Consider the following 55,759-nt stretch of genomic DNA (forward strand, 5'->3'; position numbering starts at 1 on the left):
GACCCCACCGGAAGTAACCTGTCATCGCAACTACTTTTACCAGAAGTGCTTCTTTAACGATGGCAGCCATCTGCTGTTCGCCGGGGAGTTCGACGGTCACTGGAACTATTACCTGCTGGATCTGAAAAACGCCGAAGCGGTGCAGTTAACTGAAGGTGCGGGGGATAACACCTTTGGCGGCTTCCTCTCCCCGGACGATAAGTCCTTCTACTATGTGAAGAACGATCGCACCCTGCTGGAGGTGGATTTACAAACGCTGGCGGAGCGTGAAGTGTACCGCGTCCCGGAAGAGTGGGTCGGCTACGGTACCTGGGTTGCGAACAGCGACTGCACCAGGCTGGTGGGCATTGAAATTGCAAAACGAGACTGGACCCCGCTCAACGACTGGAAAATTTTTCACGATTTTTTCCACAAAGGGCCGCACTGCCGCCTGCTGCGCGTTGATCTGAAAACGGGTGAAAGCACCACCATTCATGACGAGAAGATCTGGCTGGGGCATCCTATTTATCGTCCGTTCGATGACAATACCGTGGCCTTCTGCCATGAAGGGCCGCATGACCTGGTTGACGCCCGCATGTGGCTGGTCAACGAAGACGGCAGCAACGTGCGGAAAGTGAAGACGCACGTGGAAGGTGAAAGCTGTACGCATGAATTTTGGGTGCCGGACGGCTCCGCGCTGATCTACGTCTCTTATCTGAAGGGCCAGCAGGGCCGCACCATCTCCCGCTTCATCCCGGACACCGGCATTAATGAAGCGGTAATGAACATGCCCGCCTGCTCGCACCTGATGAGCAATTTTGACGGCACCCTGCTCGTCGGCGACGGTTCCGGCACGCCTGTCGATGTGAAAGACACCGGCGGCTACACCATTGATAACGATCCTTATCTGTATGCCTTTGACGTGGCGAAGAAAGCGTTTTTCCGCATCGCCCGTCACGACACCTCCTGGGCTACGGTGGCGAACAGCCGCCAGGTAACCCACCCGCATCCGTCCTTTACGCCGGACGAAAAAGCGGTGCTGTACAGTTCCGATAAAGATGGCAAACCGGCCCTCTATATCGCGAAACTCCCCGAGCAACCTGAAATGTTGCATGCCTGACTTGAGTAAGTGTTTCTGTAACTGGCCTTGCCCTCCGATTCGGAGGGCTTTTTTTTGCGAAGAAGGTGGATTATCAGAGTTGTAGGCCGGGTAAGCGTGAGCGCCACCCGGCGGTTTTTAGCGAAGAGGGTGGATTATCAGAAGGAATACGCCACGCCTGCACGGAAGCGGGTCTGTCGTTCGTCGGTCTCTTTAACCCCCACGTTACCCACCTCAACATACGGCGCCCAGTTTTTATCCCATTTATAGGCCAGCTTGGCGTTATATTCGTTGGAATAATCTTTATTGTTATTTCGGGCCATCCCTTCAGCGCTTTTCGCGTAAACATAATTCAGCTCGGTACGCCAGTCACCTAATACCCAACCGACCCACGCATCACCACGGTTAACTTTATCATCGTCCTTATTTGAGCTTGACGGGTAGCGGGTATATTCGTAACGGTAACGCGCGGCGACGTAGAAACCATTATCGAAGCTATATTGCACATGCAGATTCGGTTTATAAATGGTGCGACTGTCTGTACTTTCAATCGTAAACGCAGGGGTCAGGGCGATATTGTCCGTTGCTTTCCAGCGCCAGCTAATCTGATCTTCATGACCGTTCCCCACCACGTCGGCAAAAGGCTGATCCGCCTTGTCACCGCCGGATTTCCACTTCGCTTCAACGGAAAAACCGAAGCCATTATCAAAGCGGTGCGAGACGGCAACACGGTCGGCATTCGAGCCGCTGTCGATATATTCGTGACGCAGATCGACGGTCACAGCGTGGGCCGAAAACGTGCTGGAAATAAGAGAGGCAAGGACCAGAGATTTTTTAAACATGAATAAACCCTCAAGTAAAATATCGTTTCGTTTTTATGAAACTTGAGTTTATTTTTTATGCACCGTTATTTTAGTGACAAGGATCGAAATTATTTGTTTCATTTTATTTGGCAAAGATCGCCGTGAACCCCATCAACAAAAAAGGCGTATTACGCGTAAATTCCAGGAGTGAGATCACACTAAGCACTTCGCAATGCGAATAATTAACCGCGCAATGAATATTGCGGGCTTAAGAAAGAACGCAAAAGTGTTAAAAAAGGATTCAGCGGGATAAAAAAACCTCCCGTAGGGAGGCTTGCTGTGTGCAGAGAGGGAAATTACCGTTCAATAGCCAGCGCCACCCCTTGCCCTCCGCCAATGCAGAGCGTTGCAATTCCTTTTCGGGCGTTACGCTTTTTCATTTCGTGGACTAAGGACACCAGAATACGGCAGCCAGAAGCGCCAATGGGATGACCCAGCGCGATCGCCCCGCCGTTAACGTTGACCCGCAGCGGATCCCATTCCAGCATTTTCCCGACCGAGATTGCCTGTGCAGCAAAGGCTTCGTTGACTTCAATCAGGTCCACGTCGCTCAGCTGCCAGCCCGCCCGCTCCAGACAGCGGCGCGTGGCATAGACCGGCGCAATCCCCATTAACGCCGGATCAACGCCCACGCTGGCAAACGCCTTGATGCGCGCCAGCACCGGCAGATCCAGCTCCTGGGCTTTGCTTTCACTCATCATCATTACCGCCGCCGCACCGTCGTTGATGGAAGAGGCGTTGCCTGCCGTCACAGAACCCAGCGTTTCGAAGGCGGGATCGAGTTTTGCCAGCCCTTCCGCGCTGGCATCGGTGCGCGGCTGCTCGTCGGTATCAACGATGAGCGCTTCGCCGTTCTGGCGCAGGGTGCTGACCGGGACAATTTCATCGCGAAAGCGCCCGGAATCGATCGCCGCGCGCGCTTTTTGCTGCGAGCTGAGGGCATACGCATCCTGAAGCTCGCGGCTGATCCCGTATTCCCGCGCCAGGTTCTCCGCCGTCACGCCCATATGGTAATCGTTAAAGGCGTCCCACAGCCCGTCGTGAACCAGGCTGTCGAGCAGCTGGCTGTTTCCGAGCTGCGCGCCGGTCCGGCTGTCGGTCAGCACGTGCGGAGCGCGGCTCATGTTCTCCTGCCCGCCGGCAATGACCACATCCGCTTCACCGCACTGGATGGCCTGTGTCGCAAGATGGAGCGCCTTCAGACCTGATCCACAGACGTCGTTGATGGTGATCGCCGAAACGGTGTTAGGCAGGCCGCCCTTCAGCGCCGCCTGACGCGCAGGGTTTTGTCCCGCGCCCGCGGTCAGCACCTGGCCCAGGATCACCTCATCAATTTCATGTGCGGCAATCCCGCTGCGTTCCACCAGCGCTTTTACCACCACGCTGCCAAGATCAACCGCAGAGTGACGCGCAAGCGCTCCCTGAAAACAGCCGATAGCCGTACGTAACGCACCCACTATAACGACATCTTTCATCACGACCTCTGTGCAAAATGACATGACGATAGTAGAGGATTGTTATCAACAATTGACGCAAATGTTTAAAATTAGTGAGTTTAGTCACAGGATTAGCGTGCGTCCTGCAAGTACTGGCGCAGCCAGCTTCCGGCGACACCGGGCGGGGTGCGTTTGTTCCATAACAGATCGATAGCAATCGACCTCGGCCAGCCCGGCACGTTCAGCTGCACCAGCGATTTCGACGCGGCAAATTCATCCACCAGCGCGCAGGGCAATGCGCACCAGCCAAAGCCCTGTACCGCCATGCTCAACAGTAACAGGTAATTCGGCGCGGACCAGACCGGCCCGCGCGCAAGGGTGGCTTCCCGTTCGAGATAGGTACTCAGCCGCAGCTCGCGCCAGCCGTGCAGCTCGTCCGCCTGCGTCTCATGCTGCGCAGCCAGAGGATGTCCGGCAGAGACGTAGATGGCCATCCGCGTTTGCACGGGCAGACGGGTCGCGCCAATATCGGTCGGGTAGCTGTCGCGCGCTTCCGTCAGGCCAATTTGCGCCCGCTCCTTTTGCAGTAGGTCAATCACGTCTTCCTCTTCCCCAATCAGACACTCGAATTCCGTGTGCGGGAAACGCCGGTCGAACTGGCTCATCATCTCTTCCAGCACGGCCGGGTTAAGCGTATCGGAGAGGACAAAGGTAAAGCGCGCCTCCGTTTGCGCCGTTAAGGATACGGCCAGCTCGTCGAGGCGCGCGCTGGCGGCGAGGATCGACTGGACATAGCCCAGCACCTGTTCACCCTGGGCGGTTAACACCGGGTGACGCGCCGAACGGTCGAACAGCTCAAACCCCAGGTCAGCTTCAAGGTTGGCGATGGAGGTGCTGATGGTGGACTGGCTTTTGCGCAGCCGTCGGGCCGCAGCGGAAAACGAACCAGCGGCGACGGTTTCAACAAACGCGGTCAAAGCTTCAGGAGAATAACGCATGACGTATCTACTTTATCGATGGATACCATCTTTTATATATCACCTTAAGCGATAAGAATAGGCGCCATTCACGCCCCTGCTGGCGAATTCATGAGGTAACTATGCAACATCAGGATGCACTCCAACGTAAATTGCCGGAGCGGATCTTCCACGCCGTCTGTTTTGAAGGCATTGCTACGGCGATCCTCGCCCCGACGGCCGCGTGGCTCATGCAGCGCTCGGTGCTGGAAATGGGTGGGCTCACCATTATTCTGGCGACCACGGCAATGCTCTGGAACATTATCTACAACTTTGGCTTCGACCGTTTCTGGCCCGTACAGCGGGTGAAGCGCACGGCGAAAGTGCGCGCCCTGCATGCGCTGGGTTTTGAATGCGGCTTTATCGTGATTGGTGTGACCATCGTTGCCGCCGTGCTCGGAGTGACGCTGCTTCAGGCATTCACGCTGGAAATTGGTTTCTTCCTGTTCTTCCTGCCGTACACCATGCTCTACAACTGGGCGTACGACACTCTGCGGGAGAAAATCATCAAGCGCCGCCAGCAGCGACGCGCGCTGGCAAGCGAATGATCCCCGGGCCGGGGGCGTTCTCCGGCCCTTCACCTGCGAAGCAACGGCGACCTCAACGCATAATTATGGTAAATTGCACTCCTTTTTGTTCGTTTTATAGTTGATACGTTGCTCTAATGTCGAAAATTTGGTCAAAAGAAGAGACTCTCTGGAGTTTCGCCCTCTACGGCACTGCCGTGGGCGCAGGAACCCTGTTCTTGCCCATTCAGCTCGGCTCTGCTGGCGCGATTGTCCTGCTGATCACCGCCCTTGTGGCGTATCCTTTAACCTACTGGCCGCACAAGGCGCTGGCGCAGTTCATCCTGTCATCGAAAACGAAAGGCAGCGAAGGGATCACCGGTGCCGTGACCCACTACTACGGTAAAAAGATCGGCAACCTGATCACCACGCTCTATTTTGTGGCCTTCTTTGTGGTGGTGCTGATTTACGCGGTGGCGATAACCAACTCGCTCACTGAGCAGCTGGCGAAACGGATGACGGTGGATACCGGCGTGCGGATGCTGGTGAGCTTTGGCGTGGTGCTGATCCTGAACCTCATCTTCCTGATGGGGCGGCACATTACCATTAAGGTGATGGGATTCCTGGTCTTCCCGCTGATTGCCTATTTCCTGTTTGTCTCGCTGTACCTGACGGGCAGCTGGCAGCCGTCGCTGCTGACCAGCCAGATGGCCGTCGATCGGCACACGCTGCATCAGGTGTGGATTTCCATACCGGTGATGGTTTTCGCCTTTAGCCATACCCCGATTATCTCGACGTTTGCCGTAGACCGTCGCGAAAAATACGGTGAAGAGGCCATGGGTAAATGCAAAAAAATCATGAAAGTGGCGTACCTGATCATCTGCCTTAGCGTGCTGTTCTTTGTCTTCAGCTGCCTGCTTTCGATTCCACCGTCCTATATCGTGGCGGCAAAAGAGGAAGGGGTGACGATCCTGTCCGCGCTGTCGATGATGCCTTCTTCCCCGGCATGGCTGGGCATTTCCGGCATTATCGTGGCGATTATTGCGATGTCGAAATCGTTCCTCGGCACCTATTTTGGCGTGATTGAAGGGGCAACGGAGATTGTGAGATCGTCGCTGAATCAGGTGGGGGTGAAGAAAAGCCGCGCCTTTAACCGCGCCGTTTCCATTCTTGGCGTGTCGTTGATTACCTTTGCGGTCTGCTGCATCAATCCGAACGCGATTTCGATGATTTACGCTATCAGCGGTCCGCTTATCGCCATGATCTTGTTCATCATGCCGACGCTGTCGACGTACCTGATCCCGTCGCTAAAACCGTACCGCTCCATCGGCAACCTGCTGACGCTGATTGTTGGCGTGCTGTGCGTGTCGGTGATGTTTGTCGGTTGAATACGCTGCCCGGCGCAATGCCGGGCATCGGTTTTACGCCCGAATATCGTCATACTCCCGCGTGTTATCAAATTCATGCTTCGCAAACGGGCACAGCGGGATAATTTTACGGCTCTCGCCGCGCATCTTCTCCACCACTTTTGCCACCAGCTGCTTACCCACACCCTGCCCTTTCAGGCTCGGATCCACATCGGTGTGCTCGATAATACTCAAATGCTCGCCGGTCGGGACAAAGACGATCTCCGCCACCTGATTGCCTTCGGCGTCGTTGACGTAAAACTTGTTATGGCCTTCAAGAATATCCATGGTTCCTCGCTTATTTTTGGCGGTACTTCAGCGCACCACTCGGGCAGGTATCAATTACGCGTACGACAGTTTCTGCATCCACCTCATCCGGTGCGATCCACGGTTTACGCTTCAGGTCGAACAGCGCCGCGCTGCCGCGCACGCAGTTGCCCGAGTGTTTGCATATCCCGGTGTTAAAGTAGACATCGATTTTCTCACCGGTGTAGGCCCGGTATCCCGCATCCAGTAGCTCCTGATCCATGACATTGCCTCTGTAATTATTGTGGTGACAAATGCAGCATACCCTCACCCGTTCCGGCTGACCACGTCAAAAACGACGATCGGACACGTTGTTTTCGGCTCGTTATTTCGCTCCTCACTTAAGACTATTCCGAATAAAAAGACGCTGGTCAGCAAGATATATTTTTGCGCTACGTCAATTCTTGTAATAATTCTCGCCGCGTTCACATTAAGATTATTAGCTAAGCGGAATCCTAACGAGCCAAGTTATTTCCCTCTAAGCAATGGATTTACTTCCGATTTTCAAAAGCCATAACGAAGCGGTATTTTCCTCGCCCCTCTGGAAATAGCGCAAAACAACCCAGACAGGAAATTTGACTCTTCTCACATAACGACTAATGTTAATTCCTGAACGACAACTGATACGAATTACTTATCGTATCTCCTGACATAAACGCAACATGAGGGTTGATATATGGCAGAGCAACATCGTGGTGGTTCCGGTAATTTCGCTGAAGACCGTGAGAAAGCATCAGAAGCTGGACGTAAAGGCGGCCAGCACAGCGGCGGTAATTTCAAAAACGATCCGCAACGCGCATCTGAAGCGGGTAAGAAAGGGGGACAGAACAGTCACGGCGGAGGCCGTAAATCTGATAACTCCTGATCTTATTTAAAGCTCTTATAAATATACCGAGAGCATGCTGCGGGCCCGTCGGCTCGCAGTACCTTCCCTTTATTTCACTGGAGCGAATATATGAATATGAAAAGTGTTGAAGATGTATTTATACACCTGTTATCCGACACCTACAGCGCTGAGAAGCAGCTGACCCGCGCACTAAGCAAATTAGCCCGCGCCGCATCCAGCGAGAAGCTGAGCGCCGCGTTCACGGCTCACCTCGAAGAGACGCAGGGACAGATCGAACGTATCGATCAGATTATTGAGCAGGAATCTGGCCTCAAGCTGAAGCGCATGAAATGCGTTGCGATGGAAGGCTTAATTGAAGAAGCCAACGAAGTGATTGAGAGCACAGAGAAAAATGAAGTTCGTGATGCCGCCTTAATTGCCGCTGCGCAGAAAGTCGAGCACTACGAAATTGCCAGCTACGGCACCCTGGCCACCCTGGCAGAACAATTAGGCTATAAAAAAGCCGTTAAACTTCTTGCCGAAACGCTGGAAGAAGAAAAAGAAACCGATCTCAAATTAACCGATCTGGCTGTCGGCAATATTAATCAAAAAGCCCAGAAAGGATAAATACTAATTTGATGAGCATCAGCACCAAAAATTAACCAGAATATAAACTACCAGGAGTTAATTATGAATCATGTAGAACACTACCATGATTGGCTACGCGATGCCCATGCGATGGAAAAGCAAGCCGAATCAATGCTGGAATCAATGGCCAGCCGTATTGATAATTATCCCGACTTACGTGCACGAATTGAACAACACGTTAATGAGACTAAACATCAAATTACCGTGCTGGAAGAAATTCTCGACCGCAACGATATTTCCCGTTCGGTCATCAAAGACTCGATGAGCAAAATGGCGGCACTTGGCCAGTCCATTGGCGGCATGTTCCCTTCCGATGAAATTGTTAAAGGCTCTATCAGCGGCTACGTTTTTGAGCAGTTTGAAATTGCCTGCTACACCTCCCTGCTGGCTGCGGCCAGGAAAGCGGGCGATACCGCCTCCATTCCTGCCATTGAGTCCATTCTGGAAGAAGAGCGCCAGATGGCGGACTGGCTGATTCAACATATCCCTCAGACGACGGAACAGTTCCTGCTGCGTTCCGACGCGGACGGCGTTGAAGCGAAAAAATAACGGAAGAGGGAGAACCTATGTTTCGACACGTAAAACAGCTGCAATACACGGTCCGCGTAGCCGAACCGAATCCGGGCCTGGCCAACCTGCTGCTTGAGCAATTTGGCGGGCCACAGGGCGAACTTGCCGCGGCATGTCGTTACTTTACGCAGGGACTGAGCGACGACGATCCCGGTCGTAAAGATATGCTGATGGATATCGCGACCGAGGAGTTAAGCCACCTGGAAATTATCGGCACCCTTGTGGGTATGCTGAATAAGGGTGCGAAAGGTGAGCTGGCGGAAGGCGTTGAGAATGAAGCGGAGCTGTACCGGTCCATGACCGAGAACGGCAACGACAGTCATATCACCTCCCTGCTCTACGGTGGCGGCACGCCGCTGACCAACTCCGCAGGCGTGCCCTGGACGGCAGCCTATGTAGATACCATTGGCGAACCCACAGCTGACCTGCGCTCTAACATAGCCGCAGAGGCGCGCGCCAAGATTATCTACGAGCGGTTGATTAACGTAACGGACGATCCGGGTGTTAAAGATGCGCTGGCGTTTCTAATGACGCGTGAGGCAGCGCACCAGCTCTCGTTTGAGAAGGCACTCCAGTCGATCCGTAACAATTTCCCACCGGGTAAACTGCCGCCGATCGAAGAGTACACCAACAAGTACTACAATATGTCTGAGGGGGGAGAAGTTCGCGGCAGCTGGAACAGCGATAAGCACTTCGACTACGTGGAATCTCCTCAGCCAGCGGTCGATGGTGGTGACGGTGGCGCAAGCGTGACGCTCACAACAGAGCAGGCCACGCTGGTCAAAGCGATGTGCGCGCGCACGAAATCCGATCCTGATGCCGATCCGCTTACCGGCGCCGAGCTTGGTGCGGGTAAGAAAAAACCGTAACCGGTTTTGCCAGGCCGCCTGAGGCTGCCTGGCAATACCATGTGCGCTATCAGTTCCAGAGGTACGGAGCATGTTCGAGCTCGATGCGTTTCATCTGGCCAGGATCCAGTTCGCCTTTACCGTCTCTTTTCATATTCTCTTCCCTGCGATCACCATCGGGCTTGCAAGCTATCTGGTGGTACTCGAAGGCATGTGGCTTCGCACAAAAAACGATGTCTGGCGCTCGCTATACCATTTCTGGCTAAAGATTTTCGCCGTGAACTTTGGCATGGGCGTGGTTTCCGGGCTGGTGATGGCTTACCAGTTTGGCACTAACTGGAGCGGCTTTTCCCAGTTCGCGGGCAGCATAACCGGCCCCCTTCTCACCTATGAAGTTTTAACCGCCTTCTTCCTGGAAGCCGGTTTCCTGGGCGTGATGCTGTTCGGCTGGAACAAGGTTGGCCCCGGCCTGCACTTCTTTGCCACCTGCATGGTGGCGCTGGGCACGCTGATGTCCACCTTCTGGATCCTCGCCTCCAACAGCTGGATGCACACCCCGCAGGGCTTCAGTATCCAGAACGGACAGGTTATTCCCGAAGACTGGCTGGCCATCATCTTTAACCCCTCTTTCCCTTACCGCCTGATCCATATGTCCATTGCCGCCTTCCTGTGCAGCGCCTTGTTTGTGGGCGCGTCCGGGGCGTGGCATCTCCTGCGCGGTAACGATACGCCCGCGATCCGCAAGATGTTCTCCATGGCCATGTGGATGGCGCTGCTGGTCGCGCCCATTCAGGCCGTGGTCGGGGATATGCACGGACTGAATACGCTTGAGCATCAGCCGGCCAAAATCGCCGCGATTGAAGGCCACTGGGAAAACCCGCCGGGCGAGGCCACCCCGCTGCTGCTGTTTGGCGTACCGGATATGGAAGAAGAGCGCACCAAATACGGGCTTGAAATTCCGGCCCTCGGCAGCCTGATCCTGACGCACAGCCTGGATAAACAGGTGCCTGCGCTGAAAGATTTCCCGAAAGAGGACCGTCCGAACTCGCTCATCGTCTTCTGGTCCTTCCGCATTATGGTCGGCATGGGCCTGCTGATGATTACGCTTGGCGTGCTGAGCGTCTGGCTGCGCTATCGCCGTCGGCTTTACCACTCCCGGCCATTCCACTGGTTTGCCCTCTGCATGGGGCCAGCCGGACTGCTCGCGCTGCTCGCCGGATGGGTCACCACCGAGGTAGGCCGTCAGCCGTGGGTCGTCTACGGCTATCTGCGCACGATAGATGCGGTGTCTCTGCACAGCACGTTGCAGATGAGCATCAGCCTGCTGGCCTTTATCGTGGTTTACTGTTCGGTGTTTGGCGTGGGCTATGTGTATCTCGCCCGGTTAATTAAGAAAGGGCCGCAGCCTGTCGGCACGCTGACGTCTAACACGTCGGGCACCCCTGCCCGTCCGCTGTCCGCCGCCGAGTCCGTTCCGGAAGAGGAGAAGATCTGATGGGCGTCGATATCCCGGTCATCTGGTTTGCCATTATTGTCTTCGCCACGCTGATGTACATCATCATGGACGGCTTCGATCTCGGTATCGGCATGCTGTTCAGCTTTGTGGGAGATGCCAAAGAGCGCGACGTGATGGTGAACAGCGTCGCCCCGGTCTGGGACGGAAATGAAACCTGGCTGGTTCTCGGCGGCGCGGGGCTGTTCGGCGCGTTCCCGCTGGCCTACGCGGTGATTATTGATGCTCTGACCATCCCGCTGACGGCCATGCTGATCGGGCTGATTTTCCGCGGCGTCGCGTTTGAGTTTCGCTTCAAGGCAACCCCCTCCCACCGCAAGTTCTGGGACTACTCCTTTGCTGGCGGGTCTCTGCTCGCGACCTTCAGCCAGGGGATCGTGGTCGGCGCGATGATCAACGGCTTTGATGTCGAAGGGCGACGCTTTGTTGGTTCCTCGCTGGACTGGTTCACGCCGTTTAACCTGTTCTGCGGGCTGGGCTTAATTGTCGCCTATACCCTGCTGGCCACCACGTGGCTAATCATGAAAAGCGAAGGGGCGCTGCAAAACCGGATGCGCGAGCTGACCCGACACGTGCTGCTGGCGCTGATCGCCGTCATTGCGGTGGTGAGCATCTGGACGCCACTCGGCTGGCAGTTTGTCGCCGAGCGCTGGTTCACTCTGCCCAACTTCTTCTGGTTCCTGCCGGTCCCTGTACTGGTGGCGGTATTCAGCCTGTGGATCTGGCGGCTGACGCGCAATCCCGACAGCCACGCCCGCCCGTTCCTGCTGACGCTGGGCTTAATCTTTCTCGGCTTTAGCGGGCTGGGCATCAGCCTGTGGCCACACATTATTCCGCCGCACATTACCCTGTGGGAAGCCTCTGCGCCGCCTGCCAGCCAGCTGTTTATGCTGATTGGCACGCTGCTCATCGTTCCGGTGATCCTGGTTTACACCGCCTGGAGCTACTACGTCTTCCGGGGCAAAGTGTCTGATACCGAAGGTTATCACTAAGGATTGCTATGGCAGGCTGGCATACACGCGCCATTATTTACCAGATTGATACCGCCCTGTTTTACGATCTTAACGGCGATGGCTGCGGCGACATCGCCGGGATCGCCGCGAAGCTGCGCTACATTCGCCGGATGGGCGCGACGGTTATCTGGATCACCCCGTTTTACCTCACGCCTTTTCTCGATGAAGGCTATGACGTGAGCGACCATTTGCAGGTCGATCCCCGCTTCGGCAAGCTCAACGATATTATCGCCTTCATTGAGCAGGCGCGGGAGCTGGGGATGAAGGTCATTATTGAACTGCTGATCCAGCATACCTCGGATGCGCACCCCTGGTTTCAGCAGGCCCGCCGCAACCCGCAGTCACCCTACCGGGACTATTACCTCTGGTCCGACACGGACGAGGACGATACGCCCCCAATGTTCCCTGGCGTGGAAAAGAGCGTCTGGACATGGGACGACGAGGCGGGGCAATACTACCGGCATATGTTCTATCGCCACGAGCCGGATCTTAATCTGGCTTCCCCTGCGGTGCTGAAGGAAGTTGAGAACATCATCATCTTCTGGCTAAAGCTCGGGGTGTCGGGCTTTCGTCTGGATGCGGCGTCGCACCTGACAAAACAGGCCGGACGTGGGGATGAAAAACGCGGGCTGTGGATCCTGGAACACCTGCGGCGTCTTATCGAGCAGCGTAACCCGGACGCGATCCTGCTCGGCGAAGTCGACGTGGAGGTCGAAGCCTACAAAGCGTATTTTGGGCAGAACGATCGGCTGAATCTGGTGCTGAATTTCTGGCTCAATAAGTACTTCTACGTGAGCCTTGCGGAGAAAAGCGCGCGACCGCTGCGCAACGCGGTAAAGAAGATGATTGTGCCGCCAGACTCCTGCTGTTTCGCCAACTGGCTGCGCAATCATGATGAGCTGGACCTGGAAGGGATAGGGAAAAAAGCGAAGCAGACCGTCGTTGATGCCTTTGCCCCGGATGAAGAGATGAGCGTGTATCAGCGTGGGATCCGCCGCCGTCTGGCGCCGATGCTTAATGGCGATCGAAAGCGGCTGGCCTTTTGCCATGCGGTCTTATTTTCACTGCCGGGCGTACCGGTCATGCGCTACGGGGATGAGATTGGCATGGGGGATGATTTGGATCTGGAAGAGCGTTACGCCGTCCGCACTCCGATGCAGTGGGCCGGATCGCAAGGCGGCGGCTTCTCAGATGCCGACCCGGATACCTTTATCGCCCCGATAATCGACCACGGTCCGTACCGCTACCAGAAAATCAACGTGGCGGACTCCCTGTTGCACCGCAGCTCGCTTCTGCACCGCATTATCGACATCGCCAATACGCGCTCCGAGTTCCCTGAAATCGGCGTCGCGCCGTTTCGCCTCATCACTATCGACAGCGATGCGGTGCTGGGGATCTATTACGAAACCGATACGCGCAGCATCCTGACCTTCGTTAACTTCAGCGATAAGCCCGTTAATTTTACCGCCAGAGGGATCCGACACGCCACCTGGACCGCCTGCCTGGCAGACAAACGCTACGACGACGCGCTGATTTGCGGTAAAACCGTTGAGCTTAACCTCAGCGGCTACGGCTACCGCTGGTTCTGGACCGATCGTACCGCGTTGCGCTGATTAGCGTCTCCGGGAGAGCAGCAGACGAGCCACGATCGCGCCCGTGACGGCAAGGGATCCGAGCAGCACTTTCCCCGGCATACCGGAGGTGACGCTGGTGGCGCGCTCTTTTGCTTCGTTGGTGAAGTGCCCGTGGATTTTATGCAGATCGTTAATCGGCCGATCCAGATAGTCCTGGCGATCGTCCACATTCAGCGTATCGGTCATCTGCCCTTCCCAGGCTTTTTTGACCATCAGCCGGTCCAGAAAACCGGGGAAAAGGAATTGCCCGACAATTGACTGGATCGTGCTGCTGCCCACCCACAGCTCCCGCACCGGTTTTTGAGCTACCTTGAAAATCGCGCTGGCAGCCACTTCCGGCTGAAACACGGGGGGAACCGGTCGCATAGCCCAGGCAAATTTATTCCTCGCCCACTCGAACTGCGGCGTGTTGAGGCCCGGCATCTGTACCATGGAGATCTGCACCCGGCTGTTTTCATGCATCAGCTCGGTGCGCACGGCGTCGGTAAACCCGCGGATCGCGGCCTTCGCCCCACAGTAGGCTGACTGCAAGGGAATGGAGCGGTAGGCCAGCGCGGAGCCAACCTGAATAATCGTTCCCCGGTCACGAGGAGCCATTAACTCCAGCGCGGCGCGTGTGCCGTTAACATAGCCCAGATAGGTCACCTCGGTGACGCGGCGAAACTCGTCAGGGGACATGGTGCGAAACGGCGCCAGCATCCCGCCCATGGCGTTATTCACCCACACGTCAATGGCCCCTAGCCGGTATTCAATCTCGTTGGCAGCCTCGGTCACCGCCTTGCTGTCCGCCACGTCGGCCTGAACGGCACACGCGTTGATCCCGAAACGGCGTAACTCCTCTTCCGTGGAGCGCAGGCTCTGCTCATCGCGGGCAATAATGCCCACGTCGTAGCCCGCTTTAGCAAAGTGCAGCGCCGTGGCTTTCCCCACGCCCGCCGTACCGCCGGTAATTACGATGACAGCCATAGCCATTCCCCTTGTTTCAGACGTTATCCCAGCCGGAAAGTATTTCGATCAGTTCAGACAGCGAATAACGCACCGCTTTTTCCACCACATCCTGACATTCCCCGGAAAAAAGCACGGTGCGGGTTTCCGTCTGCCCGCAAATATTCCAGCCGAAGCAGACCGTACCGGCTGCGGTGCCATCGTCTCCGCCTTCCGGCCCCGCATAACCGCTGATGGCAACGCCGATATCCGCCTCGGCAATATCGCGAATTTTCGCAGCCATCTCGGTCACCGTCTGCTCGCTGACGGCGGTGAACCGTTCAATCGTGTCGTGGTTAACGCCCAGGATCCGCTCCTTCGCTTCGTCGCTGAATACCACCATGCCCACGTCATAAAACTCTGCGGTGTTTTCTTCTGCACAGAGCGCCACCGCCAGATTACCGCCGGTACAGGACTCTGCCGTGGTCATACGCAGCCCTCTGTCTGTGAGCGTTGTGGCGAGCTTTTTCGTCAGCTCGCTGATGGTCGTGTTGTTATCGTGAATAAGGTTGCTCATGGATGTGCCCCTTAATTAATTTTCTTCAGGAATAATCGAAATATGGCCGTTACGCTCAAGGATTGCGTACTTAATATCTTTTAATTCCGTTATGCCGTGATTCTGGCGTGCTGAAACCAATATATCATCGCAGGATACATCGACTTTTTTCAGTTTATCCGCGATGGGAACACCATTCTCTACCAATATTACCGGCGTGCCATCGAGAACATTCTCAACGGAGGAAGAATATTTTTTCATTAGGCCAAAAATAATATCCACCACCACCAGCGTTGTTATTGTAATCATCGCCCCGGTAACGGAAAAATCTTCGCCCAGTAGCGCCTGCTGTGTCGCCTCACTGATAATTAAGAGCAAAATAAGGTCAAAGCTGGTCATTTGCAGCAGGGCGCGCCGCCCGGCGACTTTAAACACGATCACCAGAAACAGGTATATTGCCAGGGCACGAAAAACCATGTCCATATTCGACTCCTAGGGGTAAATAAACTGCCAGAAGCGGATCTCTGGCTCGTTGTTTACGCGGATACTGTTTGTCCATTTCCCTGCTTTTGTCGGCGTGATGAACAGCAAGACGGTGAACTTATCGCTCTGTTTTAAGTTATCGTAGACAAGAAACAGGGTATTCCCACGGCTGTACATGCTGTCCGGCTGCGGCCAGACGCTGCCTGGCTCATACACGTCGCTGCTTTCGCTGGTCAGGCTGAGGGTGTATTTGCCCTCAGCTTTTACCGGGAAGGTGAGCGCCATCCGCGATTCGGTTTGGCGGCGGCCGAAGAGCTCATAGCTCAGATTCAGGGATTTTGCTTCGTTTGTTTTCTCCACGTCGCTGAGCGCGCCGCTGGAAAACAGGCCGGCGATCGCGGCCACGATAATAGCTAACAGGACAATAAAACCAACCTGACGAAATGCATACTCAAACGTCAGTAAACGATTACTCTCTTTTATCCCGGGCACTTTTTCATTTTCAGGTTCCATGGCTTTCGTCACCGTTTCGCTTAATTGCCGAAATTTATGATTTTTCTACGCAAATGCTTTTAAGACTTATCACATTTGCCACATAAAGGAATAGCAACAATACTTAATAAGTCAAGACATGCAAAATGAAGGATATCAGATGAAATTATCAGCCATTACAGCTTTGTTAATATTAATTATCCCTTCTGCATGGGCAGATAATAACGGCGGGTTACAAAAGGGTGAAGCGCCCCCGCCACCGCATGCGCTGGACAGCGGTTATCGTGGTACTGATGATGCGCGCATTATGACGATAACTCAGGCGAAAGAGATGCATGACGGCGCCTCTATTTCACTGCGCGGCAACCTTATTGACGGGAAGGACGATAAATACGTATTCCAGGATAAAACCGGGAAAATAGATGTTGTTATTCCGAAAGCCGTATTTGATGACAGAACCGTGGAGCCTGACAACATGATCAGTATTAGCGGCTCGCTCGATAAAAAATCATCACCGCCCGTCGTGCGGGTCAGCCACCTGCAAAAATAATTCAGCGAAGCGTTAACGCTGTACCTATCCATCAAATCTCACCCCTAACAAGGAGTTAGCTATGAGTGATAATGAACAACGTACGAACGCTTACCCAACGCCCCCTTTCCCGGAACAGCCCCAGACGCCACCGGGCCTGGCCTCTGAAATGGACCCTGTTCCCGATCACGGCGAGACAAGCTACAAAGGGCATGGCCGGCTTACCGGTAAAAAAGCGCTTATCACCGGGGGTGACTCCGGCATCGGGCGCGCGGTAGCCATTGCCTATGCCCGCGAAGGGGCAGACGTGGCGATCAACTACCTGCCGGAAGAGGAAGAAGACGCAGCCGAGGTGATTGCCCTGATTAAAGCCGAAGGGCGCAACGCCGTCGCGCTGCCGGGCGACGTACGGGACGAAACCTTCTGTCAGAACCTCGTGGAGCAGGCCGTCAGCAAGCTGGGCGGGCTGGACATTCTGGTGAATAACGCTGGCCGCCAGCAGTACCGCGAGTCGCTCGAAGAGCTGACCACGGAAGATTTTGACGCGACCTTTAAAACCAACGTTTACGCGCCTTTCTGGATCACCAAGGCGGCGCTACGCCACCTGAAGGCCCCCGCGTCCATTATCAACACCTCATCCGTACAGGCGGTAAAACCGAGCGCCGTACTGCTTGACTATGCGCAGACCAAAGCCTGCCTCGCGGTGTTCACCAAAGCGCTGGCGAAGCAGCTGGGGCCGAAAGGGATACACGTTAACGCGGTAGCGCCCGGACCTTACTGGACCGTGCTCCAGCCCAGCGGCGGTCAGCCGCAGGAAAAAGTGAAACACTTTGGCGAGAGCACCCCGCTGGGGCGTCCGGGTCAGCCCGTCGAAATCGCGCCGCTGTACGTCACGCTTGCCTCGGATGAGTGTTCATACACATCCGGCCAGGTATGGTGTTCAGACGGCGGGGATGGCGTCATTTAACGATCAAGGCGAAGCCGCCACCCGGCAAATTATTGCATGCGAATGCTAAAAGGCTGCGAAAGCAGCCTTTTTTACGTTCAAGGGGTAACGAGAGTAAACCAGAAACGGAAGCTTTCCATGCAGCGCAGCATGTCATCCACCTTCGCGGCATTGCCGACGATCGTCACCTCACCTGCCTGTTGCGCCTTTTTCAGCGTGGTTTCTTTAAGAATGATTTTGTTTAGCGTTTCCCGGCTGAGCGTTATGGTCGCATCCGGATCTTCTGCCTGAGCGTTGGCGCTATGGTTTAGCACGCCATTTTCCAGCTCCAGCTTATACTTGCCGCCCTCGCGGCCTAAATCAACGTTAAAAATGCCGCTGATATTCGCTGCCCTGACGCCGTTAAGGTGAACGCCGAAATAATCGAAAATCATCTCCGTCGACATGGCGCGGACCGCATCCGGGCTGGCGGTTTTGGGCGTCGGCATTTTCTTCACGCCGTGGCGCAGCTCCTGCGCGCCGGTGAGGTAGGCGTTACGCCACGGCCCTGACTCGGCCTGGTATCCCAGCTGTTCAAGCGCGTCGGCTTCCAGTTCGCGCGCCGCTTTATTATTGGGATCGGCGAAGACGACTTTACTGACCACCTGCGCCACCCAGCGGTAATTCCCCCTGGCGTAATCAATACGGGCTTTTTCAAGGATCGCGCTGGCTCCCCCCATGTAATCGACATACCTTTTCGCCGCCTCGACCGGCGGCAGTTCATCGAGCGTCGCCGGATTGCCGTCGAACCAGCCAAGATAGTAGACATAGGTGGCTTTGACATTGTTGCTTACCGAGCCGTAGTAGCCGCGGCCTGCCCAGGATTTTGCCAGCCCGTAAGGCAGGGCGAAATTAGCGGCTATTTCATCCCGCGTCAGCCCTTTATTCGCCAGCCTTAGCGTCTGGTCGTTAATATAGCGGTAGATATCACGCTGGCTCTTCATCAGCTTCACCACTTTTTTGTTACCCCACGTGGGCCAGTGGTGCTGCGCGATGATGATGTCCGCTTTATCACCCCAACGATCGATGGCGTTATTGATGTACTTTGACCATGCCAGCGGATCGTGTATTTTCGCCCCGCGCAGCGAGTAAGTATTGTGCAACGTGTGGGTGACGTTCTCTGCGGCTTCAATCAGCTTTTTCTCTTCTATATACCAGAGCATTTCCGCAGGCGCTTCCGAGCCCGGCGCCAGCATAAAGTCATAGGTGAGACCGTCTATAACCTCTTTCTGCCCGTCTACGACAATAGTGCGAGTGGGCGCGATGAGCGTCACCGTGCCTGCTGAGGTGGTGGTCCCCAGACCCGCCCCCACCTGCCCCTTCACGCCGGGCTTCAGCAGGTTTCCGTGGATATAGCTGGCACGCCGGCTCATGGCATTCCCGGCCATGATATTTTCCGATACCGCCTCTTCCATAAAACCGGCTGGGGCATAGACTTTCACCTTGCCGGACGTCACCTCGGCTTCATCCACTACGCCACGCACGCCGCCATAGTGATCGACGTGGCTATGGGTATAAATAACGGCAACAACCGGACGTTTGCCGCGATTTTTGGCGTAAAGATCCATGCCCGCTTTGGCAGTTTCAGCAGACACCAGCGGATCGATAACCGTGATCCCCTCTTTCCCCTCTACGATCGTCATATTCGACAGATCGAGGTTGCGGATCTGGTAGACGCCTTCTGTGACCTCAAACAGACCACCGATATTATTCAGCTGCGCCTGACGCCACAGGCTCGGGTTGACGGTATCAGGTGCTTTTTGCCCTTCTTTGATAAAAGCATATTGCCGGGGGTTCCAGATAACGGCGCCTTTTTCATCTTTAATCACCGCAGGCGGCAGCGGGGCGATAAAGTCTTTATGCGCATTGCGGAAATCGGTTTTATTAAAGAAGGGCAACTGACCATAAAGTGCATCATTCATTTCCTTCGTACGGGCAGTTGCCTCCTTTACGTCCTTTTGTGCCAGGACAGGCAATGAGACCAACGAGGCCAGGAGCAGACCAGCAACGGCCATCGCACTAACGAGAGTTTTAAATTTCATACTTCCTCGAGGAGACATATTCACGCTGGCGGTACAGGGGGGAAAGGAGGCTATCACCGGACTTTTCTTTTACCTAAGGAAATAACGTTTATAAATAAACAAGGTTAACCTTTCGTCGCTGTAGCCTTCAGGGATAATGCTGAGTCCCATTATTTTTCCGGAGTGATTCGATGAAGAGCCTGCCGTTCTTTTTCGCTGTCTTAAGCCTGAGCACATTAACAGCATGTCGTTCTTCCCCACCCGATAACGTTGAAAAGATTAATCATCTGCAAATTCCGCTGGTATTGCCGGGAGAGAAACCGCCGCAGGCACAGATTTCTCATATCGCGTCTCTTTATCAGGAAAATAAACAGCAGATTGATAACTTAACGCGCAGCGTAAAATCGCAGTATCTTCAGGGCACAACCGCAAAAGAAATTTTTGTTTCTGACAGTGCGGTTCAACGCGTCTATGCCTCGCTGACCAAACTGGAACAATTAGATATGGTTAATCAGCAGTACCTGAAAGATAAAAACTTAACGGGCCTGCAAAATATTCATCTCATTCTTGAACCGTTATTATCCAGCTGAATGCAAAAAACCCGGCTACACGGTAGCCGGGTTTTTATTATGAGTAATGCCACGGGCATCAGTCGTACTGACCGAAGCGATAGCTAAGCCCTGCGGTGACGGAACTCAGGTCGCTGCTCACACCGATCTGGTTAACATTTCCCACGTTGCTTACCCACTGGTACTCCAGACGACCCGCCCAGTTTTTGTTGAAGGCGTATTCAGTACCTACGGCTGCAAGCGGGCGCACGCCGGTTTCAAAGCGATTGTGACCACTTACATCGGATTCAGCGCGATAGCCCATCGCACCGGCACGGCCATAAATATCCCAGTCATTGGTCAGGGCGTAACTCGCCTTCAGAGACATTTGCAGGCCCTGAGTCTTCATTTGCGCCCCTGCGCTATGTTGACCCTTGATCTGCATATTTCCTAAATAGTCATAACCGCCTTCTACCGCAAGCCATGGGGTAATCTGATACCCCGTATAAACACCTCCGCCGACATTATCATGGTCAAAATCGAAGTGGTCGGAATTATTGTTATCAAATGCTTTTGAACCCGTACTGGTATCAAAATAGTGAGACCAGCCGAATTTTGCTCCGCCGTACCAGGTGCCCGCATCCGCGGCGGCTAACGCTGAAGTGGCGGTAAACGCATTTACCATAATCAATGCGATAACTGTCTTTTTCATAAATATACCGTTTACGTGATAAAATAAAATTTAGAAAGCAAACGATATAGAAAATGAACAGCCTCGTTAATTCTATTTCTGTTTAATTTTAAACTTTCTCTAGAATGATTCAGGTAAATGCCTGACTTCCAGCAGATATCCACCGCGCCTGAAGGAGATATACTCTCCCTGCTTAAGGGCGGATAATACATTGAGTATACTGCTGCGAGAGAGCAGCGTTCGATCCTGAATATATTCCAGAATCGTGGTTCGTAAACGCATCTCTTCAGGTAATAAAATCATTTCCTGAAGGTGGTTACGAATAACCGAATAGGTACGCTGCTGTAGTACCTGCGCATCACGGAATATCAAATAGGCCGTGTGGTATGAGAGCAGCGCCGCAACATCCTCCCAGACGCCCTCGGCACGAAACAACGCTGCCGCCTTGTCCGCATCGAGACGTAAAATGGTCGACGTCCTCTCGGCCCGCAGAAAATGCCCCTGGGTAGGCTGGATCATCTCTGCGATACCAAACAAATGCGGCTCGTAAACGGTTACTACCACCAGTCCATCCGAGGCCCGCAGCAGGGACAGTTCCCCTTTCAGAAAGAGATACATCTGCTGCTTCCCTTTCCGTAACCACGTGAGTCGCTTGCGCGGGACAACCTGCACTTTCTCCGCTATCGGCTCAAGGATAGCGGTCAGTCGTTCGATGGATTTTTCGGGTCGAACAGGCGGTAAAATATGCATGGTACAACCTTCTGACAGTGAATATCTGCGAGTATAGACCATATATTTTAAGCGGTTAGCCGATCAAAACTGATAGCTGTAGTTGACGCTGGCAAACCAGAGATAAGGATGGTCGTAACTTCCGGCAAACGCCGTCGGCGATTTCACATGCGAGGACTGCATATGAAGATACGAAACGGCAACACCCATATTGCTGGCCGGGGTGATCTGATACTGGGCTCCCGTGCCAAATCGCCACTCATCGCCGGTAGGTAAGGTTAAGGCCACATCACTCTGGCTTTCATACGGCGAGCTGTCGAACGCCACGCCGGCATTCAGTCGCCACTGAGGCGTTGGACGATACTGCACGCCCACCGCGCCATGCCACGTGTCCTTGAGACGGCTGACGTTGTGCAGCTGCTGGTCCCCGACAACAATTTGCGGCGCGCCGAACCGGCTCCAGTCCTGCCAGCCGAGATCGCCCATAACCGACCACCGCGGATTTATATCATGCACCAGGCTGAGCATGATTTGCTGCGGCGCGCTGATTTGCGCCGACACCGGCAGGTCGTAGGTGCCGTTCTGTAGACGCGCTTTGCCGTCAATATTGAAGCTGTAGTCCGTTTCGCTGTTCCAGGTCATACCGGCTCGCGTCTGGTCAGTCAGCTGCATCAGCAGCCCAAGCCGATAGCTCATGGCCAGGTCTTCATCGCGTTGCCGATAGTCATCATCGTTAACGTTGCGGGTCAGCGAGAAATAACCATAGTTAACGTTGGCAGACGCACCAATCGAGAGACGGTCGTTAAGCTTATAGGCCAGCGAGGGGCTGAGCGTCATGGCCACCATGGTGCTCTTTTTGATCAGCCTGTCGCCCGTCCAGCTGCCATAGTCGATCCCCAGGCCGTAATTACCGTAAAGCCCGACCCCGGCATAGAGATTATCGGTCACCTTCTGGCTATAAAAGGCGCTGGCATTTGGGATGGTTTTCATCACGTCGCCGGGGCTTTGATCGTTATCGTTATCCAGCTGGTTATCGATGGAGCCGTCCATAACCTGTAACCCACCGGTGACCATATGGTCCGGTAACCGCGTCATGCCGGCAGGGTTGGTCATAATTGTCGAGGCATCCTGCGCACGAGCGGCCTGCCCTGCGCCGGCAAGCGCGGTATCTTCGGTGCCTGCTTCATAAAAATAGAGGGCGCTGGCATGGGCACTGGAGGCGGCTAATACGCCAGCGCACAGGAGGAGTCGTGTTTTCATCTGCGATCCGGGAAATAAAAAATTTGCCGACAGATATAACAGGGGCGCCTGATGACGTAAAAAGGAAGAGGGTTTAATTTTAAATTATGCGCGTGCGTATTTATATTTATGACACTCCAGCGACAGCCGGAACAAAGGCACCGCGACTCTGCCTGCACCTGGAGAAGAATGTCTTAAAATGCCGTTTGTACTCGTTCGGCTTAAGACAAGCGTTACTCACTACTGGGATCGCTCTTATCCTCTCGCATGGATTCGATAAACTCCCGTTGCTCCGGTGTGAGTTCAAGCTCATCCAGCAGGCGATCTAACTCTTCTTCAGGCGATTCCTTTTGATTCTTTCTCTTCCCGCTAGCCATACTCACCCTTGAGTTATTAGGATTAATCTCAGGGTATCCAGGGTACAGGAAATGTGCAACTCACCGTGTTATGTCGATAACCAATCATAACAATGAACGAAAGGGGGAAGCAGGTACGCCAGTACAGGATAGTCAACGCTACTGAGCAACGTACTGAAATAGAGAGTTTTTCGAACGGTTCTACTTGAGGAAATTCTGGAGCGGGCGAAGGGAATCGAACCCTCGTATAGAGCTTGGGAAGCTCTCGTTCTACCATTGAACTACGCCCGCTTTGAGGTGCGTAAGGCATTATAGACCTTACGCTTCTGCATACAAGCCTCTTCACAGCTAACTGGCGATAATCTAATCACTTAGCACTTTGGTTTGCTACCCTGCGCTGGAAGATAACGCTGCGGATCGATGGCCGTGGCCTTATAGCGGATCTGGAAGTGCAGCTTCACCGTATCCGTCCCGGTACTGCCCATGGTCGCAATCTTCTGCCCCGCCTTTACGTTCTGACCGTTGTTGACCAGCATCGTGTCGTTATGCGCATAGGCCGTAATGTAGTCCTCACCATGCTTAATCATGATCAGGTTGCCATAACCGCGCAGCTGATTACCGACATACACCACCTTCCCGGCTCCCGACGCGTAAACCGGCGTGCCGCGCGCAGCTGCGATATCAATGCCTTTGTTGCCCCCTTCCGAGAGCGAGTACGGCGCCACCACTTTTCCGCTGGCAGGCCAGATCCAGCAGCGCTGACCAACCGGCGGCCAGGAGGATTTTGGTACCTGGTAGGATGGTGTGACTTTGGCCGTTTTGCGCGTTGAGGATTTTTTCCCTGAGGAGGAACCGCCGTTAACCTTGAGCTTCTGCCCTATCTCAATGGTATACGGTGGAGAGATGTTATTCAGGCGCGCCAGCTCCTTCACGCTGGTCCCTGTGGCACGTGAGATGCGGTAGAGCGTGTCTCCGCGCTTAACGGTATAGACGGCACCGGAATAACTGCCCATATCCGACGATTTACTCCCCGAGCATCCCGCTACAAGTAGCGTCAGCGTCAGGCAGAAAACGGCAATGATCGGGTTTCTCGTCAGGCTTCCTGCAAACAAAACAGCTCCTCGGTCAGCGTGAATGGCGCACTATGATAGCAGCCCAAACTGATGCCGGTCATGCCCTTTTCCGCTCTGTGGGCCAAACCGTTCGCACAAGAATGCAGTATAATAATTCTGCTGATGGTGCTGAACCATTTGGCATTTTGGCACTGGAGCATCAATGAGTATTCAAGAACACGTTATTTTGGTAAATGACCAGGGAAAGGTGATTGGCACTCAGGAGAAGTACGCCGCGCACACGACACACACCCCGCTACACCTGGCTTTCTCTTCGTGGCTGTTTAACGCTAACGGAGAATGTCTGATTACCCGGCGCGCCTTAAGTAAAAAAGCCTGGCCTGGCGTGTGGACGAACTCCGTTTGCGGTCATCCACAGACCGACGAAGCGACGGAGCAGGCGATTATCCGCCGCTGCCGCTTTGAAATCGGCGCCGAAATCACCGACATCACTCCCGTTGCCCCGGCGTTCCGCTATCGCGAAGCCGACCCGTCCGGGATCGTTGAAAATGAGATTTGCCCGGTCTACGCGGCCCGCGTCACGAATACCCTCGCAATCAATAGCGACGAAGTGATGGAGTATCAGTGGGTGGAGCTGGACGCGCTATTCCGCGCGCTGGACGCCACGCCGTGGGCGTTCAGCCCGTGGATGGTGCTGGAAGCGACGGCCGCGCGCGAAGAACTCAGCGCCTTCGCCGCGCAATAAAAAAGCCCCGGCGAAATACGCGCGGGGCTTTTTTTACATCTTAGCGGCTTATTTCACCGGACGCATCGCCGGGAACAGGATCACGTCGCGGATGGTGTGGCTGTTGGTGAACAGCATAACCATACGGTCGATACCAATACCCAGGCCAGCCGTCGGCGGCAGGCCGTGTTCCAGCGCGGTTACGTAGTCTTCGTCGAAGAACATCGCTTCGTCGTCGCCTGCCGCTTTCGCATTAACCTGATCCTGGAAGCGCTGCGCCTGATCTTCTGCATCGTTCAGCTCGCTGAAGCCGTTGCCGATTTCGCGGCCACCGATGAAGAATTCGAAGCGGTCAGTGATTTCCGGGTTCTCGTCATTACGACGCGCCAGCGGAGACACTTCCGCCGGGTATTCGGTGATGAAGGTCGGCTGAATCAGGTGCGCTTCTGCCACTTCTTCGAAGATCTCGGTCACGATACGGCCCAGACCCCAGCTCTTCTCAACCTTGATACCGATGCTTTCGGCGATCGCTTTCGCAGAGTCAAAGTTATCCAGATCCGCCATCTCGGTTTCCGGACGGTATCTCTTGATCGCTTCGCGCATGGTCAGTTTTTCGAATGGCTTGCCGAAGTCGAACACTTCTTCACCGTAAGGCACTTCGGTGGTGCCCAGAATATCCTGCGCCAGGGTGCGGAACAGGGATTCGGTCAGCTCGATCAGATCTTTGTAATCCGCATACGCCATGTAGAGTTCCATCATGGTGAACTCTGGGTTATGGCGCACGGAGATGCCTTCGTTACGGAAGTTACGGTTGATCTCAAACACGCGGTCGAAACCACCTACCACCAGACGCTTCAGGTACAGTTCCGGCGCGATACGCAGGTACATGTCGAGATCCAGGGCATTGTGATGGGTGATGAACGGACGGGCAGATGCGCCGCCAGGGATCACCTGCATCATCGGGGTTTCCACTTCCATAAAGTCGCGGTTAACCATGAACTGGCGAATACCGGCCATGATCTGGGAGCGAATTTTGAAGGTCTTACGGGATTCATCGTTAGAGATGAGGTCCAGGTAGCGCTGACGATAGCGCGCTTCCTGATCCTGCAAACCGTGGAACTTGTCCGGCAGCGGGCGCAGGGCTTTGGTCAGCAGACGCAGCTCGGTGCAGTGGATAGACAGTTCACCGGTCTTGGTTTTGAACAGTTTACCTTTTGCGCCCAGGATATCGCCCAGGTCCCACTTCTTGAACTGCTCGTTGTAGATGCCTTCCGGCAGGTCGTCACGGGAGACGTACAGCTGAATGCGGCCGCCAACGTCCTGCAAGGTCACGAAGGACGCCTTACCCATGATACGACGGGTCATCATACGGCCAGCCACGGACACTTCAACGTTCAGCGCTTCAAGCTCTTCGTTCTCTTTACCGTCGAAGTCAGCGTGCAGTTGGTCTGAGGTATGGTCACGACGAAAATCGTTCGGGAACGGCACGCCCTGCTCGCGCAGCGCTGCCAGCTTCTCGCGGCGGGTTTTCAGTTCGTTGTTAAGATCGACTACCGCGTCAGCGCCCTGTGCTTGTTGTTCAGACATGTTGGTTCCTCATAACCCTGCTTTCAAACTTGCTTCGATAAATTGGTCCAGGCTGCCGTCCAGCACCGCCTGCGTGTTACGGGTTTCAACCCCGGTACGCAGGTCTTTGATGCGGGAGTCATCAAGGACGTAAGAACGGATCTGGCTGCCCCAGCCGATGTCGGACTTGTTGTCTTCCATCGCCTGTTTCTCAGCATTTTTCTTCTGCATCTCCAGCTCATAAAGCTTCGCTTTCATCTGCTTCATGGCCTGGTCTTTGTTCTTATGCTGGGAACGGTCGTTCTGGCACTGTGTGACCAGCCCGGTTGGAATGTGGGTAATACGCACCGCAGATTCCGTACGGTTAACGTGCTGACCACCCGCGCCGGATGCGCGGTACACGTCAATACGCAGGTCCGCCGGGTTGATGTCGATATCGATATCTTCATCCACTTCCGGGTAGACAAACGCGGAGCTGAAGGAGGTGTGGCGACGGCCACCGGAGTCAAACGGACTCTTACGCACCAGGCGGTGAACGCCGGTTTCAGTACGCAGCCAGCCGTAGGCGTAGTCACCGATGATCTTGATGGTGACGGACTTAATGCCGGCAACTTCACCTTCAGACTCTTCGATAATCTCGGTTTTGAAACCGCGCGCTTCCGCCCAGCGCAGATACATACGCATCAGCATGCTGGCCCAGTCCTGCGCTTCGGTACCGCCAGAACCTGCCTGAATATCGAGATAGCAGTCCGCGCTGTCGTATTCGCCGGAGAACATACGACGGAATTCCAGCTGCGCCAGCTTCTCTTCCAGCACGTCGAGTTCTGCCACGGCTTCGTTAAAGGTTTCTTCGTCGTCGGCTTCGACGGCCAGCTCCAGCAGCCCAGAAACATCTTCCAGACCCTGCGACATCTGATCCAGCGTATCTACGATAGCTTCGAGGGAGGAACGCTCTTTACCCAGCGCCTGAGCGCGTTCAGGTTCGTTCCAGACGTCCGGCTGTTCCAGCTCGGCGTTTACTTCTTCGAGACGCTCTTTCTTGGCATCGTAGTCAAAGATACCCCCTAAGAACGTCAGAGCGCTCCGTGAGGTCCTGAATGCGGTTTTTTACCGGATTAATTTCAAACATGGTCTGTTTTCTTTTATGAGCTTGTCAAAATGCGGTGATAAGAGCGGGATTGTACCGAATCCACGCCCTTTTTTATAGAGATTACTGACGCTAAATTGGCCAGATATTGTCGATGATGATCTGAAGGGAGCGGTTACCGCGAAACTCGTTAATATCCAGCTTATAGGCCAACTCAACCTCGCGCACGCCGTTGTCCGGCCAGATGGAGGTATCAACGTTAAAGGCAATGCCGTCCAGCAGCGGCCCGCCGCCGACCGGTTCCACCATCACTTTGAGGTGGCGTTCGCCGACAATACGCTGTTGCAGCAAACGAAAACGCCCGTCGAAAAGCGGCTCCGGGAACATCTGCCCCCACGGGCCCGCATCGCGCAGCATCTGCGCCACGTCCATGGTCATTTCAGCCGGGGAAAGCTCACCGTCAGAAACCACTTCCCCCTGCAACAGCGACGGATCGATCCAGTCGGTGACCAGTTCGCCAAACAGACGCTGGAATTCGTCGAACTTCGCCTCTTCGAGCGACAGGCCCGCGGCCATTGCGTGGCCGCCGAACTTAATCATCAGGTTCGGATGAAGCGTGTCGAGACGCTCCAGCGCGTCGCGCATGTGCAGCCCCGGAATCGAGCGTCCGGAGCCTTTCAGCGTGCCGTCCCCGGCAGGCGCAAACGCGATCACCGGACGGTGGAAGCGCTCCTTGATGCGTGAGGCCAGAATGCCCACCACGCCCTGGTGCCATTCAGGGTGATACATCGCCAGCCCGCCCGGCAGGGTATCGCCGCTGCGCTCCAGCTTTTCGCACAGGGTCAGCGCTTCGGCCTGCATCCCCTGCTCAATCTCTTTACGGGTCTGGTTGAGCGCGTCCAGCTCGTTGGCCAGCACGCGCGCTTCGCCGATGTTGTCGCACAGCAGCAGCGCGACGCCAACGGACATATCGTCCAGCCGCCCCGCCGCGTTCAGGCGCGGGCCGAGGGCAAAGCCCAAATCGCTGGCCGCGAGCTTAAGCGGATCGCGGTTGGCAATTTCCAGCAGCGCCTTGATCCCCGGACGGCATTTACCTGCGCGAATACGGCTTAAGCCCTGCCAGGTGAGAATCCGGTTATTGGTATCGAGCGGCACCACGTCCGCTACGGTTCCCAGCGCCACCAGATCGAGATATTCCGCCAGGTTCGGCACAGCTATCCCGCGCGACTCAAACCAGCCCTTATCGCGCAGCAACGTGCGCAGCGCCAGCATCAGATAAAACGCCACCCCTACCCCGGCCAGCGATTTCGACGGGAAATCACAGTCGCGCAGGTTGGGGTTAATGATGGCTTCGGCGGCCGGCAGGGTTTCTCCTGGCAGGTGGTGATCGGTGACCAGGACCGGGATCCCCAGCGCATGGGCATGATCGACCCCCGCATGAGAGGAGATCCCGTTATCCACGGTCATGATCATCTGTGCGCCACGGGCGTGGGCCTGATCGACCACTTCCGGGCTGAGGCCGTAGCCATCCTCAAACCGGTTCGGCACCAGATAAGTCACGTTATCGCAGCCCAGGGCACGCAGGCTGAGCACGCTCAGCGCGGTGCTGGTTGCGCCGTCGGCATCGAAATCGCCCACCACGACAATCCGCGTCCCTTCACGGAACGCGTCGTAGAGCATGTCGGTCGCTTTTTCGATGCCGCTCAGCGCCTGCCAGGGCAGCATGCCTTTGACGCTGCGCTCAAGATCGCTTGCCGTTCGCACGCCGCGGCTGGCATACAGCCGCTTTAGCAGCGGAGGAAGGTCGGCGGGTAAATCGGCCGTATCAACCGCTTCACGGCGGCGCAGTTTTATCGGGGCTTTCACGCGAATTACTTACCGCCCGTCTGTTTCTGATGCGCGTCGAGGAACGCTTTCATCTCTTTTGGACCCTGATAGCCCGGCACCACGTAACCGTTGCTCAGCACAATGGCTGGCGTTCCGCTCACGCCAAACTGGACGCCCAGCGCGTAGTGGTTAGCAATGTCGATATCGCAGGACGCAGGCTTCACGCCTTTGCCGTTCATCGCGTCATCAAAGGCCTTATTGCGGTCTTTCGCACACCAGATCGCCTTCATATCCTGCTCGGGCTGGCTCTGCACGCCGGCGCGTGGGAAGGCCAGGTAACGCACGGTAATGCCCAGTGCGTTGTAGTCTTTCATCTCTTCATGCAGCTTGTGGCAGTAGCCGCAGGTGATGTCGGTGAAGACGGTAATGACGTGTTTTTCCTGCGCCGCTTTGTAGACGATCATCTCTTTTTCAAGCGCGTTCAGGTTTTTCATCAGCAGCTGGTTAGTGACGTTCACCGGCTGCGCGCCGCTCACGTCGTACATTGGCCCCTGAATGATGTGCTTACCGTCTTCGGTCACGTACAGCACGCCGCTGTTGGTCAGCACCGTTTTCATGCCAGCCACCGGCGATGGCTGGATCTCGCTGCTGGCGACGCCGAGTTTCGTCAGAGACTGTTTAATGGCGGCATCGTCCGCATGGGCAAATCCGGAAACTGAAGCTGCCAGCAGGGTGAACAGCGCTAAAGACTTTTTCATATATGATCCTGTAACAATTCGTCGGCACTCACGCGCGAGGGTGGTGCTGTTGGTGTAGCTGCCGCAGGCGTTCCGTCGCGACATGGGTGTAAATCTGCGTCGTTGAAAGATCGCTGTGTCCAAGCAACATCTGCACCACGCGTAAATCAGCGCCGTGGTTTAACAGATGCGTCGCGAAGGCGTGACGCAAAACGTGCGGCGACAGCTTTTCACTGTCAATACCCGCCAGTGTGGCGTAATGTTTAATGCGATGCCAGAACGTTTGTCGCGTCATCTGCTGCGCGCGCTGGCTCGGGAATAATACATCAATGGAAACGCCGTTCAGCAGCCACGGACGCCCGTGTTCCAGATACGTCTCCAGCCAGTAGACCGCCTCTTCACCCAGCGGCACCAGCCGTTCTTTGTTCCCTTTACCGATGACGCGCACCACGCCCTGACGCAGGCTGATATCGCTCATCGTCAGGCCAACCAGTTCGGAAACGCGCAGGCCCGTGGCATACAATAGTTCAAGCATGGCTTTATCGCGTAACTCCAGCGGAAGGTCAACTGCGGGCGACTGTAATAATCTCTCAACTTGTGCTTCGCTGAGATCTTTTGGCAGCCGCTGAGGCAGTTTAGGCGATGCCAGCAGTGCGCTGGGATCGTCCGCGCGGATCTTCTCGCGATAAAGGTGCTGGAACAGGCGGCGCATGGCGCTCAGCAGACGCGCGGAGCTGGTGGCTTTGTACCCCCCTTCCATCCGCTCGGCCAGTAACCCTTGCAGGTCATCGCTTTGCGCGCTTTCAAGCGTCAGCCCCCGGTGCGCCAGCCACTCCACCAGCAGGGTAAGATCCCGGCGGTAGGCGCTGAGCGTATTTTCAGCGAGGTTTTTTTCCAGCCACAGCGCGTCGAGAAACTGTTCGATGAGTGCGAGATCCTTTTCCACATCAGCCCCTTTGGTTCTGCAATCTGGCCATTATGCCTGATCGCCATCGGTTTCTGGTACACTACGCGCAAAGTCATAGCAAGAATTGAGATTGTTACGCGATGAATATTGGTCTGTTCTATGGTTCCAGCACCTGCTACACCGAAATGGCGGCAGAGAAAATTCGCGACATCATTGGCCCGGAACTGGTGACGTTGCATAACCTGAAAGATGACTTGGTCGCCTTGATGGAGCAGTACGATGTGCTGATCCTGGGCATCCCAACCTGGGATTTTGGTGAGATTCAGGAAGACTGGGAAGCCATCTGGGATCGGCTCGATACGGTCAATTTCGAGGGCAAAATCATTGCGATGTACGGCATGGGCGACCAGCTGGGCTACGGGGAGTGGTTCCTCGACGCGCTCGGCATGCTGCATGACAAACTGGCGCCAAAGGGCGCGACGTTTATCGGCTACTGGCCTACGGAAGGCTATGAGTTCACCAGCCCAAAACCCGTCATTGCCGACGGCCAGCTGTTTGTCGGGCTCGCGCTGGATGAAACCAACCAGTACGATCTCAGCGACGAGCGCCTCCAGACCTGGTGCGAGCAAATTCTGGGTGAGATGGCCGAGCAGTTTAGCTGATTTACTCCTGCGTCGGCTGTTGCACGATGAGCCGGCGCAGATCCCGCCACTCCGCGGCATCCATACTGTCTGCTGCCAGCCACAGGTGCTGGCGTCGATTGTCCTCAACCCGACGCAGCCGTAGCATCATCCCGGTGTTGAGCATCCACGGCGTCCCTATCATCTCCCACTCTTTTCCCTGCCAGCGCAGGCGAGAATCCATCAGCAGCTTAATTTCACCCTGACGGGCGTTGATTCGACGCTGGCTTCGCACGCTGTCAAACACCACAAACGACAGCAAAAGCAACCACAGAGGGGTGTAGCTAAGCGGCCACGGCACCAGTAACACCAATGCCGCGACCAGTCCGTGGAGCAGTAACGACATCCACTGTGAGCGCCACGAGACGCGAAGATCAGATTGCCACAGGACCACGTTCCTGATTCCGTGTTTGAATTAATTGCACCATCCGTTGCAACTCGGTGTCGGCGGGCTTGCCGTGATTCATCAGCCAGTTGAATAAATCCGGATCGTCAGACTCAAGCAGGCGGACAAACAGACGCTTATCGTCATCGCTTAAGCTGTCGTACTCATACTCAAAGAAAGGCATGATGGAGATATCAAGTTCACGCATGCCGCGACGGCACGCCCAGTGAATACGGGCCTTGTTGTTAATATCCATGTTCTGTTTCCTGCATTACGTTTGGCACAGTCGGTATCCCGTTCGGTATTCATTATTGCTTTCCGGGACACCTGGTAGTGTAACGTGTTTTTGACCGTTTCTTTACTGGAATATTGCGAACTACGAGCAGGCTTCCAGAATAATCCCTATTAAGACAGTGGATTACACTATTTTGCGTAGCGCTACGCATAACCAGGTAATGGCACGAATGGCCTGCTGAAAGCGCTTGCAATGAATACAGTCTCTTTTACCATTAGGTATTATCAAAGCGTTAAGCAATTCAGGACATCACTATGGCACTTACACCATTTTCTCCTCGCCAGCCCGCCGCCTCTGCGCGTCTGCCGCTGACGCTGATTACTCTTGATGACTGGGCACTGGCGACACTGACCGGTGCGGACAGCGAAAAATACCTGCAAGGCCAGGTCACAGCGGACGTGGCGCAGTTGACTGAACACCAGCATCTGCTGGTCGCCCATTGCGATCCAAAAGGCAAAATGTGGAGCAACCTGCGTCTGTTCCGCCGTCAGGACGGGTTCGCCTTCATTGAGCGCCGCAGCCTGCGTGACGCCCAGCTCAAAGAGCTGAAAAAATATGCAGTCTTTTCTAAAGTCACTATCGCCCCGGACGATGAACACGTCCTGCTGGGGGTCGCGGGTTTCCAGGCACGTGCAGCGCTGAAAAACCTGTTTGCCGAGCTACCGGATGCCGAAAAACAGGTGGTCAGCGAGGGAGCGACCTCCATTCTGTGGTTCGAGCACCCGGCGGAGCGCTTCCTGCTGGTAACAGACGTGGCAACGGCGGAACGCGTCACCGACGCGCTTCGCGGTGAAGCGCAGCTCAACAACAGCCAGCAGTGGCTGGCGCTGAACATCGAAGCGGGCCTGCCGGTGATTGACGCGGCAAACAGCGCGCAGTTTATCCCGCAGGCGACCAACATCCAGGCGCTGGGCGGTATCAGCTTTAAGAAAGGCTGCTATACCGGTCAGGAGATGGTAGCGCGGGCGAAATTCCGCGGCGCGAACAAACGTGCCCTGTGGACGCTGGCGGGCCACGCCAGCCGCGTGCCGGAAGCGGGTGAAGATCTCGAGATGAAGATGGGTGAAAACTGGCGTCGTACCGGCACCGTGTTAGCCGCCGTACAGCTCGATGATGGCCGCCTGCTGGTGCAGGTTGTCATGAATAATGATATGGAGCCCGACAGCGTATTCCGCGTGCGGGATGATGCGAACACGCTCAGCATTGAGCCGCTGCCGTATTCACTGGAAGAGTGAGGCAATAGCGCCCGGTGGCGCTCCGCTTACCGGGCCTACAGATCCCGTAGGTCGGGTAAGGCGAAGCCGCCACCCGACAACAAACTACACCTGCCCCACATACAAATAAATCGCCAGGAAGTGGCACACGCTGCCGCCCAGCACAAAGCCGTGCCAGATCGCATGGTTGTACGGGATGCGCTTACAAACGTAGAAAATCACGCCCAGCGAGTAAACCACCCCGCCCACCGCCAGCAGCGTCACGCCCCCTACCGCAAGCTTAATGGCTAACTGATACACCACAATCAGCGAAAGCCAGCCCATTGTCAGATAGGTGACCAGCGACAGCACTTTGAACCGGTGCGCGATGGTCAGCTTAAACAGGATCCCCAGCAGCGCCAGGCTCCAGATCACAATCATCAGGCCACGCGACAGCGGTGAGTTGAGCCCCACCAGCAAAAACGGCGTGTAGGTGCCTGCAATAAGAAGATAGATAGCGCAGTGGTCAAATTTCTTGAGCCATATCTTCGCCCGCTGGTGCGGAATAGCGTGATACAGCGTTGAGGCCAGAAATAGCAGGATCATACTCCCGCCATAGAGGCTGTAGCTGGTGATGGCCATCGCGCTGGCGTTGGAATCCACCGCCTGCACCAGCAGCAATACTAAACCGACAATCCCAAACACCAGGCCAATGCCATGGCTTATACTGTTGGCTACTTCCTCAGCCAGTGAATATCCCTGTGCGATTAATGGTCTGCTCACCATACTTAACTCCGGGAAAACAAAAGATGATTATTCATCGCCAGTCTATGCTAACTGAGAATGATTCCAGTGAACACCTGTTAGCTAAAATAAATCCACAATAAAGATTTATCCTTATAATTCAATGCAATGAAAAAACAATCCGCCGTACAGATGTAAATGATTTCATTAACGCCTGAGTAATCAATGAGATAAAACCGTCTCCCGCCGCCGGGCGGCATGGTATGATTCAGGAATAGTGTCCGACAGCGAGTTTAGCCATTGTGAGTATGTTCACCCATTCCGCCATTGCCAGCCTCAACAATCTGGAAATGATGGTCTACAACTATGTCATTAAGAACCGTGACAAAGTGATGTATATGACCATCCGCGAGCTGGCGGATGCGGCGGGCGTTTCCACTACCACCATCCTGCGCTTTTGCCGCAAGCTCAACTGCGATGGCTACTCTGAGTTCCGCGTGCGCTTTAAGCTCTACCTGGAGCAGAACGAGCCGCAGCAGGCAAATTTTGGCGCCAGCGAAATTATCAGCTTCTTTAAAAGCGTAAATAACGAAGAGTTCGATACGTTATTAAATGAGGCCGTCGATATTATTTTATCGTCCGAGCGCATTATTTTCGTCGGCGCAGGCACCTCCGGATCGCTGGCAAAATATGGCGCACGTTTCTTTTCAAATATCGGCAAATTCAGCAACCATATTGACGATCCCTATTTCCCGGTCACGAACGATATGGCTAAAAATGCGCTGGCTATTGTGCTCTCCGTCTCCGGCGAAACCGAAGAGATCTTACGCTTTGCCAGCCAGTTCAGCCTGCACCGCTGCAAGGTGCTCTCTATCACCAGCCATGAACACTCTCGTCTCGCGAAGCTGGCAGACTTCAATCTCTCCTGGCACGTTCCGCAAACGCGAATCGGCGGCGTTTACGATATCACCACCCAAATTCCTGTGATCTATATTCTGGAATCATTAGGTCGCAAGCTGGCGAAGAAATTAACAGAATAAAACACCCTGTTTTTTTGATGTGACAAATTACAATTTCCGCAAATTGTTATATCGTGACATTTAATTCCGCTTTGCTAGACTCGAAATCAATAAGTCCTGAATTGAGAATAGCAAAGATGAAAAAACTCACCTTACCGAAAGATTTTTTATGGGGCGGCGCGGTGGCGGCGCACCAGGTTGAAGGCGGCTGGAACAAAGGCGGCAAAGGCCCCAGCATCTGCGACGTCCTCACCGGCGGCGCCCACGGCGTTCCGCGTGAAATCACTCAGGAAGTGATTGAAGGCAAATATTACCCGAACCACGAGGCCGTCGACTTCTACGGCCATTACAAAGAAGACATCAAGCTGTTTGCCGAGATGGGCTTCAAATGCTTCCGTACCTCCATCGCCTGGACGCGCATCTTCCCGAAAGGGGATGAAGCTCAGCCAAACGAAGAGGGGCTGAAGTTCTATGACGACATGTTCGACGAGCTGCTGAAGTACAACATCGAGCCGGTGATCACCCTCTCCCACTTTGAAATGCCGCTGCACCTCGTTCAGGAATACGGCGGCTGGACCAACCGTAAAGTGGTGGATTTCTTCGTGCGCTTCTCGGAAGTGGTGTTTGAGCGCTACAAAAATAAGGTCAAATACTGGATGACCTTCAACGAAATCAACAACCAGCGCAACTGGCGCGCGCCGCTGTTCGGCTACTGCTGCTCCGGCGTGGTGTATACCGAGCACGATAACCCCGAAGAGACCATGTACCAGGTGCTGCACCACCAGTTCGTGGCCAGCGCGCTGGCGGTGAAGGCCGCGCGCCGCATCAACCCGGAGATGAAGGTCGGCTGCATGCTGGCGATGGTGGCGCTCTATCCTTACTCCTGTAAGCCAGAAGATGTGATGTTCGCCCAGGAATCCATGCGCGAGCGCTACGTCTTTACCGACGTTCAGCTGCGCGGCTACTACCCGTCTTACGTGCTGAACGAGTGGGAGCGCCGTGGCTTCTCCATCAAAATGGAAGCGGGCGACGAGCAAATCCTGCGTGAAGGCACCTGCGACTACTTAGGTTTCAGCTACTACATGACCAACGCGGTCAAAGCGGAAGGCGGCACCGGCGACGCCATTTCCGGCTTCGAGGGCAGCGTGCCGAACCCGCACGTGAAGGCGTCCGACTGGGGCTGGCAGATTGATCCTGTGGGCCTGCGCTATTCGCTGTGCGAGCTGTACGAGCGCTACCAGAAGCCGCTGTTTATCGTGGAAAATGGTTTCGGTGCCTACGACAAAGTGGAAGCGGACGGCAGCATCAACGATGACTACCGCATCGACTACCTGCGCGCCCACGTGGAAGAGATGATGAAGGCCGTGACCTGGGACGGTGTGGATCTGATGGGCTACACCCCGTGGGGCTGCATCGACTGCGTCTCCTTCACCACCGGCCAGTACAGCAAGCGCTACGGCTTTATCTACGTTAACAAGCACGACGACGGCACAGGCGACATGTCCCGCTCACGCAAAAAGAGCTTCGAGTGGTATAAAACCGTCATTGCCAGCAACGGCGAAACGCTGTAATCGCTCGCCCTCTCAGCAACCGGAGAGGGCAAACCGCTTATCTTCCAGACACTTCTTTACAGCATTTGCGTTGCCAAAAGATGTTCGCCCGATAATATAGGCGTCCTGAATATTAGAGGCGAACATGATTAAGCGACAACGCAACGCTATCCTGCTTGTAGCCCTGGCCTGCCTGGTGGTGCTGATATGCACCGCCCAGCGGATGGCCGGGATGCACGCGCTTGTCATGAACGTCACCGCCGTAAGCCAGTCTGTCCAGCAGGGGCAGGAAAGTTCCGACGCACCGGTCACCCCGTGTGAGCTTAGCGCCAAATCGCTGATGTCGGTCCCGCCGGTGTTGTTTGAAGGCGCCCTGTTTGCCGTTACCCTGCTGCTGGCGTTACTGGCAGCCATTCCGCCGCGCCGCGAGCGGCAGTGGCCTCCCCGCGTTATCTCCCCGCCCCGGTTACGGGTGCATCTGCGATTATGCGTCTTCCGTGAATGAGTCTTCGCCTGTCACTTCAGGTTAATTTATCATTTACGGAGAAAATTTATGTTTACTGTATTCAGGCGACTGCTGGTCTGCCTGCTTTGGCTATGGCTGCCCCTCAGCCAGGCTGCCGACAGCGGCTGGCTGCGCGCCGCCGATAATCAGCACGCCAGCGTCAGGCTGCGTGCGCAACCCGAAAGCACTGGCGAAACCCGCCTGCTGCTGGACGTCGCCCTGCAAAAAGGGTGGAAAACCTACTGGCGTTCGCCGGGCGAAGGCGGCGTCGCACCCGCCATTACCTGGCATCAACCCGTTGAGGCGATCTGGCGCTGGCCTACGCCGCAGCGTTTCGACGTCGCGGGCATCACCACGCAGGGCTATCACGGCGATGTGAGCTTTCCCATCACCCTGCGGGGCGACGTCCCGAAGATCCTGAGCGGCGTGCTGACGCTCTCCACCTGTAGCAACGTCTGTATTCTTACTGACTACCCGTTCTCGCTGAACATGACCGCATCCGCAGGCGCCGGTTTTGATTACGATTTCAGTCGGGCCATGGGCACCCTTCCGCTCAGCGGCGGGTTGACCTCAACGCTGAACGCCACCTACGCCCCCGGCAAGCTGACCGTAACGGCGCAGCGTGAGGCTGGCTGGCAGGCGCCGTCGCTGTTTATCGACGGCATGGACGACGTGGATTTCGGCAAGCCGACCCTCGCCGTGCGCGGTGATTCGCTGGTGGCCACCGTGCCCGTGACGGACAGCTGGGGCGAGGCCGCGCCCAGCCTCAGCGGGAAAACCCTGTCGCTGGTGCTCGCCGACAGCGGCCAGGCGCAGGAGTCCCGCGTGGAGATCCAGCCGGGCAGCGCCGCCCCCGCGTTCTCGTTAGGCTGGGTGCTGCTGATGGCGCTGGCTGGTGGTCTGATCCTCAACGTTATGCCCTGCGTGCTGCCGGTGCTGGCCATGAAGCTGGGCACGCTGATGCAAACCGAACGGCAGGCGCGCGGTCAGGTGCGCAGGCAGTTTCTTGCTTCGGTGTCCGGGATCGTGATGTCGTTCCTCGCGCTGGCGCTGATGATGACGGTTTTACGCTTAGGCAATCAGGCGCTTGGCTGGGGGATCCAGTTCCAGAATCCGTGGTTTATTGGCGCGATGGCGCTGGTGATGGTGCTTTTCAGCGCCAGCCTGCTGGGGCTGTTTGAAATCCGCCTCCCTTCCGGGGCCAGCACGTTCCTCGCCACGCGCGGAGGAAACGGTCTGGCAGGCCATTTCTGGCAGGGCGCGTTTGCGACGCTGCTGGCAACGCCCTGCACCGCGCCGTTCCTGGGCACAGCGGTATCGGTCGCGCTGGCGTCGCCGCTTCCTCTGCTGTGGGGGATCTTCCTGGCAATGGGCATCGGCATGAGCCTGCCGTGGCTGCTGGTGGCGGCCTGGCCGGGGCTGGCACAGCGGTTGCCGCGCCCGGGACGCTGGATGAACGTCGTGCGCGTCGTGCTGGGGATGATGATGCTTGGCTCATCGCTGTGGCTGCTGAGCCTGCTGACGGTGCATATCGGCATCCTGCCCGTTATCACGCTGGGTGTGCTCCTCATCCTTGCGCTGCTGCTGGTCACCGCCTGGCGCTATCGCTGGCAAACGGCCCTGCGCGCCGGAGCGTTTGCCATCGTCGTGGCCGGGGCGGTTGCGTTTGTTTCCGGCTCCGGCAGCGAGGGGGCCCGGCGCGATCGCATTCACTGGCAGCCGCTCAGCGAGCAGGCCATCACCCAGGCGCTGGCAGAGAACAAACGGGTGTTCGTCGACGTGACCGCCGACTGGTGCGTGACCTGTAAAGCCAATAAATACAACGTGCTGCTGCGCGACGACGTGCAGGATGCGCTCTCCGCCCCGGACGTTGTTGCCCTGCGCGGTGACTGGAGCCGCCCCTCCGATACCATCAGCCAGTTCTTAACCACGCGCGGCAGCGCCGCCGTACCGTTTAACCAGATTTACGGACCAGGGTTACCGCAGGGCCACGTGCTGCCCCCGCTGTTAAGCCGTGAAGCGGTGCTGAGCACCCTGTCCGATGCGAAAGGAAAATAATATGCGCACGTTTATCGCCTTACTGCTGCTCTCTTTATCGGCGTTCAGTTTTGCCGCGCCGACAGAGGACGCTTCCGATGACCAGCTGGCGGCGCTGCTGTTCAACGATCCGGCCAGCCCGCGCACCGGCGCGACGTCGCCGAAGCTCACCATCGTCTCCTTCACGGACTACAACTGCCCTTACTGCAAGCAGTTCGACCCGATGCTGGAGAAAATCGTACGTGATAATCCCGACGTGCAGCTCATCGTTAAACTGCTGCCGTTTAAGGGGCAAAGCTCGGTGAATGCCGCTAAGGCGGCGCTCTCGACGTGGCAGCAGGCGCCGGACAAATTCTGGGCGCTCCACCAGCGGCTGATGATGAAAAAAGGCTATCACGATGACGCCAGCATCGCCGCCGCGCGGGTCAAAACCGGAACGGACGGCATTAAAACGGATGATAAAACCATGGACAGCCTAAAGATGAACCTGATCCTGGCGCAGGTGCTGAATATTCAGGGTACGCCGGCAACCATCATCGGTGACCAGATGGTGGCGGGCGCCATTCCTTATGACGATCTGGAGGGGCTGGTCAAAGAACAGCTGGCAAACGCCCGTGGCAGGTAAGCTTCCGCGCCTGCTGCGCGAGCTGGCCGTGTGGCTGCTGATTGGCGTAGCCGTGAGCCTGGCGGTGGACTATTTCCGCCAGCCCGCGCTGCCGCAGAACTTCGCATCCACCACGCTGCAAACCCTCGACGGCGAGACCGTCGATCTTATCGCCATGAGTGAGGAGCGTCCGCTGCTGGTTTACGTCTGGGCGACGTGGTGCGGCGTCTGTCGCTACACCACGCCGTCGGTAGCGGCGCTGGCCGCGGACGGGGGTAACGTGATGTCGGTTGCGCTGCGCTCAGGTGATAACGCGACGCTCGAAACATGGATGAGGAAGAAGAAGGCTGCGATGCCCACGGTCAACGACGCCAGCGGAGAGCTGGCGCGTCAGTGGGACGTTCAGGTGACGCCCACGCTGGTGGTGATCTCTCACGGTGAAGTGACGTCGATCACCACCGGCTGGACCAGCAGCTGGGGGATGCGCCTGCGGCTGTGGCTGGCGTCGTAGCGCTACCTCCCGCCGGCCAGCTCCAGGAAGCTGCCGGTGACATAGGAGGCCTTGTCGCTCAGCAGCCAGGCAATGGCCTGGGCGACCTCCTCCGGCTGTCCGCCACGCTGCATGGGTAACAGAGACTTCACCCGATCCACACGCCCCGGCTCGCCGCCGGAGGCGTGAATATCGGTATAAATCAGGCCAGGCCGCACGCAGTTCACGCGAATGCCCTGCGCCGCGACCTCCAGCGCGAGGCCGGTCGTCAGGGAATCCACCGCCCCTTTGGAGGCGGCATAATCCACATATTCCCCGGGCGCGCCCAGGCGTGACGCCGCCGAAGAGACGTTCACAATTGCGCCGCCCTTGCCGCCGTGTTTATGCGACATGCGCTTTACCGCCTCACGGCAGCAGAGAAAATAGCCGGTGACGTTGGTGGCCAGCACGCGGTTAATACGCTCAGCGGAGAGGTTTTCGAGGGTGGATTGTTCAAACAGAATTCCGGCGTTGTTCACCAGCGCGGCGAGCGGCTCACCTTCGCGATCGATGCTGTCGAACATCGCCATCACCTGCGCTTCATCGCTGATATCCGCACGCACGGCAAAGGCCTGACCGCCCGCGTCCACGATCTGATTAATAACGTCCGTCGCAGCGGTGATGTTGTGATGAAAATTCACCGCTACGGTGTAGCCTTCGCTTGCCAGCTGTAGCGCGGTGGCTTTACCAATGCCGCGGCTGGCGCCGGTGACCAGTGCAATTGCCATTCACAACCTCCAGATAAAAAAAAGCCGGGTGGCGCTTACGCTTACCCGGCCTACAGTATGGCAAAAAATTACTGGTATTCGCTCATCGGTACGCAGGAGCAGAACAGGTTACGGTCGCCGTAGACGTCATCAAGACGCTTCACGGTCGGCCAGTATTTATTTGCCACGCCCGCCGGGAAGACGGCCAGCTCGCGGGTGTAACCGTGATTCCACTCTGCCACCAGTTCGTTCTGGGTATGCGGCGCGTTAACCAGCGGGTTATCTTCCAGCGTCCACTCACCGCCCTTCACGCGGTCGATTTCGCTACGAATGGCCAGCATCGCGTCGATAAAGCGGTCCAGCTCCACCTTGCTTTCAGACTCGGTCGGCTCAACCATCAGCGTACCCGCCACCGGGAAGGACATGGTTGGTGCGTGGAAACCGTAGTCGATCAGGCGTTTGGCAATATCCAGCTCGCTGATGCCCGTCTCTTCCTTCAGAGGACGAATATCGAGGATGCATTCGTGCGCCACGCGACCGTCGCGGCCGGTGTAGAGCACCGGATAGGCATCCTTCAGGCGCGTTGCGATGTAGTTGGCGTTCAGGATCGCCACCTGGCTGGCCTGCTTCAACCCTTCCGCGCCCATCATGCGGATGTACATCCAGCTGATAGGCAGGATAGAGGCACTGCCGAACGGGGCCGCAGAGACCGCGCCCTGACGGGTTAGCATGCCTTCAATCTGCACCACGCTGTGCCCCGGCACAAACGGCGCCAGGTGCGCTTTGACGCCAATTGGCCCCATGCCTGGGCCGCCGCCGCCGTGTGGAATGCAGAACGTTTTGTGCAGGTTCAGGTGCGACACGTCCGCGCCAATGAAGCCCGGAGAGGTGATGCCCACCTGGGCGTTCATGTTCGCGCCGTCGAGGTAAACCTGACCGCCGAACTGATGCACCACTTCACACACTTCACGGATGGTCTCTTCGTACACGCCGTGGGTAGACGGGTAGGTCACCATGATGCACGAAAGTTTGTCGCCCGCCTGCCCGGCTTTCGCGCGCAGGTCGGCCAAATCGATGTTGCCGTTTTTGTCGCACGCCACGACCACCACTTCCATGCCCGCCATCTGTGCTGAGGCCGGGTTGGTGCCGTGGGCAGAGCTTGGGATAAGGCAGATATCACGGTGGCCTTCATTGCGGCTTTCGTGATAGTGACGGATCGCCAGCAGACCGGCGTATTCACCCTGCGCGCCAGAGTTCGGCTGCATGCAGAGCGCGTCGTACCCGGTCAGCTTCACCAGCCAGTCGGAAAGCTGGTTGATCATCATGTGATAACCTTCCGCCTGCTCAGCCGGGCAGAACGGGTGCAGCTCGGAGAACTCAGGCCAGGTAATCGGGATCATCTCTGCCGCAGCGTTCAGCTTCATGGTGCAGGAGCCCAGCGGGATCATCGCCTGGTTCAGCGCCAGATCCTTGCGCTCCAGAGAGTGCATGTAGCGCATCATCTCGGTTTCGCTGTGGTAGCGGTTGAACACCGGGTGAGTCAGGATCGCGTCATTGCGCAGCATGCTTTCCTGAATGGAGCGGCTGTCGAGCGCGACCTCTTTGTCGAGCGTATCAACGTGAAGACCGTGTGCGTCGCCCAGCAGCACGTCAAACAGCGTTGCGATATCGTCACGCGTCGTCGATTCATCCAGGGTGATCCCTACCGCGTGATGAATGTCGCTGCGCAGGTTGATTTGCGCGGCCTCGGCGCGCGCCAGCACGGCGGCCTTGTCTGCCACGTCGACGCACAGGGTGTCGAAATAGTGCTCATGACGCAGCCTGAGGCCTTTCTGTTGCAGGCCGCAGGCCAGAATGTCGGCCAGACGGTGGATGCGGCTGGCAATACGTTTCAGCCCAGCCGGACCATGGAACACCGCGTACAGGCTGGCAATGTTTGCCAGCAGCACCTGAGAGGTACAGATGTTGGAGTTCGCTTTCTCGCGGCGGATATGCTGCTCGCGGGTCTGCATCGCCATACGCAGCGCGGTGTTACCGGCGGCATCTTTCGATACGCCGATAATACGGCCCGGCATGGAGCGTTTAAATTCATCTTTTGCGCCAAAGAATGCAGCGTGCGGGCCGCCGTAGCCCATCGGCACGCCGAAGCGTTGCGCTGAGCCAAAGACAATGTCCGCGCCCTGTTTGCCCGGTGCGGTCAGCAGCACTAGCGCCATAAAATCAGCGGCGACGCTCACAATCACCTTACGGGATTTGAGCTCAGCGATCAGCGCGCTGTAATCATGCACTTCCCCGGTGGTGCCCACCTGCTGTAACAGCACGCCGAAGACGTCCTGGTGATCCAGCACTTTGTCAGCGTCGTCGACAATCACCTCAAAGCCGAAGGTTTCTGCACGGGTGCGCACCACGTCCAGCGTCTGGGGATGCACGTCTGCCGCTACGAAGAAGCGGTTGGCGTTTTTCAGCTTGCTCACGCGCTTCGCCATCGCCATCGCTTCGGCGGCGGCGGTGGCTTCATCCAGCAGAGAGGCGGAAGCGATATCCATGCCGGTCAGATCCAGGGTCACCTGCTGGAAGTTCAGCAGCGCTTCCAGACGGCCCTGAGAGACTTCTGGCTGATAGGGGGTATAAGCGGTGTACCAGCCCGGGTTTTCCAGCATGTTGCGCAGGATAACCGGCGGTAACTGCACGTTGGTGTAGCCCATGCCGATGTAAGACTTATAGCGCTTGTTGAGGCCGGCGATAGCCTTCAGCTCCGCCAGCGCGGCGAACTCCGTTGTGGACTCGCCAACCTGCGGCGGCGTGGCAAGCTGGATGTCTTTTGGCACGATCTGGCCGATCAGTGCGTTTAATGAATCCGCGCCAACTGTCTTCAGCATCTCCTGCTGTTGCTGAGCATCCGGCCCAATGTGACGTTCAATGAAGGCGCCACGGTTTTCAAGCTGGCTTAAAGTCTGTGTCATGAGCGATGGTTCCTGAAACGTGCAGTGAATCGTAGTTATCTGTAACGCTGTTGCCCGGTGGCGCTAACGCTTGCCGGGCCTACGCAGATCTGTAGGCCGGATGCGCAGCGCCATCCGGCACAACGTTATTCGTCTTCCAGTAATGCTTCGTACGCGGTCGCATCCAGCAGCGCGGCAACCTGCGCTTCGTCGCTGGCTTTGATCTTGAAGATCCAGCCGCCTTCATACGGCTCGCTGTTGACTAGCTCCGGGGAGTCGCTCAGCGCGTCGTTCACGGCAACAATTTCACCGCTCACAGGCGCGTAGATGTCAGAAGCCGCTTTGACGGATTCCGCCACCGCACAGTCGTCGCCTGCGCTCACGGTTGCGCCCACTTCCGGCAGGTCAACAAACACCATGTCGCCCAGCAGCTCCTGCGCGTGCTCGGTGATCCCAACGGTGTAAGTGCCGTCCGCCTCTTTACGCAGCCACTCGTGTTCTTTGCTGTATTTCAGTTCTGCTGGCACATTGCTCATTGAAGTTCTCCTGATAAAAATAATTAGGCGACCGGTTTACCGGCGCGAACAAAAATCGGTTTGGTCACGTTGACCGGCATTTCGCGGTTGCGGATCTGCACCACCGCCGTTTCGCCAATGCCCGCCGGCACGCGCGCCAGGGCAATACTGTAGCCGAGCGTCGGGGAGAAGGTTCCGCTGGTGATCACGCCTTCGCGATGATTGCCGTCAGCATCGGTGAAGCGCACCGGCAGCTCGCCGCGCAGCACGCCTTTTTCCTTCATCACCAGGCCAACCAGCTGTTCGGTGCCCTTCTCGCGCTGCATCTCCAGCGCTTCACGACCAATAAATTCACGGTCAGCCGGTTCCCACGCGATGGTCCAGCCCATGTTGGCCGCCAGCGGAGAGACGCCTTCGTCCATCTCCTGGCCGTAGAGGTTCATGCCCGCTTCCAGACGCAGCGTATCGCGCGCGCCCAGACCCGCAGGCTTCACGCCCGCCTCAACCAGGGCACGCCAGAAATCGGCGGCTTTCTCGTTCGGCATGGCAATTTCATAGCCCGCTTCACCGGTGTAGCCGGTGGTGGCGATAAACAGATCCCCCGCCTGCACGCCGAAGAACGGCTTCATCCCTTCGGTGGCGTTGCGCTGCTCGTCGCTGAACAGAGACGCGGCTTTCGCCTGGGCATTGGGTCCCTGCACGGCAATCAGCGACAGATCGTCACGAACGGTGATATCGATGGCGTAAGGTTCAGCGTGTTGGGAAATCCAGGAGAGGTCTTTTTCGCGGGTGGCGGAGTTTACAACGAGGCGGAAGAAATCTTCGGTGAAGTAGTAGACGATGAGGTCGTCAATCACGCCGCCCGAGGCATTGAGCATGCCGGTATAAAGCGCTTTGCCCGGCGTCTTCAGTTTGGCGACGTCGTTTGCCAGCAGATAACGCAAAAACTCCCGGGTGCGGCTTCCGCGCAGGTCGACAATCGTCATGTGTGACACGTCGAACATACCGGCATCGGTGCGCACCGCGTGGTGCTCATCAATTTGCGAGCCGTAGTGCAGCGGCATCATCCAGCCGTGGAAGTCCACCATGCGGGCGCCGCATAACACGTGCTGTTCGTACAAAGGAGTCTGTTGAGCCATCTTTTCCTCGTTGAAAAATTCACCGTGAAACCCGGTGTCGGCCTCGCAATCGGTAGCCGACGCAAACGTTCTCTTTTACCTGAACTTACCACCGAAACCGGCGGTTAACCATAAGGTAAAGCGGGTCATCACATTAGCTTATGGCTAAAAAACGCAGGAAAGCGTACAGAGTATTTGACTGGGAAAATGCGATTAAACCCGCATAATATTAACAATGACCTAACAGGATTTAGCGGATGATGATATTTCGTGCGGAAAAACGGGCCGAATTTCCGTAACATAAAAATTGTAAGATTAGATTTTCTAATGCGAAAAATGGCGTGAAATTAGATTATTTCAAACGAGGAATTTTCCCCGGCGCAGAGGCCGGGAAAATAAAGTGTGACGGGGATCGAGATTAACGTAACCAGTCGGGAAGATCGTTGAGGCCCATTGCCTGACGGAGAAGCTGAGGCTTCACGCCGGGAAGGGTATCGGCAAGCTTGAGACCGATATCGCGCAGCAGTTTTTTCGCCGGGTTCGCCCCGGCAAACAGCTCGCGGAAGCCCTGCATGCCCGCCAGCATCATCGCCGCGCTGTGTTTGCGGCTGCGCTCGTAGCGACGCAGATACAGATGCTGACCAATGTCTTTGCCTTCACGATGCAGACGACGCAGCTCTTCAACCAGCTCAGCCGCGTCCATAAAGCCGAGGTTAACCCCCTGCCCGGCCAGCGGATGAATGGTATGCGCCGCATCCCCCACCAGCGCCAGACGGTGCGCCGCAAACTGCCGCGCGTAGCGGCCCGTTAACGGAAACGCCCGGCGCTCGCTTTCAAGCGCGCACAGGCCCAGACGGTTATCAAACGCCACGCACAGTGCCTGACTGAAGGCGTCCGGCGTCGCCTCCTGCATCTGCTGCGCTTTCTCCGGCTCTAAGGACCAGACGATGGAGCACAGATGCGGATCGGCAAGCGGCAGGAAGGCCAGAATGCCGTCGTTGTGGAAAATCTGGCGTGCGACGCCGCCGTGCGGCTCTTCGGTGCGGATTGTGGCAACCAGGGCGTGATGACGGTAATCCCAGAAGGTCAGCGGAATATCCGCTTTGTTACGCAACCAGGAATTCGCGCCGTCGGCACCCACCACCAGACGCGCGGTCAGCATGTCGCCGCTTTCAAGGGTGATAAACGCGTCGTTCTCGCCCCACGCCACCTGCTGAAGTTTCGCCGGCGCGATGAGGGTGACGTCGCTGCACTGCTGTGCTTTCTGCCACAGCGCGTAATGGATCACCGCATTTTCAACGATGTGTCCAAGATGGCTGTAGCCCATGCTTTCATCGTCAAAGGCGATGTGGCCAAAGCTGTCTTTATCCCACACCTCCATTCCGTGGTAGCAGCTTGCGCGCTGCGCCACGATCTCTGACCAGACGCCGAGGTGCGTCAGTAATTTTTCGCTGGCTGCGTTGATAGCTGAGACGCGCAGCTCCGGCGGGGCATCCTGCGCCACGGGCTGCGGCACGTTTTGCTCAAGCACGGCCACGCGCAGGCCGCTGCCCTGTAAACCACAGGCCAGCGCCAGTCCTACCATTCCGCCGCCGACAATGGCGACATCAACATTTTGCACGGTGATTACTCCTTAACGCGCGACCCAACCCAGGGTCCGCTGCGCCAGCACGTCACGTGCCGGAATGAACAGTTCCATCGCCATCAGCCCGAGGTTGCGACCCGCAACCAGCGGTGCCCAGCGATTGGCAAACAGGTGGACTAAACCGTCGGTAACGCCAATGGTCGCCGCCTTGTCCGCCTGACGTCGTTTCTGATAATGGCTCAGCACTGAGTATGCGCCACAATCCTGTTGTTCGCTCCACGTCCGGGCCAGGAGCTCGGCCAGACTCATCACGTCGCGCAGGCCAAGGTTGAAGCCTTGCCCGGCGATGGGGTGCAGCGTCTGCGCGGCGTTACCGACCAGCGCGACGCGGTGGGAAACCGTCTGCGATGCGGTCGTCAGCGAGAGCGGATAGGCCACGCGCTTACCGGCGTGGGTGATACGTCCAAGCCGCCAGCCGAAAGCCTTTTGCAGCTCGGAACAAAAACGTTCATCGGACCAGGAGAGCACCTCGTCGGCGCGATCCTGCGCATGGCACCACACCAGCGAGCAGCGCCCGTTCGACATCGGCAGCATGGCCAGTGGACCGTGCTCGGTGAAGCGCTCAAAGGCCCTGCCGTTATGCGCGCCTGCCGTGGAAACGTTAGCGATAACCGCCACCTGACCATAGGGTTGAGCGCGCCACTCTACGCCGCACTGCGTGGCGATCGACGAGCGTGAACCATCCGCCGCCACCAGCAGCTGCCCCTCCAGCGTGGTGCCATTGTCCAGCGTCACGCTGACGGCCTCGTCGCTGCGGCTAAAGCTGGCGACGCGCGCCGGACAGTGCAGCGTGACGCCTGGGGCATCCTGTAACAGACGGAACAGCCGCAGCCCCACGTCATGCAGTTCAACGACCTGCCCCAGCGCCTCAATTCGGTAATCGTGGGCATCCAGCGTCACAAACCCGGCGTGGCCGCGATCGCTGACGTGAACGGTGCCGATGGCCGTCGCGCAGTCCGCTATCGCCTGCCAGATGCCAATGCGCGCAAGCTGCTGGCAGGTTCCCTGGGCCAGTGCGATGGCGCGGGCGTCGAAACCGGGATGATCGGCCGCCTGCGGCGCGACAGCCTCAACAAGATGCACCGGAAGCTGACCTTTGGTTAACTGCGAAATGGCCAGCGCCAGGGTAGCGCCGGTCATGCCTCCGCCAACGATGATCACGCTCATACGCGTGCCGCCGCCATCAGCGCCTCGATATCGTCGGCGTTTTTCACCACGGTCGCGGTCAGGTTTTCGTTGCCGGTTTCGGTGATAACGATGTCGTCTTCAATACGAATGCCGATCCCGCGGTACTGGTCCGGCACGTCCGCATCCGGCGCGATATACAGCCCCGGCTCAACGGTCAGCACCATGCCAGGCTCCAGCACGCGCGAACGATCCGTACCGTATGCGCCCACGTCGTGTACGTCGAGCCCCAGCCAGTGGCTCAGGCCGTGCATAAAGTACGGGCGATGGGCGTTTTCAGCGATTAACGTGTCCACTTCGCCTTTCAGGATACCAAGCTTAACCAGCCCGCTGATCATGATGCGCACCACCTCGCCCGTCACGTCCTGGATAGAGGTGCCCGGACGGAACAGCGTCAGTGCGGTTTCAAGCGACTCCAGCACAATGTCATAGATTTCACGCTGCGCGGGCGTGAATTTGCCGTTCACCGGGAAGGTGCGCGTGATGTCGCCCGCGTACCCCTGATATTCACAGCCGGCGTCAATCAGCACCAGATCGCCATCGCGCAGCTCACTTTCGTTTTCGGTGTAGTGCAGAATGCAGCCGTTTTCCCCGCCGCCAACGATGGTGTTGTAGGACGGGAAGCGCGCGCCGTGGCGGTTAAATTCATGGTGAATTTCGCCTTCCAGCTGGTACTCGAACATACCGGGACGGCACTTTTCCATGGCGCGAGTATGCGCCAGGGCGCTGATTTCGCCCGCGCGGCGCATTACGTTGAGTTCTTCTTCTGACTTGAACAGACGCATCTCGTGCACCACCGGACGCCAGTCCGTCAGCGTGGCGGGCGCGGAGAGGTTCTGCCTGGAGCCTTTGCGCAGTTTGTCCAGCGCGGTAAACACAATCTCATCCGCATAGGCGTATTCGCCCTGTGCGTGGTAGAGCACGTCGAGACCGTTAAGCAGCTGGTAAAGCTGCTGGTTGATTTCGCTGAAGGCCAGCGCGCGGTCTACGCCCAGCTTTTCCGGCGCTGCCTCTTGCCCCAGACGGCGGCCAAACCAGATCTCCGCGGTTAAGTCTCGTACGCGGTTGAAGATCACGCTGTGGTTGTGGGTGTCATCGCTTTTAATCAGCACCAGCACCGCTTCCGGCTCGTTGAAGCCGGTGAAGTACCAGAAATCGCTGCTCTGTCGATAGGGGTATTCGCTGTCGGCGCTGCGCGTCACTTCCGGCGCGGCAAAAATCAGGGCGGCGCTACCCGGCTGCATTTTTGCCAGCAGCGCCTGACGACGGCGAGAATACTCTTGATTCGAGATAACCATGACACCCTCCTGTGCGTTATTTTTCTTAATGTAAGGTCGGCTTACGAACTTCCGGCGCGGTCGGCTGCGAGCGCGTGAAGTTGTCGTGGCACAGCAGAGACGCCACGCGAACGTATTCGATAATCTCTTCGAGAGACATCTCCAGCTCTTCCTGATCTTCGTCTTCGTCGTAGCCAAGCTGCGCAATGTTACGCAGATCGTCGATCGCTTCACCCGCTTCGCCGGTCACTTTATCCAGTTTAGGCTGGGTGACGCCGAGGCCGAGCAGATAGTGATTTACCCAGCCCGCGAGCGCGTCGGCGCGATCGAAGACGCTGACATCATCGCCTTCAGGCAGATAAAGCTGAAAAAGAAAGCCATCGTCTTCCAGGGAATCGCTGGTTGCCGCATGCATTTTGCGCAGCGCTTCCGCCAGCTCGTGGCCAAACGCCAGCCCTTCGTTGGTGAGGTCGTGGATCAGCGGCTGCCAGGAGCTGTCGCTGTTTCCGCCGCACAGTATGCCGCTGATCAGACCGTGCATTTCGGCAGGGGTTAAACCGACTCCCTGCTGGTTCAGTAACTGGTTTAAATCCTTGTAACCAGGCATTTCGTTCTGTATAGACATACGCATTCATCATCAAAGGGAGGATATTCATGATATGCTACCACTTTGGACCCTGGTGATACCAGAAAAGGGCTTGTATCTTCACATCAGGGTAGCTATAGTGTCGCCCCTTCGCAGCCCCCGGGGCAGTAAGCGAAGGCAGCGCAGTCAATCAGCAGGAAGGTGGCATGTCTGCACAACCCGTCGATCTCCAGATTTTTGGCCGTTCACTGCGAGTGAATTGTCCACCTGAACAAAGGGATGCCCTGAATCAGGCTGCGGACGATTTGAATCAGCGGTTGCAAGATCTAAAAGAACGCACTAGAGTCACAAATACTGAGCAGCTGGTTTTCATCGCCGCGTTGAACATCAGCTATGAACTGACTCAGGAAAAAGCGAAGACCCGCGATTACGCGGCCAGCATGGAGCAGCGCATTAAAATGCTCCAGCAGACCATAGAACAGGCGTTGCTTGATCAAGGTCGCAATCCCGAAAGACCGGGACCAAAGTTTGAATAACACTTCGCAGTTGACTATGGTAGAGTAACTGTGAAGACAAAATTTCTCTGAGATGTTTGCAAGCGGGCCAGTCCCCTGAGCCGATATTTCATACCACAAGAATGTGGCGCTCCATGGTTGGTGAGCATGCTCGGTTCGTCCGAGAAGCCTTAAAACTATGACGACACATTCACCTTGAACCAAGGGTTCAAGGGTTACAGCCTGCGGCGGCATCTCGGAGATTCCCTCTCTCTTCTTCTACCGACTACCATGACTCAATTCCCTGAAGTTTCTGCCTCACGCCAGGACATTCGTCAGCTCATTCGCCAGCGTCGTCGCGCCTTAAGCGCCGAACAACAGGCACACTTTGCCCAGCAGGCCGCCGCCCGCATGATGGCCTATCCGCCCGTAGTGATGGCAAACACCGTCGCGCTGTTTCTCTCGTTTGACGGCGAGCTGGACACCCAGCCGCTTATCGACCAGCTCTGGCGCGCCGGGAAAAAAGTGTACCTGCCGGTACTGCATCCGTTCAGCCGGGGCAATCTGCTGTTTCTGCACTACCATCCGCACAGCGAGCTGGTGGTGAATCGTCTGAAAATCACCGAACCTAAACTCGACGTGCGCGACGTGCTGCCGCTTTCTGAGCTGGACGTGCTGATTACGCCGCTGGTGGCATTTGATGAACAGGGCCAGCGATTAGGCATGGGCGGGGGTTTCTATGACAGAACGCTGCAAAACTGGCAGCGCTACGGGTTGCAGCCGGTAGGGTATGCGCATGATTGCCAGGCTGTAGAAGCGTTGCCTGTAGAGAAGTGGGATATTCCGCTGCCGGCGGTAGTGACGCCCAGCAAAACGTGGCTTTGGTAGCATAAAGCCGGGTGGCGGCTGCGCCTTACCCGGCCTACATAAAACCTCGGACATTGTAGGTCGGGTAAGCGTAAGCGCCACCCGACATCACAGACCGCACAACCATCGTAGGTCGGGTAAGGCGTAGCCGCCACCCGACACTACAGACCGCACCATCAGTACAGCAGACGCGCGCGAATCGTCCCCGGAATGGTCTTCATGCTCTGCAACGCTTTCTCGGCGATGTCTTCATCCGCTTCAATATCAATCACCACGTAGCCCATCTGCGAGTTGGTTTGCAGGTACTGCGCGGCGATGTTAACGCCCTGCTCGGCAAAGATCTGGTTGATGGCAGTCAGCACGCCCGGACGGTTCTCGTGGATGTGCAGCAGACGGCGACCACCGTGCAGCGGCAGAGACACTTCCGGGAAGTTCACCGCAGAGAGCGTTGAACCGTTGTCGGAATATTTGCTCAGCTTACCCGCCACTTCGAGGCCGATGTTCTCCTGCGCTTCCTGGGTCGAGCCGCCGATATGCGGCGTCAGGATCACGTTGTCGAACTCGCACAGTGGAGAGGTAAACGGATCGCTGTTGGTGGCCGGCTCCGTCGGGAATACGTCGATAGCCGCCCCCGCCAGATGCTTACGCTTCAGCGCGTCGCACAGCGCAGGAATGTCAACTACCGTACCGCGCGCGGCGTTGATCAGCAGCGAGCCCGGCTTCATCAGCGCCAGCTCTTCCGCGCCCATCATGTTTTTAGTCGAGGCGTTTTCCGGCACGTGCAGGCTGACCACGTCGCTCATGTTAAGCAGGTCAGAAAGATGCTGCACCTGCGTCGCGTTACCCAGCGGCAGTTTGCTTTCGATATCGTAGAAAAAGACGTGCATACCGAGGGATTCCGCCAGAATACCGAGCTGCGTACCGATATGGCCGTAACCGATAATCCCCAGCTTTTTACCACGCGCTTCGAAGGAGCCCGCGGCCAGCTTGTTCCACACCCCGCGGTGCGCTTTGGCGTTGGCTTCCGGAATGCCGCGAAGGAGCAGCAGCAGCTCGCCGATCACCAGCTCCGCTACGGAACGGGTGTTCGAGAACGGCGCGTTAAAGACCGGAATACCGCGCTTAGCGGCGGCGTTTAGATCAACCTGGTTGGTGCCGATGCAGAAACAGCCGATCGCCACCAGCTTTTCCGCCGCAGCAATAACATCTTCAGTGAGTTGGGTACGGGATCGCAGGCCAATAAAATGGGCATCACGGATGGACGCTTTCAGCTCTTCGGAGTCCAGCGCGCCTTTGTGAAATTCGATGTTGGTGTAACCTGCCGCACGAAGGCTATCAAGCGCTTTCTGATGCACGCCCTCGACCAGCAGGAATTTAATCTTGTCTTTCTCCAGTGATACCTTTGCCATTTACCCGACCCTGTTTTTTATCTGAACTGATGTTGTGCTGGATTGAAATCCCGTGCAGCCAACATATCAAAAAAAACTATTGCAGCAATATGAACGTTTGCGTCGGCACTCTGAAGAAAAGTCATACAGGGCAAAATGACAGAGGAAAATGCTGCGGATAATTGTGAACGTGGAAGGATCGGCAAATGAGGTGGAAAAACGTGACACAAGTCACCGAATTTAGCGCTTCAAAATTTTTTTAGCGGGGGGAGCGCTCCCCCCGTCAGATCATTTTACGATGGTTTTCACGCCGTCAGCCGTGCCGATCAGCGCCACGTCCGCGCCGCGGTTGGCAAACAACCCTACGGTCACGACGCCCGGAATGCCGTTAATCGCATTTTCCAGCGCAACGGCATCGAGGATTTCGAGACCGTGAACGTCGAGGATGACGTTGCCGTTATCGGTCACCACACCCTGACGGTATTCCGGACGACCGCCCAGCTTCACCAGCTGACGCGCTACGGCGCTGCGCGCCATCGGGATCACTTCAACCGGCAGCGGGAAATTCCCCAGAATATCGACCTGCTTGGAGGCGTCCGCGATGCAGATGAACTTGTCCGCTACTGACGCGATGATCTTTTCACGGGTCAGCGCCGCGCCGCCGCCTTTGATCATCTGCATGTGGCCGTTGATTTCATCCGCGCCATCAACGTAAATGCCCAGGCGGTCCACTTCGTTGAGGTCGAAAACGGTGATGCCAAGGCTCTTCAGCTTTTCCGTGGAAGCATCGGAGCTGGAAACTGCGCCCTCGATCTGCCCCTTCATCGTGCCCAGTGCATCGATAAAGTGTGCCGCCGTCGACCCCGTACCCACCCCGACAATGGTACCCGGCTGTACGTACTGGAGAGCGGCCCATCCTACTGCTTTTTTCAGTTCATCCTGCGTCATGATCGTTTTGCCTGTGGTATGAAAACTCAGGGCGCATTATAGAACACGTCGAATGGATTTCGTCTGCCACGAAGGGAAAATTGTGTCATAGTGCAGATTAAGCAAAATTAAGGAGTCAGCCAGAGCAATGAAACGTCCGGACTACAGAACACTACAGGCACTTGATGCAGTTATTCGTGAACGCGGTTTTGAGCGCGCGGCGCAAAAGCTGTGCATCACCCAGTCCGCCGTATCACAACGTATCAAACAGCTTGAAAACATGTTCGGGCAGCCGCTGCTGGTGCGTACCGTGCCGCCGCGCCCCACGGAGCAAGGGCAAAAGCTTCTCGCCCTGCTGCGCCAGGTTGAACTGCTGGAAGATGAGTGGCTGGGCGATGAACAGACCGGCTCTACGCCGCTGCTGCTGTCGCTGGCGGTGAACGCCGACAGTCTGGCAACGTGGCTGCTGCCGGCCCTTGCGCCGGTGCTGGCCGACTCCCCAATCCGCCTGAATCTCCAGGTTGAAGATGAAACCCGCACCCAGGAACGCCTGCGCCGTGGCGAAGTGGTTGGGGCGGTCAGTATTCAGCCTCAGGCCCTGCCAAGCTGTCTGGTGGATCAGCTGGGCGCGCTGGATTACCTGTTTGTCGGTTCAAAAGCCTTTGCGGAGCGCTACTTCCCGAACGGCGTGACCCGCGCCGCGCTGCTGAAAGCCCCTGCCGTCGCGTTCGACCATCTGGACGATATGCATCAGGCCTTCCTGCAACAAAACTTCGACCTGCCGCCGGGCAGCGTGCCGTGTCATATCGTTAACTCGTCCGAAGCCTTCGTACAGCTCGCGCGTCAGGGCACCACCTGCTGCATGATCCCGCATTTGCAGATTGAGAAAGAGTTGAAAAGCGGTGAGCTGATTGATTTAACGCCGGGGCTGTATCAGCGCCGGATGCTGTACTGGCACCGTTTTGCGCCGGAAAGCCGCATGATGCGCAACGTCACGGATGCGCTGCTGGCGTTTGGGCATAAGGTGTTGAGACAGGATTAAAAAGAAAAGCCGGGTGGCGGCTACGCCTTACCCGGCCTACGGATTACTGAGCTGGCTTTTCAGTTGGCTCAAGCTGGAACACCACATCAACCTGATCGTCGAACTGAATGGTTGGCTGCTCGTAGGTTTCCTGAGCAGAAACCGGCGCGGCGTCTGCCTTCATCATCCGCACCATCGGGCTTGGCTGGTAGTTAGAGACGTGGTAACGCACGCTGTAAACCGGGCCGAGCTTGCTCTTGAAGCCGGATGCCAGCTGTTCCGCCTGATGAATGGCATCATTAATCGCCGCTTTACGCGCTTCGTCTTTATATTTCTCCGGTTGCGCAACGCCCAGCGAGACGGAACGGATTTCGTTCAGGCCTGCCTTCAGCGCACCATCCAGCAGCGA

58 protein-coding genes, 1 tRNA gene and 1 other RNA gene (2 of these 60 only partly in view) are annotated in these 55,759 nt (G+C 56.5%); 26 read left to right on the plus strand and 34 right to left on the minus strand.

Going from position 1 to position 55,759, the window contains the following annotated elements:
* Window positions 1-1,099, plus strand: partial view of an oligogalacturonate lyase family protein gene (locus N5C09_RS17320; protein WP_279749531.1) — the 3' portion only. 77 nt of this gene lie to the left of the window's left edge; the window shows 1,099 of its 1,176 coding nt (coding positions 78-1,176); the start codon falls outside the window, past its left edge; the stop codon is at window positions 1,097-1,099.
* A gap of 137 nt (window positions 1,100-1,236) precedes the next feature.
* Here the strand turns inward: N5C09_RS17320 and N5C09_RS17325 are convergent, their stop codons facing one another.
* The 3 genes from N5C09_RS17325 to N5C09_RS17335 all read right to left on the minus strand — a co-directional run bounded on the left by N5C09_RS17325 (window position 1,237) and on the right by N5C09_RS17335 (window position 4,375).
* Window positions 1,237-1,920, minus strand: coding sequence for an oligogalacturonate-specific porin KdgM family protein (locus N5C09_RS17325; RefSeq protein ID WP_193526958.1), 684 nt, complete (start codon window positions 1,918-1,920; stop codon window positions 1,237-1,239).
* A gap of 317 nt (window positions 1,921-2,237) precedes the next feature.
* The gene (locus N5C09_RS17330; protein WP_063869230.1) at window positions 2,238-3,416 is read right to left on the minus strand and encodes an acetyl-CoA C-acetyltransferase; all 1,179 of its coding nucleotides are present in this window, start codon (window positions 3,414-3,416) and stop codon (window positions 2,238-2,240) included.
* Between the two features lie 92 nt (window positions 3,417-3,508).
* Window positions 3,509-4,375, minus strand: a complete 867-nt coding sequence (locus N5C09_RS17335) for a LysR family transcriptional regulator (RefSeq protein WP_063869227.1) — start codon at window positions 4,373-4,375, stop codon at window positions 3,509-3,511.
* Window positions 4,376-4,476: 101 nt separating this feature from the next.
* Here N5C09_RS17335 and N5C09_RS17340 point away from each other — a divergent pair, with 101 nt between their 5' ends.
* The gene (locus N5C09_RS17340; protein ID WP_063869225.1) at window positions 4,477-4,941 is read left to right on the plus strand and encodes a multidrug/biocide efflux PACE transporter; all 465 of its coding nucleotides are present in this window, start codon (window positions 4,477-4,479) and stop codon (window positions 4,939-4,941) included.
* A gap of 116 nt (window positions 4,942-5,057) precedes the next feature.
* Window positions 5,058-6,287, plus strand: coding sequence for an amino acid permease (locus N5C09_RS17345; RefSeq protein ID WP_063869224.1), 1,230 nt, complete (start codon window positions 5,058-5,060; stop codon window positions 6,285-6,287).
* A gap of 33 nt (window positions 6,288-6,320) precedes the next feature.
* Here N5C09_RS17345 and N5C09_RS17350 read toward each other — a convergent pair whose 3' ends face one another.
* Both N5C09_RS17350 and yjdI read right to left on the minus strand, forming a co-directional pair.
* Window positions 6,321-6,593, minus strand: a complete 273-nt coding sequence (locus N5C09_RS17350) for a GNAT family N-acetyltransferase (RefSeq protein WP_063451963.1) — start codon at window positions 6,591-6,593, stop codon at window positions 6,321-6,323.
* Window positions 6,594-6,603: 10 nt separating this feature from the next.
* Window positions 6,604-6,834, minus strand: coding sequence for a 4Fe-4S mono-cluster protein YjdI (yjdI, locus tag N5C09_RS17355; RefSeq protein WP_003862849.1), 231 nt, complete (start codon window positions 6,832-6,834; stop codon window positions 6,604-6,606).
* A gap of 453 nt (window positions 6,835-7,287) precedes the next feature.
* Between yjdI and N5C09_RS17360 the strand changes: the two genes are divergently transcribed.
* The 7 genes from N5C09_RS17360 (at window position 7,288) to N5C09_RS17390 (ending at window position 13,642) form a co-directional block, all read left to right on the plus strand.
* Window positions 7,288-7,476, plus strand: coding sequence for a general stress protein (locus N5C09_RS17360; RefSeq protein ID WP_022651794.1), 189 nt, complete (start codon window positions 7,288-7,290; stop codon window positions 7,474-7,476).
* A gap of 90 nt (window positions 7,477-7,566) precedes the next feature.
* Window positions 7,567-8,064: a ferritin-like domain-containing protein gene (locus N5C09_RS17365; protein WP_063451964.1), complete on the plus strand. Its 498-nt coding sequence runs from the start codon at window positions 7,567-7,569 to the stop codon at window positions 8,062-8,064.
* 63 nt (window positions 8,065-8,127) lie between these two features.
* Window positions 8,128-8,634, plus strand: a complete 507-nt coding sequence (locus tag N5C09_RS17370) for a ferritin-like domain-containing protein (RefSeq protein WP_107533669.1) — start codon at window positions 8,128-8,130, stop codon at window positions 8,632-8,634.
* 17 nt (window positions 8,635-8,651) lie between these two features.
* On the plus strand, window positions 8,652-9,524 hold the full coding sequence (locus N5C09_RS17375) for a manganese catalase family protein (protein ID WP_063869221.1): 873 nt from the start codon (window positions 8,652-8,654) through the stop codon (window positions 9,522-9,524).
* 70 nt (window positions 9,525-9,594) lie between these two features.
* Window positions 9,595-10,998, plus strand: coding sequence for a cytochrome ubiquinol oxidase subunit I (locus tag N5C09_RS17380; RefSeq protein ID WP_003862857.1), 1,404 nt, complete (start codon window positions 9,595-9,597; stop codon window positions 10,996-10,998).
* The gene (gene cydB, locus N5C09_RS17385) at window positions 10,998-12,008 is read left to right on the plus strand and encodes a cytochrome d ubiquinol oxidase subunit II (RefSeq protein WP_063451967.1); all 1,011 of its coding nucleotides are present in this window, start codon (window positions 10,998-11,000) and stop codon (window positions 12,006-12,008) included. The genes N5C09_RS17380 and cydB overlap by 1 nt, the downstream gene beginning before the upstream one ends.
* A gap of 8 nt (window positions 12,009-12,016) precedes the next feature.
* A complete protein-coding gene (locus N5C09_RS17390) occupies window positions 12,017-13,642 on the plus strand; it encodes an alpha-amylase family protein (protein ID WP_063451968.1) in 1,626 nt (541 codons plus the stop codon).
* Here the strand turns inward: N5C09_RS17390 and N5C09_RS17395 are convergent, their stop codons facing one another.
* From N5C09_RS17395 to N5C09_RS17410, 4 genes are read right to left on the minus strand one after another with little or no spacing between them, the layout of a single operon-like run.
* Entirely contained in the window at window positions 13,643-14,629 is a 987-nt protein-coding gene (locus N5C09_RS17395; protein ID WP_279749532.1) for an SDR family oxidoreductase, read from the minus strand.
* A gap of 16 nt (window positions 14,630-14,645) precedes the next feature.
* On the minus strand, window positions 14,646-15,164 hold the full coding sequence (locus N5C09_RS17400) for a 2-oxo-tetronate isomerase (RefSeq protein WP_063451970.1): 519 nt from the start codon (window positions 15,162-15,164) through the stop codon (window positions 14,646-14,648).
* Between the two features lie 15 nt (window positions 15,165-15,179).
* Window positions 15,180-15,626 (minus strand): YetF domain-containing protein, encoded by a 447-nt coding sequence (locus tag N5C09_RS17405; protein ID WP_063451971.1) that lies wholly within the window; start codon window positions 15,624-15,626, stop codon window positions 15,180-15,182.
* A gap of 9 nt (window positions 15,627-15,635) precedes the next feature.
* The gene (locus tag N5C09_RS17410) at window positions 15,636-16,139 is read right to left on the minus strand and encodes a hypothetical protein (RefSeq protein ID WP_279749533.1); all 504 of its coding nucleotides are present in this window, start codon (window positions 16,137-16,139) and stop codon (window positions 15,636-15,638) included.
* 139 nt (window positions 16,140-16,278) lie between these two features.
* On the opposite strand from N5C09_RS17410, the gene N5C09_RS17415 reads away from it, so the two are divergent.
* Together N5C09_RS17415 and N5C09_RS17420 are read left to right on the plus strand one after the other, a co-directional pair.
* A complete protein-coding gene (locus tag N5C09_RS17415; RefSeq protein WP_063869470.1) occupies window positions 16,279-16,668 on the plus strand; it encodes a YdeI family stress tolerance OB fold protein in 390 nt (129 codons plus the stop codon).
* A 61-nt stretch (window positions 16,669-16,729) separates the two neighbouring features.
* Window positions 16,730-17,614 (plus strand): SDR family oxidoreductase, encoded by an 885-nt coding sequence (locus N5C09_RS17420; protein ID WP_279749534.1) that lies wholly within the window; start codon window positions 16,730-16,732, stop codon window positions 17,612-17,614.
* A 77-nt stretch (window positions 17,615-17,691) separates the two neighbouring features.
* Here the strand turns inward: N5C09_RS17420 and N5C09_RS17425 are convergent, their stop codons facing one another.
* On the minus strand, window positions 17,692-19,674 hold the full coding sequence (locus N5C09_RS17425) for an alkyl sulfatase dimerization domain-containing protein (protein WP_279749535.1): 1,983 nt from the start codon (window positions 19,672-19,674) through the stop codon (window positions 17,692-17,694).
* A gap of 170 nt (window positions 19,675-19,844) precedes the next feature.
* Here N5C09_RS17425 and N5C09_RS17430 point away from each other — a divergent pair, with 170 nt between their 5' ends.
* Complete coding sequence (locus tag N5C09_RS17430) at window positions 19,845-20,243, plus strand: hypothetical protein (RefSeq protein ID WP_063867929.1); 399 nt, start codon at window positions 19,845-19,847, stop codon at window positions 20,241-20,243.
* A gap of 58 nt (window positions 20,244-20,301) precedes the next feature.
* Here N5C09_RS17430 and N5C09_RS17435 read toward each other — a convergent pair whose 3' ends face one another.
* From N5C09_RS17435 to actS, 5 genes are all read right to left on the minus strand, one after another.
* Entirely contained in the window at window positions 20,302-20,913 is a 612-nt protein-coding gene (locus tag N5C09_RS17435) for an outer membrane beta-barrel protein (protein ID WP_107533676.1), read from the minus strand.
* Between the two features lie 99 nt (window positions 20,914-21,012).
* The gene (locus N5C09_RS17440; protein ID WP_279749536.1) at window positions 21,013-21,642 is read right to left on the minus strand and encodes a helix-turn-helix domain-containing protein; all 630 of its coding nucleotides are present in this window, start codon (window positions 21,640-21,642) and stop codon (window positions 21,013-21,015) included.
* Between the two features lie 63 nt (window positions 21,643-21,705).
* Window positions 21,706-22,881 (minus strand): outer membrane protein transport protein, encoded by a 1,176-nt coding sequence (locus N5C09_RS17445; protein ID WP_279749537.1) that lies wholly within the window; start codon window positions 22,879-22,881, stop codon window positions 21,706-21,708.
* Window positions 22,882-23,433: 552 nt separating this feature from the next.
* Window positions 23,434-23,507: transfer RNA gene (locus N5C09_RS17450), tRNA-Gly, on the minus strand.
* An 80-nt stretch (window positions 23,508-23,587) separates the two neighbouring features.
* Window positions 23,588-24,328, minus strand: coding sequence for an amidase activator ActS (gene actS, locus N5C09_RS17455; protein WP_038416673.1), 741 nt, complete (start codon window positions 24,326-24,328; stop codon window positions 23,588-23,590).
* A 163-nt stretch (window positions 24,329-24,491) separates the two neighbouring features.
* Between actS and idi the strand changes: the two genes are divergently transcribed.
* Window positions 24,492-25,034 (plus strand): isopentenyl-diphosphate Delta-isomerase, encoded by a 543-nt coding sequence (gene idi / locus N5C09_RS17460; RefSeq protein WP_193526966.1) that lies wholly within the window; start codon window positions 24,492-24,494, stop codon window positions 25,032-25,034.
* A gap of 48 nt (window positions 25,035-25,082) precedes the next feature.
* On the opposite strand, the gene lysS is transcribed toward idi, so the two are convergent.
* The 5 genes from lysS to xerD all read right to left on the minus strand — a co-directional run bounded on the left by lysS (window position 25,083) and on the right by xerD (window position 31,176).
* A complete protein-coding gene (gene lysS / locus N5C09_RS17465) occupies window positions 25,083-26,600 on the minus strand; it encodes a lysine--tRNA ligase (protein WP_279749538.1) in 1,518 nt (505 codons plus the stop codon).
* A 9-nt stretch (window positions 26,601-26,609) separates the two neighbouring features.
* Window positions 26,610-27,708 (minus strand): peptide chain release factor 2 gene (gene prfB, locus N5C09_RS17470; RefSeq protein WP_102750013.1). Its coding sequence is split into 2 segments (ribosomal slippage): window positions 26,610-27,632 and window positions 27,634-27,708, totalling 1,098 coding nucleotides; the frame shifts between segments, so codons are not numbered across the junction.
* Window positions 27,709-27,798: 90 nt separating this feature from the next.
* Window positions 27,799-29,532 carry a single-stranded-DNA-specific exonuclease RecJ gene (recJ, locus tag N5C09_RS17475; RefSeq protein ID WP_279749539.1) on the minus strand — a complete coding sequence of 578 codons (1,734 nt, stop codon included), beginning with the start codon at window positions 29,530-29,532 and terminating at the stop codon, window positions 27,799-27,801.
* A 5-nt stretch (window positions 29,533-29,537) separates the two neighbouring features.
* On the minus strand, window positions 29,538-30,251 hold the full coding sequence (gene dsbC / locus N5C09_RS17480) for a bifunctional protein-disulfide isomerase/oxidoreductase DsbC (protein ID WP_063451984.1): 714 nt from the start codon (window positions 30,249-30,251) through the stop codon (window positions 29,538-29,540).
* A gap of 28 nt (window positions 30,252-30,279) precedes the next feature.
* Window positions 30,280-31,176, minus strand: a complete 897-nt coding sequence (xerD, locus tag N5C09_RS17485; RefSeq protein ID WP_003863442.1) for a site-specific tyrosine recombinase XerD — start codon at window positions 31,174-31,176, stop codon at window positions 30,280-30,282.
* A 101-nt stretch (window positions 31,177-31,277) separates the two neighbouring features.
* On the opposite strand from xerD, the gene fldB reads away from it, so the two are divergent.
* Window positions 31,278-31,799 (plus strand): flavodoxin FldB, encoded by a 522-nt coding sequence (gene fldB / locus N5C09_RS17490; RefSeq protein WP_279749540.1) that lies wholly within the window; start codon window positions 31,278-31,280, stop codon window positions 31,797-31,799.
* A gap of 1 nt (window position 31,800) precedes the next feature.
* On the opposite strand, the gene N5C09_RS17495 is transcribed toward fldB, so the two are convergent.
* A complete protein-coding gene (locus N5C09_RS17495) occupies window positions 31,801-32,211 on the minus strand; it encodes a protein YgfX (protein WP_063451987.1) in 411 nt (136 codons plus the stop codon).
* Window positions 32,192-32,458, minus strand: coding sequence for an FAD assembly factor SdhE (gene sdhE / locus N5C09_RS17500; RefSeq protein WP_003863437.1), 267 nt, complete (start codon window positions 32,456-32,458; stop codon window positions 32,192-32,194). The genes N5C09_RS17495 and sdhE overlap by 20 nt, the downstream gene beginning before the upstream one ends.
* Window positions 32,459-32,751: 293 nt before the next feature.
* Between sdhE and ygfZ the strand changes: the two genes are divergently transcribed.
* Complete coding sequence (gene ygfZ / locus N5C09_RS17505; protein WP_279749541.1) at window positions 32,752-33,732, plus strand: tRNA-modifying protein YgfZ; 981 nt, start codon at window positions 32,752-32,754, stop codon at window positions 33,730-33,732.
* An 84-nt stretch (window positions 33,733-33,816) separates the two neighbouring features.
* On the opposite strand, the gene N5C09_RS17510 is transcribed toward ygfZ, so the two are convergent.
* Window positions 33,817-34,476 (minus strand): hemolysin III family protein, encoded by a 660-nt coding sequence (locus N5C09_RS17510; RefSeq protein WP_047729440.1) that lies wholly within the window; start codon window positions 34,474-34,476, stop codon window positions 33,817-33,819.
* Window positions 34,477-34,742: 266 nt separating this feature from the next.
* On the opposite strand from N5C09_RS17510, the gene N5C09_RS17515 reads away from it, so the two are divergent.
* The 6 genes from N5C09_RS17515 (at window position 34,743) to N5C09_RS17540 (ending at window position 40,660) form a co-directional block, all read left to right on the plus strand.
* On the plus strand, window positions 34,743-35,474 hold the full coding sequence (locus tag N5C09_RS17515; RefSeq protein WP_193035105.1) for a MurR/RpiR family transcriptional regulator: 732 nt from the start codon (window positions 34,743-34,745) through the stop codon (window positions 35,472-35,474).
* A gap of 116 nt (window positions 35,475-35,590) precedes the next feature.
* Window positions 35,591-37,024: a 6-phospho-beta-glucosidase BglA gene (gene bglA, locus N5C09_RS17520; protein ID WP_063867889.1), complete on the plus strand. Its 1,434-nt coding sequence runs from the start codon at window positions 35,591-35,593 to the stop codon at window positions 37,022-37,024.
* 124 nt (window positions 37,025-37,148) lie between these two features.
* Window positions 37,149-37,508 (plus strand): hypothetical protein, encoded by a 360-nt coding sequence (locus tag N5C09_RS17525; protein ID WP_063451991.1) that lies wholly within the window; start codon window positions 37,149-37,151, stop codon window positions 37,506-37,508.
* 48 nt (window positions 37,509-37,556) lie between these two features.
* Entirely contained in the window at window positions 37,557-39,566 is a 2,010-nt protein-coding gene (locus N5C09_RS17530; RefSeq protein WP_279749543.1) for a protein-disulfide reductase DsbD domain-containing protein, read from the plus strand.
* 1 nt (window position 39,567) lies between these two features.
* Window positions 39,568-40,170: a DsbA family protein gene (locus N5C09_RS17535; protein ID WP_279749544.1), complete on the plus strand. Its 603-nt coding sequence runs from the start codon at window positions 39,568-39,570 to the stop codon at window positions 40,168-40,170.
* Entirely contained in the window at window positions 40,160-40,660 is a 501-nt protein-coding gene (locus tag N5C09_RS17540) for a protein disulfide oxidoreductase (RefSeq protein WP_236328721.1), read from the plus strand. The genes N5C09_RS17535 and N5C09_RS17540 overlap by 11 nt, the downstream gene beginning before the upstream one ends.
* 2 nt (window positions 40,661-40,662) lie before the next feature.
* Here N5C09_RS17540 and N5C09_RS17545 read toward each other — a convergent pair whose 3' ends face one another.
* The 8 genes from N5C09_RS17545 to N5C09_RS17580 form a co-directional block, all read right to left on the minus strand.
* On the minus strand, window positions 40,663-41,406 hold the full coding sequence (locus tag N5C09_RS17545) for an SDR family oxidoreductase (RefSeq protein ID WP_279749545.1): 744 nt from the start codon (window positions 41,404-41,406) through the stop codon (window positions 40,663-40,665).
* Window positions 41,407-41,474: 68 nt separating this feature from the next.
* Window positions 41,475-44,348, minus strand: a complete 2,874-nt coding sequence (gene gcvP / locus N5C09_RS17550) for an aminomethyl-transferring glycine dehydrogenase (protein WP_279749546.1) — start codon at window positions 44,346-44,348, stop codon at window positions 41,475-41,477.
* A 125-nt stretch (window positions 44,349-44,473) separates the two neighbouring features.
* Window positions 44,474-44,863 carry a glycine cleavage system protein GcvH gene (gcvH, locus tag N5C09_RS17555; RefSeq protein ID WP_006811885.1) on the minus strand — a complete coding sequence of 130 codons (390 nt, stop codon included), beginning with the start codon at window positions 44,861-44,863 and terminating at the stop codon, window positions 44,474-44,476.
* A 23-nt stretch (window positions 44,864-44,886) separates the two neighbouring features.
* Window positions 44,887-45,981, minus strand: coding sequence for a glycine cleavage system aminomethyltransferase GcvT (gene gcvT, locus N5C09_RS17560; RefSeq protein WP_063867877.1), 1,095 nt, complete (start codon window positions 45,979-45,981; stop codon window positions 44,887-44,889).
* Between the two features lie 397 nt (window positions 45,982-46,378).
* Window positions 46,379-47,581: an FAD-dependent 2-octaprenylphenol hydroxylase gene (gene ubiI / locus N5C09_RS17565; RefSeq protein WP_203465138.1), complete on the minus strand. Its 1,203-nt coding sequence runs from the start codon at window positions 47,579-47,581 to the stop codon at window positions 46,379-46,381.
* Between the two features lie 12 nt (window positions 47,582-47,593).
* Window positions 47,594-48,772, minus strand: a complete 1,179-nt coding sequence (gene ubiH / locus N5C09_RS17570) for a 2-octaprenyl-6-methoxyphenyl hydroxylase (protein WP_063867873.1) — start codon at window positions 48,770-48,772, stop codon at window positions 47,594-47,596.
* A complete protein-coding gene (gene pepP, locus N5C09_RS17575) occupies window positions 48,769-50,082 on the minus strand; it encodes a Xaa-Pro aminopeptidase (RefSeq protein WP_131636454.1) in 1,314 nt (437 codons plus the stop codon). Before pepP ends, ubiH begins: the two co-directional genes overlap by 4 nt.
* 31 nt (window positions 50,083-50,113) lie before the next feature.
* The gene (locus N5C09_RS17580; protein ID WP_003860099.1) at window positions 50,114-50,692 is read right to left on the minus strand and encodes a YecA family protein; all 579 of its coding nucleotides are present in this window, start codon (window positions 50,690-50,692) and stop codon (window positions 50,114-50,116) included.
* 167 nt (window positions 50,693-50,859) lie between these two features.
* On the opposite strand from N5C09_RS17580, the gene zapA reads away from it, so the two are divergent.
* The 3 genes from zapA to N5C09_RS17595 all read left to right on the plus strand — a co-directional run bounded on the left by zapA (window position 50,860) and on the right by N5C09_RS17595 (window position 52,035).
* On the plus strand, window positions 50,860-51,189 hold the full coding sequence (zapA, locus tag N5C09_RS17585; RefSeq protein ID WP_006811891.1) for a cell division protein ZapA: 330 nt from the start codon (window positions 50,860-50,862) through the stop codon (window positions 51,187-51,189).
* Window positions 51,190-51,230: 41 nt separating this feature from the next.
* A non-coding RNA gene (ssrS, locus tag N5C09_RS17590) (6S RNA) lies at window positions 51,231-51,414 on the plus strand.
* Between the two features lie 24 nt (window positions 51,415-51,438).
* Window positions 51,439-52,035 carry a 5-formyltetrahydrofolate cyclo-ligase gene (locus tag N5C09_RS17595; protein WP_063452001.1) on the plus strand — a complete coding sequence of 199 codons (597 nt, stop codon included), beginning with the start codon at window positions 51,439-51,441 and terminating at the stop codon, window positions 52,033-52,035.
* A gap of 155 nt (window positions 52,036-52,190) precedes the next feature.
* Here the strand turns inward: N5C09_RS17595 and serA are convergent, their stop codons facing one another.
* Both serA and rpiA read right to left on the minus strand, forming a co-directional pair.
* On the minus strand, window positions 52,191-53,423 hold the full coding sequence (gene serA, locus N5C09_RS17600) for a phosphoglycerate dehydrogenase (RefSeq protein ID WP_063452002.1): 1,233 nt from the start codon (window positions 53,421-53,423) through the stop codon (window positions 52,191-52,193).
* 267 nt (window positions 53,424-53,690) lie between these two features.
* Window positions 53,691-54,350, minus strand: a complete 660-nt coding sequence (gene rpiA, locus N5C09_RS17605) for a ribose-5-phosphate isomerase RpiA (RefSeq protein ID WP_047355196.1) — start codon at window positions 54,348-54,350, stop codon at window positions 53,691-53,693.
* Between the two features lie 127 nt (window positions 54,351-54,477).
* On the opposite strand from rpiA, the gene argP reads away from it, so the two are divergent.
* Window positions 54,478-55,371 (plus strand): DNA-binding transcriptional regulator ArgP, encoded by an 894-nt coding sequence (gene argP / locus N5C09_RS17610; protein ID WP_003860089.1) that lies wholly within the window; start codon window positions 54,478-54,480, stop codon window positions 55,369-55,371.
* Between the two features lie 43 nt (window positions 55,372-55,414).
* Here argP and N5C09_RS17615 read toward each other — a convergent pair whose 3' ends face one another.
* Window positions 55,415-55,759: the end of an oxidative stress defense protein gene (locus N5C09_RS17615; RefSeq protein WP_063867868.1), read on the minus strand. Its footprint extends 378 nt past the window's final position; the window shows 345 of its 723 coding nt (coding positions 379-723); its start codon lies off the right edge, out of view; its stop codon occupies window positions 55,415-55,417.

It is taken from the genome of Enterobacter sp. GD03975 (assembly GCF_029838645.1).
Lineage (GTDB): Bacteria > Pseudomonadota > Gammaproteobacteria > Enterobacterales > Enterobacteriaceae > Enterobacter > Enterobacter quasihormaechei.

Bases quoted from the DNA above. Each gene is read 5' to 3' on its own strand.
- ubiH (WP_063867873.1), bottom strand. From the start codon at position 48,772: ATGAGCGTGATCATCGTTGGCGGAGGCATGACCGGCGCTACCCTGGCG.
- rpiA (WP_047355196.1), bottom strand. From the start codon at position 54,350: ATGACGCAGGATGAACTGAAAAAAGCAGTAGGATGGGCCGCTCTCCAG.
- lysS (WP_279749538.1), bottom strand. From the start codon at position 26,600: ATGTCTGAACAACAAGCACAGGGCGCTGACGCGGTAGTCGATCTTAAC.
- N5C09_RS17375 (WP_063869221.1), top strand. From the start codon at position 8,652: ATGTTTCGACACGTAAAACAGCTGCAATACACGGTCCGCGTAGCCGAA.
- N5C09_RS17535 (WP_279749544.1), top strand. From the start codon at position 39,568: ATGCGCACGTTTATCGCCTTACTGCTGCTCTCTTTATCGGCGTTCAGT.
- N5C09_RS17425 (WP_279749535.1), bottom strand. From the start codon at position 19,674: ATGAAATTTAAAACTCTCGTTAGTGCGATGGCCGTTGCTGGTCTGCTC.
- N5C09_RS17330 (WP_063869230.1), bottom strand. From the start codon at position 3,416: ATGAAAGATGTCGTTATAGTGGGTGCGTTACGTACGGCTATCGGCTGT.
- N5C09_RS17400 (WP_063451970.1), bottom strand. From the start codon at position 15,164: ATGAGCAACCTTATTCACGATAACAACACGACCATCAGCGAGCTGACG.
- cydB (WP_063451967.1), top strand. From the start codon at position 10,998: ATGGGCGTCGATATCCCGGTCATCTGGTTTGCCATTATTGTCTTCGCC.
- N5C09_RS17335 (WP_063869227.1), bottom strand. From the start codon at position 4,375: ATGCGTTATTCTCCTGAAGCTTTGACCGCGTTTGTTGAAACCGTCGCC.
- N5C09_RS17360 (WP_022651794.1), top strand. From the start codon at position 7,288: ATGGCAGAGCAACATCGTGGTGGTTCCGGTAATTTCGCTGAAGACCGT.
- idi (WP_193526966.1), top strand. From the start codon at position 24,492: ATGAGTATTCAAGAACACGTTATTTTGGTAAATGACCAGGGAAAGGTG.
- sdhE (WP_003863437.1), bottom strand. From the start codon at position 32,458: ATGGATATTAACAACAAGGCCCGTATTCACTGGGCGTGCCGTCGCGGC.
- bglA (WP_063867889.1), top strand. From the start codon at position 35,591: ATGAAAAAACTCACCTTACCGAAAGATTTTTTATGGGGCGGCGCGGTG.
- N5C09_RS17370 (WP_107533669.1), top strand. From the start codon at position 8,128: ATGAATCATGTAGAACACTACCATGATTGGCTACGCGATGCCCATGCG.
- N5C09_RS17580 (WP_003860099.1), bottom strand. From the start codon at position 50,692: ATGTCTATACAGAACGAAATGCCTGGTTACAAGGATTTAAACCAGTTA.
- N5C09_RS17440 (WP_279749536.1), bottom strand. From the start codon at position 21,642: ATGCATATTTTACCGCCTGTTCGACCCGAAAAATCCATCGAACGACTG.
- N5C09_RS17430 (WP_063867929.1), top strand. From the start codon at position 19,845: ATGAAGAGCCTGCCGTTCTTTTTCGCTGTCTTAAGCCTGAGCACATTA.
- N5C09_RS17365 (WP_063451964.1), top strand. From the start codon at position 7,567: ATGAATATGAAAAGTGTTGAAGATGTATTTATACACCTGTTATCCGAC.
- argP (WP_003860089.1), top strand. From the start codon at position 54,478: ATGAAACGTCCGGACTACAGAACACTACAGGCACTTGATGCAGTTATT.
- N5C09_RS17445 (WP_279749537.1), bottom strand. From the start codon at position 22,881: ATGAAAACACGACTCCTCCTGTGCGCTGGCGTATTAGCCGCCTCCAGT.
- gcvT (WP_063867877.1), bottom strand. From the start codon at position 45,981: ATGGCTCAACAGACTCCTTTGTACGAACAGCACGTGTTATGCGGCGCC.
- N5C09_RS17545 (WP_279749545.1), bottom strand. From the start codon at position 41,406: ATGGCAATTGCACTGGTCACCGGCGCCAGCCGCGGCATTGGTAAAGCC.
- N5C09_RS17325 (WP_193526958.1), bottom strand. From the start codon at position 1,920: ATGTTTAAAAAATCTCTGGTCCTTGCCTCTCTTATTTCCAGCACGTTT.
- zapA (WP_006811891.1), top strand. From the start codon at position 50,860: ATGTCTGCACAACCCGTCGATCTCCAGATTTTTGGCCGTTCACTGCGA.
- N5C09_RS17595 (WP_063452001.1), top strand. From the start codon at position 51,439: ATGACTCAATTCCCTGAAGTTTCTGCCTCACGCCAGGACATTCGTCAG.
- N5C09_RS17510 (WP_047729440.1), bottom strand. From the start codon at position 34,476: ATGGTGAGCAGACCATTAATCGCACAGGGATATTCACTGGCTGAGGAA.
- N5C09_RS17410 (WP_279749533.1), bottom strand. From the start codon at position 16,139: ATGGAACCTGAAAATGAAAAAGTGCCCGGGATAAAAGAGAGTAATCGT.
- N5C09_RS17420 (WP_279749534.1), top strand. From the start codon at position 16,730: ATGAGTGATAATGAACAACGTACGAACGCTTACCCAACGCCCCCTTTC.
- N5C09_RS17415 (WP_063869470.1), top strand. From the start codon at position 16,279: ATGAAATTATCAGCCATTACAGCTTTGTTAATATTAATTATCCCTTCT.
- yjdI (WP_003862849.1), bottom strand. From the start codon at position 6,834: ATGGATCAGGAGCTACTGGATGCGGGATACCGGGCCTACACCGGTGAG.
- N5C09_RS17340 (WP_063869225.1), top strand. From the start codon at position 4,477: ATGCAACATCAGGATGCACTCCAACGTAAATTGCCGGAGCGGATCTTC.
- N5C09_RS17525 (WP_063451991.1), top strand. From the start codon at position 37,149: ATGATTAAGCGACAACGCAACGCTATCCTGCTTGTAGCCCTGGCCTGC.
- ygfZ (WP_279749541.1), top strand. From the start codon at position 32,752: ATGGCACTTACACCATTTTCTCCTCGCCAGCCCGCCGCCTCTGCGCGT.
- fldB (WP_279749540.1), top strand. From the start codon at position 31,278: ATGAATATTGGTCTGTTCTATGGTTCCAGCACCTGCTACACCGAAATG.
- N5C09_RS17515 (WP_193035105.1), top strand. From the start codon at position 34,743: ATGTTCACCCATTCCGCCATTGCCAGCCTCAACAATCTGGAAATGATG.
- N5C09_RS17380 (WP_003862857.1), top strand. From the start codon at position 9,595: ATGTTCGAGCTCGATGCGTTTCATCTGGCCAGGATCCAGTTCGCCTTT.
- N5C09_RS17530 (WP_279749543.1), top strand. From the start codon at position 37,557: ATGTTTACTGTATTCAGGCGACTGCTGGTCTGCCTGCTTTGGCTATGG.
- N5C09_RS17435 (WP_107533676.1), bottom strand. From the start codon at position 20,913: ATGAAAAAGACAGTTATCGCATTGATTATGGTAAATGCGTTTACCGCC.
- gcvP (WP_279749546.1), bottom strand. From the start codon at position 44,348: ATGACACAGACTTTAAGCCAGCTTGAAAACCGTGGCGCCTTCATTGAA.
- N5C09_RS17405 (WP_063451971.1), bottom strand. From the start codon at position 15,626: ATGGACATGGTTTTTCGTGCCCTGGCAATATACCTGTTTCTGGTGATC.
- N5C09_RS17390 (WP_063451968.1), top strand. From the start codon at position 12,017: ATGGCAGGCTGGCATACACGCGCCATTATTTACCAGATTGATACCGCC.
- dsbC (WP_063451984.1), bottom strand. From the start codon at position 30,251: ATGAAAAAGTCTTTAGCGCTGTTCACCCTGCTGGCAGCTTCAGTTTCC.
- gcvH (WP_006811885.1), bottom strand. From the start codon at position 44,863: ATGAGCAATGTGCCAGCAGAACTGAAATACAGCAAAGAACACGAGTGG.
- serA (WP_063452002.1), bottom strand. From the start codon at position 53,423: ATGGCAAAGGTATCACTGGAGAAAGACAAGATTAAATTCCTGCTGGTC.
- N5C09_RS17350 (WP_063451963.1), bottom strand. From the start codon at position 6,593: ATGGATATTCTTGAAGGCCATAACAAGTTTTACGTCAACGACGCCGAA.
- N5C09_RS17395 (WP_279749532.1), bottom strand. From the start codon at position 14,629: ATGGCTGTCATCGTAATTACCGGCGGTACGGCGGGCGTGGGGAAAGCC.
- N5C09_RS17345 (WP_063869224.1), top strand. From the start codon at position 5,058: ATGTCGAAAATTTGGTCAAAAGAAGAGACTCTCTGGAGTTTCGCCCTC.